This window comes from Legionella beliardensis (assembly GCF_900452395.1).
Taxonomy (GTDB): Bacteria; Pseudomonadota; Gammaproteobacteria; order Legionellales; family Legionellaceae; genus Legionella_C; species Legionella_C beliardensis.
Genome location: NZ_UGNV01000001.1, coordinates 2,531,342 through 2,589,012 on the forward strand (window position 1 = coordinate 2,531,342; position 57,671 = coordinate 2,589,012).

Consider the following 57,671-nt stretch of genomic DNA (forward strand, 5'->3'; position numbering starts at 1 on the left):
TTTCGTTTATTAAACGCATTTCTATATTATCAAACTCAATTCGTTTAGCTATCAAATCATGTTTATCACGTTGATTTAATTTAATATTAACCTTAGGCTGCACGTAATGTAGCCTTTCTTTTTCATCATGTCGAACGACTTCAATTGTTGTATAACTGTTTTTGTCATCTGGGTAATAAATTGTCTGCAAATCAACAAATGCATAGCCTTCATTTTGTTTTATTTTTTCAGTTAAATTCTTTTTTCGTATCGCTAATTTTAAAAAATCTTGCTCATCTTTTTTTAAATCTTTAGTTAGAAGAGTTTTAGTTAAACTAGTCATTAATTGATTAACTTCATGTGAGTATTTTCTTAATACACGATCAGCATTATTAGGATTATCGCCGTACAAATCAACAATGTTAGCCGCGCTTACAGTGCCAGATACAACTAACGCGGAAACGCATAAAAATTTTTTTAACATGCCTCTCTCCTACTAGAATGATTTACACTATTTAAGTCCACATGATAGAGTAAATTCTTGTTAATTAAGTCATTCATCTCTTTACGATATTTATCAATGGAGTGAATGATATTTTTTTCGTTCCATTGAAAGTTAACTGTGCGATTACTTAGGAAGTTAATAAAAATATCGAGCATTTTAAATTTAGGCTCATACTCTTCTATCCATAAAAATTGGCCCTGCTCATTCACTTCAAGGAAAATATAATCACCCTCAGGCGTTACAATAAAATCAAATGAACCAAAAACGATGCCTAATTTGCGCATAAATCGTTTTAAACGCTGTTCAATAATAGGTGGCAAACGATATGGCTCAATGGTCATTTTATTCTTTATAATTGCTCGCCAATCTACTCTGCCCTCGCTATGACATTGAGAATTTAATTTTGCAGCAACAATATAGTTGCCAAAGCACGTGATTCGTAATTCATATTCTTTGCGGATTTCTGTTTGAAAAATACCTGGCGTAAGCTGTAAAACCTGATTAGAAGGAAGTTCTAAAAAATCAATTTTAGTTGTATACGCTATTTTCACATGATTTTCTTCAAACCAAAAATTGGAACATAACGGCTTATAAACCACGCCAGTGTCTTTATGATTTGCTATAAAAGAACGTATTTCTTTAGGATCATTTGAAAATAATGTCTTGGGAATGGTAAATCCACATTGAATGGCTAATTTTAATTGCAGTAATTTCCAATTGGCTCTTACTGACGCTTCTTTAGAGTTTACCCACCAAGCGTTTGGCGCAACACTGTGCGTAAGGCCTTCAAAAAATATGTTGTTTTCTCTATTAATAAAGGAAAAATCGTTTGGATGAATACCCTGTTTTGGTAAAAAGGGCTTGCGTGCTCGACGCCACCAAACGACATCATAATCATGCTCTGTATGAGACTCGTATTTATCTGCGCTTTTCCATTGATAGAAATCATTATCAATAAAAACAGAGTTTTTTTGCTTAGTTGGCTGATCTGCTGTAAATAATAGCCGTACATGATGGCCCATTTCCTCTAAGGCAATTTTTACTAAAGCAGCATGCATGTCATCAGGTTCAGTTGGAATTAAGTACTTCATTGTCAACGTCCAGTCCTATCCTTATAAAATTACTTCTACACCTTTTAGGGTTAATAGTTGGCACAATTCTCATCTTAAATTTGCTAATTTTTTTACCTTTATTAAGCTAAAACTTAAGTGTAGAAGTATAAAAAGATAATAGTCATTAAGGTTTAAACTAATTTTTCAACTTATTAACTTGTTACCAATCCATAGAAATATCTACAAAACTATCCCATGCGCCAGTACTACCTGTTGGCCTAAACGTTGTACTCGTTGTCACTTTCAAGCCATTTCCCCCACCGCCAGATACGTCTTTTAGCTGTTCATGATTTATTTCCTTAGCTAATTGATAGGCAAGGGCTCGCTCTTTTTTATTGTCCATATTTTCTCCTAATTAAATGAGGTTGGTTGCTATGTATTCCATTAAATTGAAGAAGAACATTTTTATAACGCTCAGGTTTTATAAATATTCTTCTTTAATTTCATCGCCACGTCATGTTAATATAATTTATTCATTTTTTAATTTAATTCATGTTAATTTATTCACTTTTATTCATTAAACCTTATTTATACTGTTTAGTCAAGAAGTTACGAATAATTTATTCATAATTTGGAGTTTTATGAGCAATTCACCCATTAGTGATAATTTAAGCAAGCTCTTAAAGATACACCATGAGTTATCCTTAAGTGAGCTAGCAAGGCAAACGAATATCCCTCAACCGACGTTACACCATTTATTAAATGGAACGACGAAAAGGCCGCGCAGAAAAGTTTTAGAAAGCTTAGCTAATTACTTTAATATTTCAATCGCACAACTCATAGGGCAGGCATCTTTATATGACTCTATTCCTGAAGAAGTGAAACAGAGTTTTAGCATTACCACCATTCCTGTGATTAGCTGGGATATGATAGAGAATTGGCCAAACAATCGACAAGAGGTAGGACAATTTGGGGAAATTATATTTACTAAAGAATTAGGGAAAAATTCATTTGCGTTAATTGTACAAAATGGTAACGTTTCTTTATTTCCTGACAACTCGATTTTAATTTTTGATAGTCAAAAAGAATTAAAAGACAGAGAATTCGTGATTGTATATTCCCCGAAAAATGGCAAGGTTCTCGTAAATCGTCTATTTATAGAAAAGTCTGACTACTTCATTAAGCAAGAACAACCTAACGGAGACATGAAACTCATAAAATTAAACTTAGACAGTGATAGAGTATTAGGCTCATTAATCGAAGCGCGTTTGGTGCAATTTCAATGAAATTAATTTTAGGGAAATAAACAGGCTTTTCTTAATGGAAATTGCTTAAGCAACAGATACGTTGATGAATGCCGATTAAGATTACTTTGCAGTAAGCTAATATATTCGACTGACTGTACCGGCAATTGCGGTAGACAAATTTGCTCGAATAATTTGGCTGGTGGCTGGTATTTATGGAAGCGGCCTAATGTAACATGGCCGCGAAAGGCGCGTTTTTCAATCTGATAATCTATCGCATTGATTGCGTGCCCTAGACAATAAGCTAAAGGTGCAAGCTTATCGGCTGGCTCAGCTTTTAGAGCAATCAGTCGCGGGTGCTCAGGTTTGGGAAATAGTTCTAGCTCGGTAAGTTCAAGATTAAAAGTGTCAGTATCTATTAATTTTAATTCCACTTGCTCAATTAACCTAGGTATGTCAGTGCACTTAATTGATTGCAGAAATTGTAACGTTACATGTAATTTTTCAAGCTTAGTCCAGTGTATCATTTGTTCAGGAATGACTTGATCTAATTGTTTTATTACACCCGCAATCCATGCTTGAGTGGCAGGTGATAAAGTAATGGCAAAAAAAGCCCTTATTGTTGCGCTCATAAATGGCTAGTTAATTTCAATCAATTTCTTATTTTCTATTGATACCATACGTTAAGAAATTTCTAAATAAGAATAGTCAAGCGTTTTAGCTTATTTTAATTGGACTTTGTTAATCTGCAGCACGAGCTCCCTTCATTTAACCAAGATTAAGTAAACGAACTCATCCTTTACAACATTGCAAAACACTTTTACTATGTAGAAATATTTAATGAAGGCCTATCGAGGGTTTATCTCAAATTACCTTAGAAGCGCTGAAGTTTTCAGGGAGAAGTTATGAGATCAAAATTAATAGACGGTCTGGAAGTATTTAAAAATAAGGGATATAAGAAATTTGAAGAGCTTTTTAAACTGTTAGCCCAAGGGCAAAGCCCTGAAGTTCTTTTTATCACCTGCTGTGATTCTCGTATTGATCCGGCTAAATTGACTAAAACAAAACCCGGTGACTTATTTATTCACCGCAATATAGGCAATATTATCCCGCCCTATCCCATACCTTGTGGTGAAGCCGCAACCATTGAATATGCGGTAGAAGAATTGCAAGTAAAAGAAATAATTATTTGTGGCCATTCTCAATGTGGGGCAATGAAAGGCTTATTAGCGTCTAACCTTGAGCAAAAACGACCTTCTGTAGCAAGTTGGCTCGAGCATGCGCAACAAGCCTTACAAGTAGCAGGTAGGGATGCTCTTGAAACTGATGCGGCTACAACATTAAGATCAGTGATTGAATGTAATATTCTAACCCAAATTGAAAATTTAAAAACCTACTCTATCATTTCTGAGAAACTGCAACGGCAAGAAATTACTATACAGGGTTGGTACTATGAGTTTGAAACCGGCAAGGTCTTTATTTATGAAGAAACCATGAAAAAGTTTCTTCCGAGTGAAAAATTTTTAAATCAGGCAACCCAATTAAAGCAACAATCACCGAGAGAGCAAACGCTTGATCACACGTCATCGGGTGATTTAGGATTTTTCAAATCAACACCAGCAGAAAGAGCAGAGGAGCCAGCAGAAAAAATAACAGATTCAAAAGATAAAGATTATACCTTATCTAATCAAACGTTAAATATGTGAGGTTATTCTTTCCACCGTTTAACAATTCCGATATCAATGTCAAATAAATCAAGCACACGCCCTACACTATGATTAATTATGTCATCTAGCGTTTTTGGCTGATTATAAAAAGCTGGAATGGGCGGTGCGATAATCGCTCCCATTTGGGTGACTTTGTGCATATTTTCAAGATGACCTAGATGCAAGGGCGATTCTCTAACCATTAGCACTAATTTACGGCGCTCTTTCAAGACAACATCAGCAGCCCGTGTTAATAAATTGGAGGTCATTCCGCAGGCAATACTTGCTAAGGTTTGCATAGAACAAGGGGCAATAATCATCCCTATGGTTTTAAACGAACCACTGGCAATCGCCGCAGCAATATCTTCAACATGATAATATTTATGTGCTAATTGAAGTAACGCTTGCGCTGAAAGGGACACTTCATAACCCCGTGCTTGTTGCGCAGCTTTAGAGATAATTAAATGTGTTTCATAATTGGTCTTTGCTAAAAATTCTAAAAGACGTATTCCATAAATAATGCCGGAAGCGCCTGAGATACCAATGATGATACGTTTAGTCATTTTTAAAATGCCTCAGCCTTTAAAATAAGGTGAACTTGTCTCGATAATTTCTATCGAAAATTCCAAATTTAATGCTCTATTATCTTGCTGAAAAAGCTTTTTCATTAAACTCAATAATTCTCGCCCTACGTATTCTTTTGTTGCATCAGAACGGCCAGCTAATATTTTTAAAGTTAAGTGCACAAAAGCATTATTTACTTGACCTGAGCCTAAATAAAACATGTTATGACAAATAAACCGACTTTTGCAGCTAGACAACTGAGTGGGTAGCAATCTTTCTAATAAGGAATGTGCCTGCGCAAAGAATGGCATTACTGCAGCCTTAATGTCAATATTGTCACTGCACTCTAATATTAGATGTGGCATGGATAAATACCTTAATTTTATTAATTTAAAGATTGCGAAGTAGAACTATTTTTAGCTAACCAACTTTTAATCTCAATAATGGTACGTTTAACAATCACAATAAATTGCTGATACGCTTTATCCCTTTCTTCCTCAGTTAAATGATTCAAATGCTGCTCTAATAATTGACAGGCATGCTGCATTTGAGTAGCACCACAGCATAACGCGCTACTTTTCATTTTATGAATAAGTTTATTTACTTGCGATAAATTTTGCGTATTCCAAGCTTCTTCTAACTCACTTACATGAATAGGTGTTTCGTCAATTAACATTTGCAATAAATCAGGCAAGGCTTCAATTGACCCTATTGTGTTAACACCCTGCTCGATGTCAATTAAGCAGTATTGGTCTACTTTACCAAGTAAACTCATTTGCTCCTCAGGGGCTTTGTTTGCTTGAGTTAGCTTAGGTTCTACAAACGTTGCTAACAATTCATTTAAAGCAACCAATCGAAAAGGCTTTGTTATTACTTTATTCATGCCTGCTTTTAATAACATGGCTTCGGTATTAGCTGGAGAATAAGCAGTTAAACCCACGATAGGTGTTGGCACTCTATTTTCTTCTTTTTCAATGCCTCTAAAGATTTTTGTTAATTCATTGCCATAAATATCTGGCAAACCAACATCTAATAATAGTAGATCAAACGTCTTTTCTCTAAAAAGTTCGATTGCCCTGGCGCCATTACGGGCTGAGTAAAAAAGACAATTCGCTTGCTTGAGAATCGTTTCAGCGGCTTTCAAAGCAATAGCATTATCTTCAACAATAAGAATTGATGGTTTTAAATTATTAAAGGTTATATTCATTAAATGATTTTCAAGTTTTTTTTCTGAAATGGCTTTAGTTTCAGCTATTTTATCTAACTCTGTTGTTAGCACAGGAATTGTAATGGAAACAGTCGTTCCTTGTCCTACCTGACTTTCTACTGCAATACGTCCTTTCAACAGCTTAGTGTATTTTTTAACAATATGTAATCCAATCCCATAGCCAGAGTAAAGGCCTTGCGCTGAGGGATTAGCTCGGTAAAAGCGCGTGAATATTTTCTGCTTATCTTCTGGCTTAATGCCAATTCCCGTATCGCGTATTTTAAAAGTCAGTTTACTTATATTTTCTATTTGCTTTTTTAAGCAAACTATAATTTCTATTGAACCTTCATTGGTAAACTTAACCGCATTACCTATTAAGTTTAATAAAATTCGATGAAGCTTAATTTGATCGGTTTGAATAAATTTAGGTACACCCTTATCTATAGTTATCTTTAAATTTAAACCTTTAACCTTTATAGCGGGTAATTCTAATTTATAGATATGCTGGATTAATTCATAAATATTAAATGTGGAAATTTTAATATGATTTTCACTTTCACTTTCAGTAGCCACGATATCTAAAACACTATTTAATAATACTAATAGCTGCTCTGAACTGAAATTAACCATATGAGCATATTCTTTTTGTTCTTGTGTATGGGCTTCTTGCTCTAAAAGATTAGACATCCCAATAATGCCACTTAAAGGGGTACGAATATCATGGCTCATATTGCGAATAAACTCATCTTTAGCGCGTATGGCAGCTTCAGAGGTTTTTTTCGCTTCTTTAAGCAGCTCTTCTTGTTTTTTACGCTGCGTAATATCATTGTATATGCCTAAAATACCAACAATCTGGTTTTTATTATCATAAAAAGGGACTTTACTGACTAATACTGTGCGCTTAGCGCCATTAGGTTGGATAAACGTTTCTTCGTAATCTAATTTCGCTTTACCCGATTCAATTACGAATCTATCGTCACTGCGATATTTCACTGCAGCCTCTTCAGGCAAAACATCAAAATCTGTTTTTCCAATGATGTCTTTAGGCTCAGAAAAACCTAGCTTTTCAGCAAAAATTTTATTACAACCACGAAATATTAAATTACAATCTTTCCAGAAGATAGCATGTGGTAAGTGATTAATAAGATTTAATAGTATGTATTTATCCATAAATCCGATTTTTCTTCCTTAAGGATTCCTTGGCTTTTCTTCATTTGACGAAATCGATTTATCCAATTTATGACATAATCTGTTAGGATTAATTACTTTATTCGGATTAAAAACACCTAACTGGCTAGGGTTTATAAACTCATGTTTGAATTTTATTTCTTCATGTATTGCTTTAGCAATTTGGCCAATTTCGCCCTTAAATTCATCGCTTAAAGTACCTATAGGGCGAGAGGGACTTTGTTCGGCCGACATTAACGCTTGATGTTGATTAATCATACCACTGATACGCTCACGATACTTACCATACAACAATGTGTCTATTTTTTCTTCGTATTTCTGATTAAAATTTTCAGAAAATTGATTTTTAACTAACTGAACTAAATCCTCATACATCATAATACATCTAAAATCCCTATCCATACGTTGACTAACTTGTTCAGCATTATTAACTGCATAAGTCATTTTCATGCCTGAATTAGAGATATAACCAAAGGCATTAGGTTTAGAAATTACGCCATCTAATTGACGTGCATGAACCGCACTGCCTTTTTGATAAATTGAAGTTTGTGTGTAAGCTTCTTGCATGTCAAGTTGCTTAACAAAACCGACATGAAATTCCAGCAACTCTGCCTGTTTAAAAAGCTCCTTATAGTCGCCTGCAAAACAGGCAGCACAATCGTCAATAATATTTTTAGCAAACGTCTTGCCCTCTTCTGTGTCGGGCTTAAGCTTAGCGAGCTTCTCTTGCAAGGCTTCTGGCATCTCTTTGCCAACTGGATAATAGCCAACATTGGTAAACCGCTCACTAGTTAAAATTGCTGTTCCATCTCCTAAATTAGTAATAGAGAAAAAAGGACCAGAGGAAAAAATACAGGTGTTAAGGTTAGTTAGTTCCTGAGGGAGTTTCACTAATAAGCTAACTTTGACACGATTCACAGAATTTGAGCTAGCAGCTGTCTCAATAGGGCCAGCACTGACATTAACCCCAGCAGTCTGCGGTTCTAATTTTTTATCTAGAAGTTCTATATTTTGCCAGGCACAATTCACAATTCCCCTAGCTTCTTGCCTTATTTCATAGCCATCTGCCTGCGATGCTACCACATAATAACCAAATTGTTCAGTCATTAATCCTAAATCAGTAACGCGAGAATTTGGTATAAACTCAATATTGGCATGACTATCAACTTCAGCTTGTAGATGCTTCTGCAATGCAATGATATCGACTTGCGACTCCCCTGTTTCATAAGCCACAGCAACTGACGTTACTTTTTCACCATCTGGAGTACTTATAGGGATAGTATTTGAGATAAAATTATATTCTTCTGGCTTAAGCTTTTGTATAAAATGTTCGACTTTACCAAACACCTCATTGGTTGGATCGGCATCTATCCTTTCCTGATAAAGGGCACGTAAACGATGCGTAATCTGTTCAGCTTCTTCTGGAGAAACTAATGATTCTCCAATGACGTAGTGACGGCCACGGCGACAAGGACTAGATAAATTATCTTTACCCGCCAGAAACTCAGGGTATTTCTTGGCAAATTCAATGGCTCTTGTTAAACAGTGCTCTGCTGTTTTAATATCACCCAGATAATGCATGCCCGTATGTAATTTGTTACATTCATTTTGTGTTGAGCTTGTAGGTGGTAAAACTTGAGAGCCTGCTTCTATTAAAGCTACTTTATATCCTTTATTAGCCAGCTCTAATGCGGTGAGTGTACCTGCTATCCCAGCACCGATGACAATAATGTCATGCATAATTAAAGTCCAAACATTGTTATTTGTGTCTAAAATTATAGCACTTTTACAAATTTTAAGACAATAATTTTTTTTAATTTACAGGATAAAGAATTTATTTTTTATTCTAAGTGCTTAAATTATATTCTTTTTTCTAAAAGACAAAAAATAACTTAAGCGATTTTTTGACAAATGAGTTATATGAGCTACCGTTTATTCTCATTGCGCAATATGGTAGTTTTCATTCCCGTTTATTATCATGGCGCAACATGGTGGTTGTCATTCCCGCGCAGGCGGGAATCCATCCCTTATCTTGGCAACTTGCTTAATTTTAGGATGGATCCCCGCCTGCGCGGGGATGACAATAAAGAATTGACTACCATCGTTTCTTAGCTAAGTGGATCCCCGCCTGCGGGGGATAACCGTAACATCATCATGCTTTTGTACTTGGTTTTGGATGGATCCCTGCCTGCAGGTATGACAATACCCCGTTCCTAATCCTGCTCTACTTCTTAAGCATAAATCATCTAATTTTTGCACACTACATAAAGCTTAAGTCATTTTATCTATGCACAGGCATTGATATAGACTTATAAGCGCTTTTTCTAAACTTAACCTACATTATAAGTTTAGCTCTAGCTGAAGCTCCCATTTCAAGGCTGGTTATTAATGTATTTAAATCAGCAATTCTAAGCGCAATTTGCTGCCTTGATTCTTCATCTTTTCTTGGTAAATCTTCTTGTTCTTCCCTTAACTCTTCATTAGCAAAGAAAGTTATCAATCTGCTAGGCGATTTATTTTTTTCTTCCAACTTATGCTGTAAACTTTCTTCTGCTGCATGCAGGTTATCTAAAATCATCTCTTTTAAACTGTCTGAATCTAAAAGAAAATTAGTATAGTTAAACTTGATTAAATGATCTAAAAGACCACTATCTCTTGCTTCAGCACATTTATGACAAGCTTCTTTAAATTGTGCAACTATCTCCTCTTTTTCTGTAGGTGTTTTTTCCTTTAAAGCATCTACACTAATAAAGTCAATAAGTGCCTTATGCATGCGCTTAGCATCTAATAGAAAGCAATTTAAAAACTCTTTATTTTTATTAAAAGCACTCTGTTTCTTGCCCTCTTTAGCTTGCTCATATTGCTGGTAAGTTTTTCGAATAGCATTCAATACTCGGTCATCTTGTAATAGTTTATCTTTATTTAATGCACCAATTGACCAAAGTAGCAAGAAGGAGTAAGCATCTACGCCATTATTTAAATAGTTATATTTAATGGGCGAGTGATGCTGCCTTGGGGTGTTTAAGTAAGTAATTAATTTTTCTAATGTTTCAGGATAGTTATTTACCTGATTTTCATCAAAAACATAAATATGACGCATACAAGTAGAAAGTATAATTGGGTTTATATCCCGGATAAAATTATCTAAAGGACACCGTCCCCCTTTGTCTTTGTTAAAGTGATCAAGGTGTAAAACTAAACAAACAAGACGCATACAAAAAATCCTTCAATTTATTATTTAATCCAAATTTCATTATGAAAATGACCTAGAATGCTTTTGTTAAAGTAATAAACATCCTTTTAAGCCATTTAAATAATCAACTAATCCTCATAAAGCACTTAGAGGACAACAATAAATCAAGGTGAATTAGATTGGCAAGATGATGAAGCAAAAAAAAAACACTGAAAAATTACATTTGCCTAGGCTATCTTCCAAATTATTGGCACAGATTGATACGTGTTCGCCTTAAAGTAATGAATCTTATAACCAATTGCCTGCTCTATTTGTAAATCATTAGCCCCTTTTGGGATTTGAAAGCAGGTAGCTGGCGAACACTCAATGTTAATATTTCTATGCTTAAAACGATAATGGCCATGAACATGCCCACAAATAATTAATTGAACGGGTGAGTCTGCTATTTTTTCCCATAATGCATCACGATTTTCTAAACCATATTGATCCATTAATGGTGTATTTATAGTCATAGGATGGTGATGCATAATCAGGGCTATTTTTTTATTTGTTTTCTTTAATTTATTTATTTCTTCTGCAATAAATTTTAATTCTTTTTCATTAATATAACCGCTACCTGAACCCGGTATTTTGGTATTTATAAAGATAAAATGCCAATAGTTACAAGCAAGTAGTGGTGTATTTTGAAAAAAAGTGGCATCTTTAAAACAATCTTGCATGATTTGCACATTATCGTGATTACCGGCAATCCAATAGATTGGTAGGTTAAACCCGTTAAATGCGCCTACAATGCGATTATAAGAAGCAGCTGTTTCATCTTGTGATAAATCACCGGTTAATATAATCGCATCTGCGTCCTTAAGCTCATGTGATTTTATATGCTCTATGACTTGGCTGAAGTGAACATTGCTATCTATTGCAAATATTCTTGACTCATCTTCAGCAAACAAATGCATATCACTAATTTGTATAATTTTTAAGTTATTTTTCAGTAAATTTTTATTAATCATACTGCTATCACTTACACTGATTTATTATAAAAATAGAATTTACTCTTTACGCGATTAAAATAAAGTGGTCAACTTTTTTATCTTTGCTCTTTAATTTGGATATTAATGATTAGATTGCCTTGCCAGAAGCCTAAGTTAAGAATCATAATCAACAAACAAGCCCCTGCCAATCAGTTGAAACATATTATTAAGCAATCTGATAAAGAGTATAGTAAATGAGTGTATTTTGGAGGGATGTTCATTCCTTACTTAAATTAGCAATTCCTTTAGCCGCTACCGGTCTAATCCAATCAGGGGTTTTCTTTTTTGAAACATTATTTCTTGCCCGTTTAGGCTCAGATACATTAGCAGCTGGTGCGTTAGTAAGTTGGTTATTTGGTACGTTTGTTGTCATTGTTGTTGGCCTTTTAAGCTCCATTAACGTCCTTGTTGCACACAAATTTGGTGCTAAAGATTATGAGGGCATTACCTACGTTGTACGAGATGGTTTTTGGCTTGCACTTATTTTAGTTATCCCAAGTTTTCTCTTATTTTGGAATATGGGCCATATCTTCTTATGGTTGGGCCAAGAACCTACTATTGCCAAGTTATCAAGTTCTTATTTGCACGCACTGACATTTGGTATTTTACCTAATTTTATCATCATCGGCTTACTTGAAATGATTACTGGTTTAGGTCAAGCAAAGCTTATACTTAAATTTTCTATCATTTCTGTTTCACTAACAATATTTTTTAGTTTTGCCTTAATTTTTGGCAAATTTGGCTTACCTGCTTTAAGCATTGCTGGGGCCGGTTGGGGTCTAACCATTAGCAATTGGTTAACCGTGTTAATTATAATTGCTTATTTAGCGACCAGCCGTAAGAATCGATTTTATTTTAAGCATTTATTAACCTTATCTAAGCCTTTTTATTTAGTGGAGCTTATTAAAATTGGCGCACCAATGGGCTTTATGTACTGTGTTGAGGTGGGTTTTTTCTTTGTACTGACATTAATAATGGGTTTATTTAGTAGTCATGTGCTTGCTGCCAATCAGGTTGCTTTACAATATTTAGGCGCTTTGATGTCTATTATCTTTTGTATTGCACAAGCGATCACTGTGCGCATGGGGCACTTATTAGGCGCTAAGAATGTTAAAGCGGCCGAACAAGCTGCTTATATTGGAATCTTTATCTCTATGATTGTTATGCTAAGCATTGCTTTGGTTTATTGGCTATTTCCCAACCTACTTATTGCGGCTGATTTTGATCTTTATGCAGCAGAAAACCAAGTTATTATTCATTATGCTGCCCAATTTCTTGCTCTAGCTGCTATCTTTCAACTACTCGATGCCATTAGGATAGCGCTTTTTGGTGCCTTGCGCACATTAAGAGATACACGCTTTACTCTTTTAGTTTCTATCTTAAGTTTTTGGGTCATTGCTCTACCACTAGGCTATATTTTAGCAACTCATTTTAAATTAGGCGGGCCTGGCCTTTGGTGGGGAATGATTGTGGGTGCTGGCAGCAGCTGCCTACTATTATATTATCGGTTTAGAGTTAAAATTAATAATTATCAACCGGTAGACGTTCTTGATAAGTTATAGACAGATTTTTTTAAATAAAAATCTTAGAGCAAGTTAAATTACGTTTTTTCATTCGTTCACTGCTTAGCTCTCTTAAAGCTAAAGCGACTGATTAATACATAAAAGATAGGAGTAAAAACCAAACCAAAAAAAGTAACACCTATCATGCCACTAAACACAGCAACGCCAATGGCTCGGCGCATTTCAGCACCAGCGCCGGTGGCAATCACTAAAGGAAAAACACCTAAAATAAAAGCTAAAGAAGTCATTAAAATAGGTCTAAGCCTAAGTTTCGCAGCTCTAATGGCTGCTTTAAAGCGATTTAAACCCCTATCTTCTAACTGTCTCGCAAATTCAACAATTAAAATGGCATTTTTTGAAGCCAAGCCAACTAACACTAAAAAACTAATTTGGGTCATAATATTATTTTCCATACCCCATAGTTTAATGCCAAGCATGGCTGAAAAAAGGCACATAGGCACAATTAAAATAACAGCCAAAGGCAACATCCAACTTTCAAATTGAGCAGCCAATACTAAGAATACAAATACAACCCCTAATCCAAACGCTATACTTGCTGTATTGCCTACCATTTTTTGTTGGTAAGCAATTTCAGTCCATTCAAAACCAATACCATCAGGAAGAATACGTTTAGCAAGATTTTCCATTGTAGCTAACGCCTCATCCGTACTGTAGCCTGGTCCAACATCACCTTGAACTTCAATGGCAGGATAAAGATTAAATCGAGGTACTCTAGCAGGCCCGGTATTATTGGTTACTGTTGCAATAGAACCAATAGATACCATACCACCACGATTGTTTCTAACTTTAATGCGCAAAATATCATCAACAGTATGGCGATAATCTGCGGCAGCTTGAGCAATGACTCTAAATGTACGACCTAAATAATTAAACTCATTAACAAAAAACGAACCAAGATAAACCTCAAGTGCCTCGACAATATTGCTATAAGGGACATTTAGACGTAATACTTTTTCTCTATCAATATCTAAAAAAAGCCGAGGCGTTGTATTATTAAATAGAGTAAACACGGAGGTCACTTGTGCGGTTTGATTTGCCTCTTTAATAAGCTCATTAGCTGCCTTGGTTAAAGCTGCAAGTCCCCGCCCATCTCTGTCTTGCACCATCATTTTAAATCCTCCAGCATTTCCAATTCCTCGTACAGGCGGCGGGGGGATAACAACAATAAAGGCTTCTTTAATCGAGCTTAGCTCTTTGCGTAGATTATTAAGAATTGCATCGTAAGTTATACCTCGTTGATGTCGCTCTTCAAAAGATAAAAGCGGCGTGAAAATCGCGCCTGCATTAGAAGCAGAAGTAAAGTTAGCGCCAGAAAATCCAGTAAAACTAACGGTATTAGCAATGCCTGGTATTTTTAAAATTTTAGCCACTGCCTTTTTCATTACAGCATCTGTGCGAGCTAGTGATGCAGCAGGCGGTAGTTGTACCGCGACAATAAAATAACCTTGATCTTGGCGCGGAATAAAGCCCCGAGGCACATAAGTGAATAAAAGAAAAGTTAAGCCAATTAATACTGCATAAATGATCAACATGATAAATGTACGACGAGTTAAGCGCGCAACTAATTGGCCATAGTACTTAGAGGTACGATCCATAAATGAGTTAAACCCTAACAAAAATCGATGAACTGGCCGCCGCCACCAAACTAGTTGCGACGCTTCATGATTTTGGTGTTTAGAAAATAATAATGCACCCAGTGTAGGACTTAAGGTGATTGAAACAAAAACCGAAATCGCCGTTGCGATAGCAATTGTTGCACCAAATTGTTGGTAGAATCGTCCTGAGATACCTTTTAAAAAGATGGTAGGCATAAAAACTGCGATTAACACAAGGCCAATAGCAACAAGGGCTGCTCCAACTTCAGTCATCGTTTTTTTAGCAGCATCATGAGCATTCATGCCTGCGCTTATATTACGCTCCATGTTTTCAATGACAACAATGGCATCATCAACAACAATACCAATTGCTAACACTAATCCAAATAAGGTTAAATAATTTAAAGAAAACCCTAGAAGATTCATGACTGCAAAAGTTCCAACTAACGAGATAGGAATAGCAACAACAGGAATAACCGCGGCACGCCAACTCTGCAGGAAAAGCAAAATCACTAAGATGACTAAGGCAACTGCTTCATAAATGGTATGAAAAACAGCATTAATAGATTGCTCAACAAATAATGTTGGATTATAAGCAATGTCATAAGCAAGGCCTGGTGGAAAATCTTTAACTACCTCTTGCATGGTCGCTATGATTTCTTGGGCTGTCGCTAAGGCATTACTACCTGGTCTTTGAAAAACGGGTAAGGCAACTGCTGCGTATTTCCCTAAATAACCTATAGTTCGATAATCTTGAGCGCCTAATTCTACCCGACTAATATCTTTTAAGCGGACAATTCTTCCTTGCTCAGTTGACTTAACAATAATATTTTCAAAATCTTCCTTTTTAACTAGGCGGCCTCTTGTTTGAATATTGTACTCAAAACCATATTGGGTATCTTGGGGCGGCATGTTTAATGTACCACTGGCAACTTGAAGATTTTGGGCACGAATTGCAGCTAAAACATCATTAGCAGATATATTAAAAGAATTCATCAAGTCTGGATTTAACCAGATACGCATTGCATACTCCGTTGCACCAACTAATCGTACTTCACCAACCCCTGCAATGCGCTTTAACCTATCGCGAATATTTAAAACAGCATAATTACCAATAAACGTTTGATCATACTTACCATCAGGTGAATATAAATTAACAACGAGCATTAAATCTGGAGAATTTTTATTTGTTGTAATACCAATGCGACGCACTTCCTCTGGAAGTCTTGCTTCGGCAACAGAGACTCGATTTTGTACCAGCACCTGAGCGTCATCTAAATTAGTCCCTAATTCAAACGTAATGGTTATTCGTAGTTGCCCATCATCCGTTGACTGCGAATCCATATACAACATGCCCTCAACGCCATTTATTTCTTGCTCAAGTGGCGTGGCTACTGTTTCGGCTACCGTTGTAGCATTAGCGCCTGGGTAAGACGCTTGGACTTGAATCGTTGGAGGAACAACCTGTGGGTATTGCTCAATAGGTAAATTAAAATAAGATAAGAAACCGATCAAAACAATAATAATTGAAATGACAGTCGAAAATATTGGCCTATCAATAAAAAAATGAGCTATACGCATAAGGTCCTTTTAATTAACGATTATCTCCAGTTAACTTGATAGTAATGGGCTTCACTTTCTGATTAGGCGATTGAATACTTTGAATGCCATTAATGACCACCAGTTCATTTCCTTTTAAACCGCGACGAATAATGTAATAGCCATTTTCTTGTAAAGGCCCTAATTCAACATAGACACGCTCTACCTGATTTGCTTGATTGACCACATAAACAAATTGCCGTGTTTGCTCGGTATTAATGACCTGATCGGGTAAAAGTAGTGCTTCATACTCGCTACTTGCCGCTAATCTCGCTCGGCCAAATAAACCAGGGTATATTAGTTTATTAGGGTTTGAAACCACCGCTCTAGATTGAATAGTACCCGTACCTGAGTCAATGATGTTATCTTGAAAATCGACTCTGCCACGATGAAGATAATCTTTTTCATCAGGCAGCTTAACTAAAATAGTATCAGAGCCCTTATGTTGCTGCCTTAAACGCGTATACTTCAGTAAATCAAGTTGGCTAATATCAAAATAAAAATGAATGGGGTCAATGGAGACTATTTTTGTTAAAATAGTCTCATTCATTCTAATTAAGTTACCTACACTCACAAAATAACGGCTTATTTTTCCACTAATGGGTGAGCGTATCTCCGTATATTCAAGGTTAACTTGTGCATCTTTTAATTGCGCCTCGGTTACTTTTAAATCTTGTAATCGTTGATCGACTACTTCTGCTGCCACAAAGTTCTTTTTATGAAGTTCAACCACGCGCTGATGGCGGTTCTTTGCTAAATTAAATTGCGCTTGTGCGCGTGCTAACGCATACTCAAATGGCCTTGGATCAATAATAAAAAGTACATCGCCTTTTTTAACAAATTGACCATCTTTAAATTTTATAGCCATTAAGTAGCCACTTACTCGCGAGCGTATTTCAACCTCTTCAATGGCTTGAAAACGTCCTGTGTACTCATCCCAGTCAACTAATTTTTTCTTTAAAGGGTAGGCAACTTCTACTACGGCTAAGTCTTGTTTCTTTTTAGGCTCAGTTGACCCTGAATTACAAGACAGCAGAAGTATAATAGTACTAAAGATAAAAATAGTAACAGGTGTTAAACCTTTGTGCATTCTTATCATCCCTGCTTTTTAATAAAGGCATCAAATCAATATTTTTATCAATTAATTAATTTAGTTTATATCAGTTATAATAAGATTGCTTAAAATTATTTATTTAATTCTTAAAAATAATCATCTAAAGTTAGGGCTTCCCTTGGTAGAAAAATAAGAGTAAGTTTATATGTATAGCCTTTCTCCTATGCACAAGAAGTAAATGTGCTAAATTTGCCTTATTTTTGTGTAGTGCAATTTAATAAATGTAGGGAAATTAAAACAACCCTATTATTTAGTAGGCGCTTTAACGCTGATACGGTACCTTAAAGTCATATCTATAACTTTTGCAAGCGCTCCAGAACAGAAAGAAAGGATGAAATCATGCTGAAACGCGATATTTCCACAACCAATGTTTTAATTGCATCTGCAGGTGGTATGATTGGTTCAGGCTGGTTATTTAGTCCCTACATTAGTGCACAGATGGCGGGTAGTAATTCGTTAATTAGTTGGATTATTGCTACTATTTGTATGTTTTTTATTGCTCTACCTTTATGTGAGCTAGGCGCGATGTTTCCGATTTCAGGCGGAATGTCTAATTATCCAACGTACACGCATGGCCAAGAAGTAGGATTTCTTTTTGCCTGGACATCATGGCTTTCTTATGTGGTTATGACCCCTATTGAGATACAAGCTATTTTGCAGTATTCGAGCCATTTCTTTCCTCTATTAACGGTCAATGATTCGGCAACACTTAAGCTTTCTAATCTAGGTTATATCGCTGCCATTACGATTATGTTGTTTGTCGTTTTTGTAAATTCCTATGGTATTAAAATGCTTGCTGAATGTAATAAATATGCAAGTATTATTAAATTTATTTTACCTAGTATTGCCATTTTTTCTTTTTTATATTATGCACCTAATTTAAACAATATATCCATTCATGTATCCAATAAAGAAGATTGGGTCGCTATTTTTACGGCACTGTCTGCAGGGGGTGTCGCGTTTGCTTTTACAGGGTTTCAAAATGGTTTAGTGTTAGCAGGTGAAGTTAAGAATCCACAGCGCAATATTCCTATTGCTATTTTAGGCGCAGTCCTCATCGGTTTCTTATTATATTTTATGTTACAACTAAGTTTTCTAGCCGCTGTACCCGCGAAATATTTAACTCATGGTTGGCAAAATTTAAACTACCCAGGTGATAATGGTCCTTTAGTAGGATTAACGCTGATTCTTGGTCTTACCATTGTAGCAAGCCTGTTACTATTTGATGCGGCTTTCTCACCATTTGGAACAACCCTTGTCTACACGGCAGCAACGTCTCGTATTTTATATGGCATGGCGCTTAATAATCATTTACCTAAACTTTTTTTAAAAGTTAACCGCCATAAAATACCTTATATTACGCTTTATGCTAACTTTCTTGTTGGGATATTGTCTTTTCTTCCCTTTCCTGGTTGGCAAAAACTAGTCGCTTTTCTTTCTTCAGCAAGTATTCTTTCTTACAGCATAGGTCCTATCTGTTTATTAGCGATGCGCGAGCTGCAGCCAGCAACGCCACGCCCTTTTCGCCTGAAAGGTGCCCTAATCTGTTGCCATGTCGCCTTCTATTTTTGTAACTTGATGTTGTATTGGTGTGGATTCTCCATTTTATGGAAGCTTGATTTAGCATTAATTATTGGTCTCGTGCTTTGTCTTGCTTATCGCCGCAAAAGCCTCTTTCAATGTGATTGGCGTTTATTTTGGTTTTTATTTTACATGATCTCATTATTGATGATTTCTTATTTAGGCTCTTTTGGTGGCCTTGAAATACTACACTTTCCGTTTGATTTAATCGTTATTTTGCCTTTAAGCATATTAGTACTGTCACTATCACAACGTTTATTAAATAAAACAAATCATGAGCCTGTGCAGTGGGATTTAGAAGAAGCAGCCTTGTGAGCTGTTTTAAATATAGTGCTCCTTATAGGCTGCTCAAGATTATTTGTCGATAGTCAAATTAAAGCTATTTTGTTATAACAACAACTTGATTTATACCAAATAAATAACTAAGTGTAACCATAGCCGTATGTAACCTAAAATTACTTAAGTTTAACTTTTGTGTTGCCCAAGTTAATCTCCCATAATCTGAGGAGACTGAGCCTAAATCTTGATAGTCATAGCTGAAAGAAAGTGTAGTCCGAGCATTTAAAGCAATGTCAATTCCTGCGCCAGCATGATAGGCCAAATGATTTGTAGTGTTTGCTCCAAATGCTGGGTTTATTCGGGGCAGCACATTAGGAAATGCTGCTTCACGATACCTATCACTATGATTCCAAGCACCACCAAAACCTGCAGTTATATAAGGAGAAAAGCTGTAATATTGCATTAAATTGAGCTTTGCAAATATAGAACCTACATCACTACTAATTTCCCAGTTATAGCTATAATTTTTAAACTCCCCAAGTGAATATTGGGTCAGCGTATTGCCGAGATTTTCTCTAAAAAAATGTTGATAACGTAAACCTAATGACCAACTAGGAAACCATAGACGATTTCTAAACCAACTATACCCACCCGCCACAGTTATAAGCGCCATCCCCTCTTCTCTTGTAGTCAGTTTATCAGCATTCATTGGCCAAAGATCATCAGACCCATTACCTACGGCGATATCATGAGTAAGCCTTGGCTCTGCATAACCTCCTCCAGCAGTGACAAACCAGCCTGAGTAATCTGTCCCTAAACGAGTATATTGTAAAGGTGAAACGATTTGTGGGGGTGGAGAGGGTGTGGGGGCAGGTTCTTTGGTCACATCAACTTTAGGCCCTTTTAATTCATAGAGAAATTCTGCATAGCCATTAAAACTTGCACCAAAAATCGATAGACCTATTGCAAAACTTAAACGATACCTCCTGGCGTACTTCATTGTATATCCTTAAGAATAAAACCCAAACCTTGGTTAGCTATTAATTTTAAATAATTTTTAAAAGAAGTCTATTTATTTAACATGAGTTTTCTTCTAGCTTGCCTTTCTACGCAAAGTGCTAGGTAAGCGCGACAGAGTAAATTGGTATAATTGCATTTATCTGGATAATTTACAGATGAGATCTAAGAAATCTTCTGTCCTTAAGTGTAACTTATTGTCTAAATAGCCTGCTTCGCTTTCCAGAAATGTATTAATTACATTAACACATTGATTACATTTTAAGTGCTTAAAATTAAATATAAGCTCACCTGCTTTAACAACATCTTTATAGTCTTTACAATTTAGGTAAGACTCATACCTTTCCCTATCACCATATGTTAATAATGCAATACGTTTCATATGTTGAAAGGGGCACCACTGCTGTTCAACAATTTGGAATTGATTATATTTTTTGGTAATGCTATCTAGAAATGACTTTATAGGGGGTGACGCTTTATCATAAATTTCTGGAAATAACGCCCTTGATGAGCTAGGTTTTTTATCGGCAAAATAATTATCTCGTTCTAACATGATCTTAATATGACTCGTACAGGCGAATAAAAATTTTAGTTTTCTTAATGTTTTAATATCTAAGTATTTTTCATTATAGTCCTCATCATGCTCATTTATAGTTGCTATCGCAAAGGTACAGTAACCATTAACAATCGAGCACCAGTCACACCAAGATTTAATTAAGGGGCTAAAATTAGCACGCGTTAATGAGATATAGTCTTCTAATTTTTTTTGTGAATGCGCTGATAGTGTTTTCCCAGTTTTTACTATCGATAAAAAAAGATAAATATTTAAGTACATAGGGCTAACAAAAAAACCATTAACTAGCATTTTTAGCGATCGTTTTTTATCAAAAAAAAAAGACTTATTGAAATGATTTTTAAAATTTAAATTAATTTTAAAAAATTCTAGCATATATTTATGAACAATCACTTGCTCGGAAAAAGAAAGCATTATTACCCCCTGTTTTCTAAGTATTTATTCAAAACATAAAGTACTTACACTTATAAATAAGTTTATTTCATAACTAGCATTTTTGCCGCAATGGTTATTATTTTACTCATAGAAAAATACTTATTACCTTTTTAATTAACATAATTTTAGTTGAAATAAAATCATTATGAATGGGGGTAAAAATACCTTGTTGTTTCAATTTAGACTTTTATAATAAGGCCAGTATTTATAAAAGAGATAACGATTATGCCTAAAGTGATACCTATATTATTTACTAATGCGAATCCCTTAACTGTAGCGCAATTAAAAATACTAACAAAAGCCGGCTCAATCTTATCTAGCGAATTTGGTTTTGAAGTGCCTAGATTAATTATTTCACCTATTAATGACGCCTATATTCAACAGAGAATATATCCTAGAATTGAATTAAATGGCAAAACATATCACCGCTTGCGTTTTTCTGCGAAAGAAAGATTAGCCCTCGCTCAAGCCACAATACAAGATAATGCTGACGAAGCAGCTATAGATGTTGAAATAGATATCGCAGCTTTTGAGCTTAATCATACTGTACTCCCTAATAGTTTACCAAAACGAGGCTATATTGAGCATTGGGAAATGTTAGAGTATTTGCAGTGCGCTGAGATTGAACGATGTCAGCGTGCAACCATCGAGCCGACCTTATATATTTTAGTTGCCGGGACTGATTTAGCAAATCAACGGGGTAATTGGAATGATCTTTCACCAGCCATACCTTGCATGCTCGCTACTCGCAGCACAGTGGATAATGAAACGGGTGAATTAAAGCAGCAAACTAATCTGCAATCACCTAGTGATTATTTAAAGCGCTTAGGCTATGAAGGTACTGCTTTTAATCATTTTCAATCGCGTGTTTTTAAATACGTTGAATCTCCATATGCTAACTTATCTTCTACCACATTCGCTGAATGCAAACCAGAGGCTTTAAATTTAATGGGAGATAAGGCATTTACTAAATTAGTCTCAATTTTATCTAATTGGTCGAAATCTGAAGTACTCAAAGAAAATGTACCCCAACAAGTAGAAACAGCTAAAACATCCTTAGCACTTATAAAGAAATATGCCCTAGAAGGCATATTAGGTGAAAATAAAAACGCCATTATTCAACAAATATTTCCGGGCGATCTAAAAGCGCCTGCTCTTTTTACAAAAATAAAATCATTTTGCGCCGCTTACTTCAAAGAAAATATCGATGGTTTACAAAAAATAAATAATATTTTTAATCAAGATGTAACTGATCAAACGCAGACTCAAGATGAAGTTGTTTCACAATTGATAGCCTTAGCAAAATGGAAAAAGTCTGATTCTAATTTCACCAGTTTTTTTCACCATACTATACGTCATAGATTACCCGAAGTAGAGAAATTTTATCAAATCCTTGCCTCTCTTAATGAGGCCGACTCAAAATCATGGGATAAGGTTATCCAGGAATTAACTGATTTAACAGAAGCAAGCCCTAAAGCACCTGACCTTCCCGCGCTCATTTGTTAATTTTTGGATTAAGTGTAGTTGAAACTAAATAGAGCTAATTTAAATCAAACTAACTTGTCATCTCCACTTAACTTGTCACCTTCGCCTAAGTAACCATAGCCTGGGAGTAGGCCCATAGCCGTCAGGCTAAGCAAATAGCTCTCTTAGAACCGTAGAAAATAATATGCTTAGAGTACTTACGGCCTCACAGCAGAGGTAAGTTTGGGCGCTTTTTGGAACGTGGTTGTGCATGGACGCACAACATCGAGCCGCATGGACGGTTTCGGCGCTTCCAAAAAGTGCCCAAACTTACCTCTGCCTGCATCGATCTTGACTCTTGGCCGCTTAGCCTGACGGCCATGGGGTGCAGGCCCAAAGGGCCGGAACCCGGGTTTCACTTCGTTACCCAGGCTACATACCTAATTTTCTACGCAACAATGCTGCAAAGTCCTAAGCAGCGCTAGCAATTAATTTATTTACCATACCTAGTATTTAATTCCAAAAAAAAATATGATGGTTAAATTCATTCTGCACATCATAATCATAAGCAAATGTGCATCGCTAAGAAAATAAGCTAGTCCAGTGTTTGAAGTCTGCTAGGAATAAAATAATTGCCTAGGGCCTGTTGTTTAGCAAATCTAAGGAGGGATGAGGTAAATGAAGCTTTTACAATATTATAAAGCACTAAGCCTGCTATGTTTTCTTAGTTTAAGTACTGTATTTGCTGCCAAAGATCCTATTGGTGTTAGCCTATCACCAGCCGGTGGCTTTCCTCTCCAAACCCAATTAGGCGGTAATTACACTATTTCTTATACTTTAGTAAATAATTTACCTACGAAAAAACGAGTAAACGTTTTTGTCTATAAGCAGAAAGGCAATCTATTTGTTGTTAATAATCAATGTAACACTATTTTAAATCCCGCTGGCCGTGCGGGTAGTGCATGCAATGTCAGTATTAATTTTATACCGACTGACTTTGGCAGAGCGACTATTCAACTCGCAATGCAATATGATAATAACATTGTGCCTATACCACCAGTAAAGACACGCGTAACATCTAACCCACCACCACCTCCACCGCCCCCACCAGTTACGGGCGTCATTACTTGGCCTGGCAGAAATCAAGGTACGGCGCTAGTCGATGCGAATGGTAATGGTGTTGGCTCTTTTGTTGCTAATGCTTTTGATACTACAGGCCAACCTGTTATTTATACCTTTGGCTTAAATGGGCCAGGCACTATTCTGGGCAATCAAAATGGCTTTTTTCTTTTATCAAATGCTATAGGCCAAAATGAAACAGCGCAAGTCACCGCAACAGCCATTGATGCCTTGCCAGTGGTGGGCGGACCTATTCCTATTGTAAGGAGTAATATTCCTGCGAAAAGAATTGCTATCTATAATAATAGCCCTATTCCCATTTATCCAATTATTGAAACGCCTATACAACCTGTAGATCACTGGTTACAAGCCCAGTTTCAAGTTACAAATATTAATACCGACACCTTTGAGCACACTAACCTTTATCGTGTTTATATTAATCCTTTGACAGGCGGCATCCCACCAGGTAGATACGCTATTGTTTCCGTGCCATTTTATTCAGCTTTAACGACTAACCCTACACCGAGTACGCCTGATCAATATATTGATTGGTGGAACGCAGTTCGCGTTTATCTTTATGACTATTTCCCAAGTCTTGCAATCGCTTATAATGCTGACCGGCAAAATCCCGTGACACCGCTCACGCCTGCATTATTTTGCGAAATAGGCTCAGCTTGCTTAGGCCCTTTACCTACTTACGCAAGTACCACCGGCCTGCCATTAAATTCTCCAAGTCAGCTTACTGAATATACATTTGCTAATGTCGTAACGGGCTTAAGCGTACCTTATCCTATAGATAGAAATTATGTAGATTATGACATATCCTACGTTGATCATACTTATCTACCAGTCGCTATGGAGTCTTATGGTAATAGTATGATTGGTTATACAGGTACGGTGATGGATCTCGTTAATTTTCGATCAATTGTCCATAACTTTATCAACACCGAGCAATGGCCAATCTATGTCGCTACACCACAATACCCTGCTCCTAAAGTTCCTGGCACTTATAATGTATTAATAGGTAACCAACCCTTAACGGAGCCTAATACTACGCAAACAGTCGCTGAGCTTACTACTTATTGGCTATCTTGCCTAAATAATATTGCTCATCCTCGCCATCTACAGTGCCTTAATGTCAATGATTTGTTTACTAAAAACTATGCCAACTATCAAACATTATGCTTGGATAATACCCCTTTAAGTACCTTAAATTTACTCCAGCATGTGTATGGCTGGGTTGCTTTTACTTGTACAGGGGTTACTAATAATTTAGCCTCAACGCCTGGGGCAAATTACACACAAGCTGAGAATTCTTACCAAATACTCCAATATACGCCACCATTTAATCCTTATGTGCAACTTATTCATAGCGCTACTTATCTCAATATGAACGCTTATGCATTTTCTATTGATGATGCAGTAGGAAATATGAATGTCCGGGGAGCAGGTGTTGTGATTGCGATAGGTGGTGCTCAGGGCTTACCTAATCCTAATCCATTCAATAAAAATGCAACGGCAAACGTAAATTTAGGTGCACCCGTATCGGGAGGCGCTTCGTGGCTATCGTATGGTATTTGCTCGGCAACTCCTAATCAAAATTTTGATCAAGGTGTCTTTTCATTTCAAATTCAAACAGTCACTTATCCCTGTGTTATTACCCTGCAAGATAGTAATAATCTTATCTATCGTTTTACAGTATTAGCACCACCACCCTTTCAAGGCGGGAACACATCAACCTACATTAACTGCAACCTAAGCCCACCAAGTACGCAAGCTTGGTGTCAAGGGATTAATATTGATTTTAATACTCGACATGATATTGATACACCATCACCCGTCATCTAAGCATTTCCTGGATGTGGTCTCTAATATGAATGTGACCTAAAAGATGCAAGGTATCTTTTAGGTCATACAATAGTAGGTATGATTTTAGAGCTGACTTTGTCGATTACATAACGTGCTATTTGAATTTAAACCCGTCTTCTTCTGGTGTATCATTTGCAGGCACTTGATTTAGCGTAATTTGTTGGATTTTCTTTTCAATGGCAGAAAGCTCATTATCAACAGGTTTGCTAATCGCATCAAGTATTGCAGCTTGCTCTTTAACCTCTTCACTTATTGCTGCAAAATCTTCTGAGGAAATATCACCTTCTGGCAACGTCTCTCCCATAGCTGCTTCGTCGCCTACACTAGAGGCTGAAGCGTCAATTTGTTTTAACTTATCATTTCTTATTTGATTAATTTCTTCTACTGATTCTGGTGTTCTAGGAACAGTATATTCATGTGGGTCACTGGCTCCTATTTTCGTTCTAAGGATTATAGGAGAATTGTTAAAAGATGCACGATGCACATCTTCTGCTTGGCGTATTACATGGCCATTGCTCGATTCTAAAATTCTATTGACTAGTATGCCTTTTTTTTCCCATTCCTCAAGCATCTTATTATTAATTAAAAAATCGGCAAGTATCTCATTCGCAGCAGTACATAAATTTACATCCGCAATAAACGTTAAACTAGCGACGGCTTGAATACCGCCTAGTTCCTCTATAATTTTTTCTAGCTTAGATAATATGGCATTTTCTATATTTTTTAAGACTTCATTATTCTCAATATTTAAATTAGCTTCTGTAGGTGATGGAATTAACACACCCCTTTTTTTTGCTCTAATTTTTTCTACATTATAACCTGATTTACCCATCATACTGTTATGATAGCAGCTCACTAATACTTCCTGATTATTGCCTAATCCGTAATAAAAATAAGCATCTCTTGGCATGATTTACGTTTACTTTTAACAAAATTTATTTATTTTATTGTAATAGGAAATAATTAAGGGAATATTAAATTATATAAGGGAGTTTTAAATAAGTAACTTTTTCTTATTAAATCTAAGCATCTAAGCTTCAAACTGTGCTCTTAATGATTCATATTTTCGTTTAAATTCTTTAATTTTTTCTTCAGGATTTGTTTCTAATAATTTTTTCTCTAAAAAATTAATATTATCTTTTAAAACTTGCAATTCAGTATCTAATTTTTCATCAGGTTTTTCTTGTCTTTTTAATAATAAAGCTTGCTGCTTCTTTTTTAAGCCATTTAAATAACTATAAAATGATTCTAGCTTTTGTTCCCGCGTTACTAGCTCTTTTTTAAACTGATTTAATGAACGTCTAACAGTATCTTCGGGTTTAATATATTTATCAAAGAATATCATAGCTACCTGTCTGACGAGTCTTTCGTATCAGTTAATTTTAGTACAATTAGCTTAACATAGTATTAATTTATGTTGGTAAAAGAAATTTTGTTATAACTAATTGAGTTTCGTATAGAGCCAATGGTTTTAAAACCTGCATTAATCCGCAATTTGGCTCATTAATTCAGGCCTGTATTCAAAATGCATGGTATCGTAGTGATACCATTTACCTCCCCATATAAAACCATATTTTTCAAAAATTGGGATAATCTCCCAAGGAATGCTGTTACGGTATTTAACTGGAGTAGTCTCAGTAATGGGTTTTTTAGCTTTTTGTAGATCCCATTGCCAATAATTTGATTTATCGGCATTAATATCAATAGTCATGCCAAAGCTATGATTACTGAGGCGATGCGTATTAGCAATAAGCCGCCATTTAAAAGTACCACCAGGATTTTTTAAGAAAACGATATACTCTGGATGCTTGGCAACAAGCGTCTCTAACTCGTTGGAAACACTTATTAATTTTTGACTAACCTGGTTAACTGTCGTAACACGCAAAGGATAAGCGTGCCCAAATAATTTTGGCATCCAATAAATCGTTGTTAAATGCGATTTCACCTCTTCCTCAGAGTTTCCATACATTTTACGAAAAAATGGCTCATATCGTATACGACCAGGATCACTGGTCGGATGGTAGTTTTTAGGATTAGGTGGTATACCAGAATCATAAACAACATCTTTAATCTGATCGTATAAGGAGGGCTTGTCTAATTTTTCTTGCCAAGTTTTATTAGGATGGTTATCGCCGGCACTCATTTTCGTGCCATCTGCCCAGACTATATAATCAGCGAAAACTGCTTTTATATGTTCGGGATAGGCTTGTTGTAGGCGAGTTAAATCAGCCAACGTTGTTGCATAGATATTAAAGTTTAGTAAAAAGAGGCTCCAGAATTTAATTTGCATTAGCCTAGTTAATTTAAGCGAGTATAAGCTCATGAGGATATAAATTAAATAATTAGATATAAATTATAGATTTATTTTCTTTATACACAAGATATAGTTTATCTTCTAAAAAATAGAAAGAAATAACTATGGTTTATTAATATATAACCGTTAGAAGCAAACGCCATGCTAACTCGACCTACCTCTTAAAACAGCTTTAAATTTAGACTTAGGCTCAGCCTTAAGCTTACGATTTTTTAAGTAATATATAATAAGAAAAATTGCACCCGCTGCTAATACATGTTTTAAAGTATGCCCGCTAACTAATTGCCAAGACCAATCATAAACTTGTTTATCTAAGGCTTCTGCAAGCTTTGCAAAGCTAAATAAAATAAATACGCCAATTAAGTAACGCTCACCTGTATAATTTGATGAGAAAAAAATAAAGGTCAATAAAATCATTAAAATTGGATAGGCTTGTGACCAGCCGTATAAACGTAAATCACCGCGACCTAATTGCTCACTTAGTTCCCAATAACCGGCACAAAATGAAGCAATTAAAATAGCAGGAATTAATAAATAAAAACCAACCCAGTGATTAATTCTCTCCATTATAAAGGCTGAAAAAAAGGACATAAAAATAATGCCCATAGGCAATCTATCCCAAAATAATGAAGCATTATTTGGTAACCAGTGATAATAAGCAGAGCCAACGCCTGTAAGAATTGCACCAAGAAACAACCCTATATAAGGCCATTTTAACTGTGCACTAGGTAAGTTAACTTTTCTCTGGCTGGTGAGAAGAGTTATTAAACCAACAACACCCGCAATTATGAATAGCGCGTTGGAGATAACGTTGAAAAAATTTGGAATAGCCAGCATGAGGCGTTTATCAGCAAAATCATGATAACTTAATGCTTGCGGAATAGGCGGAATTAAGGCAAGCGCAAGAGTCGTAGTGATTGAGATAACTAAAAGTACGGTAACTACTAAATAAAATGCTTTTTCATGCTGCACGCGCCTATCCTTATCATTTTATTGATTAACTATTGCTTTCGCTACTTATTAAATTAGTCATAAGTACTAAATTAGTCAATACCGATGCATTGACAATTGTTGCCTAGACAACTATTATTATTTGTATGAGTAAACTATCCGATCCAAGTCACTTAGAGAATCACTTAGGCTATTGGCTGCGTTGCCTTTCTAATTTTGTATCTGGAAGCTTTGCAGAGAAATTAGCCACACTGCACATTTCAGTCGCGCAGTGGGTGGTATTACGCACGCTTTTTGACTATGACTCTACTACTTTAAATGAAGCAGCGCATGCAATTGGTGTAGACAAAAGCTCACTATCGCGCATGATTGAACGCCTTGTTCAACGAGAGCTTGTGAAGCGCGCCGAAGGTAAAGATAGGCGGTCTGTTAGCTTGTCATTAACAGCTGCTGGTAGAAAGCTTGTTCCTAAATTGGCAAAACTTGCAGACGAGAATGATGAAGCGTTTTTTCGTAGCCTATCTCTTAGAGAGCGTGAAAAGCTTCTATTCCTAATCAAACAGCTGCTTAAAGCCAATAACTGGGATTTAACGACGCATGGCAAAGATAGAATGTTATAAATGGAGACATGATGAATATCAACGTTATTAATGAATGTACAGAGCTTTCCTTTGAAGGCAACATAAAATTTCCTGATGTAATTAAACAATTGGCTGCCAACAAAGTCGAGCGTTATCTGGTTGATCTTGTAGGTAAACAGAAATTGAATTACGGAGCAGACAACAATGTATACACCGAATCATTGCCTTTAAATGGCCAAGCAGTTTCCCCTACCTTTGATGTGGCTGCGATTAAAAGCGCTATCCTAGATAGTCAGCAAAATAAAATTAATTACCCTGATTTTCTAGACCGTATCATTGCCTCTGGCTGTAGTCATTATGAAGTATTTATTACGGGTCGCAAAGTTATTTACTTTGGCCGTGATGGTAGCCAACACATTGAATTATTTCCTTAGGAAGAACCATGACTAAACGGTGCGCCTGGCTACCTGAGAATAAACCACTTTATACTATTTATCATGATACAGAATGGGGTGTGCCAGTACATGATGATCATAAGCATTTTGAAATGTTAATCTTAGAAGGCGCACAAGCAGGCTTAAGTTGGTACACTATTCTTAAACGCCGCGACGATTACCGTAAGGCATTCAAAGAGTTTAATCCAGCGGCCGTTGCTAGTATGACTGATACTGAACTTGAGCAGGTCTTAACAACAACAAATGTGATTCGGCATCGTCTTAAAATTTTTTCAGCTCGCAAAAATGCGGCTGTTTTTCAAACTATTCAAAAAGAGTTTGGCTCCTTTGATGCGTATGTTTGGCAATATGTCAATGGCATACCAAAACTTAATTTGCCACAAATGCTTAAAGATATACCAGCATCAACAAAAGAATCCGCGGCCCTCTCTGATGATTTAAAAAAGCGGGGCATGAGCTTTGTTGGCTCAACCGTTATATATGCTTATATGCAGGCAATTGGTATAGTAAATGATCATATGCAAGATTGCTTCCTATGCCCACAACTAGGATCTTAAATGACAACAATCGACTTTACATAAACCGAATTGATTATAAATTTACCATAAGAGTTTTTTTATTGATTTTATATGGATAGATAGTATCATTCTGTTTAATTATTATTATAAGTAGGTAATAGTATGCCATTTTTTCCCGGCTGGACTCATGCTCAAATAAGAGATTTTTGTCAAAGTAAATCTTTTGAATATTTAAAAAATTTAAATAAGAAATTTGGTAATTTATTTGAACAAATGGACGATATTTTAACAAAAAATAATAATGAAATTGAGCAGATTACGCAGCAGATAACAAACCTTAGAGAACAAATAAAAGAAAATGATCTTGCACTAGCACAAGCAGAGGATAATCGTAACAATGTATTGTCTAATGCCCCAGGCAATGGACCAGAGCGTTATTTAGCTTTGCAAGCAGTGTCTTATGTGCCTGAAGATAAAACAATAGATTATAAAAAAGATATAGAAAAACTTGAGAAAGAGAAACGTAGCCTAATTGCAAGCAATGGCCTGATACAAGGGGAAATACGTGATAATATAGGTAAATTAAGAATTGTTAATGCTGTTATGGAGGCTAAAAGGCCCTATACTCCGACAGAGGAATTAAATCTGTCAAAACATGGTAATTTAAATCAGATTTAGTAATGCCCGTAGTATGAGTTAATCTATTTTTTAATGTTAGTTAACTAAGCTATCAACTAATCGATTCCAAATACAAAATAAATAAATAGCACGCGCTTATAATAAAGAACACTATCAATAATGTAGTGAATAACGCCTTATAGTTAACAATTGTATTAGGCTTAAGATAAAAACTATAAGCGCTTAGTAAACCACAAGCGGCACCAAGTAAAAAACCGCCAATCACATCAGTTAACCAATGAACTTCTAGAAGTATACGAGCTGCTGCCTCCAATAAAATCGATAAACAAGCTATGACAAGCCCAAGCCATGGGCGACGCATTTGAGGAATAATAAGCGCTGCTAGAAAAACAATATAAGTGGAACTTAAAGTTACATGACGACTAGGAAAGGCATAAGTTAATGAATCAGCAACCGCGCCTGCAGGCCTAAGATAAACAATCGTATTCTTAAGAATAGAAGCACATACAGCTGCAATAACAATAGCTACTAATAAATGTAGCGCTAACCGTTTTTGCTGCTTTATAAATAAAATTAGGCTTGTTATGACAATTGTTGGAATAACAATATATTTATTACCAAATAAAGAAATAAAATTACCAAGATAGTCAGTAAATGGGCTCTGTATTTTATGCACTAACACATAGAGCGCATCATTGATGCTTAAAAAGGGAAGTTTGTAAAAAACGATTGCAGTAAGAAAAAGAAATAAAAAAAGACAACAAATACCACCTATTAAAAAATATTTTTTTTCTGCTTTATTTATCTTGCTCATAACTGCCTTGTTTTTAATGAAATACAACCTTACTTATTTCTTACATACTATATTATTCTTTAAACCGTTTTAACTGCCTTCTGAGGATTTAAGTGAGGCCTAATCTTAAGTGGGTAAAATGTGAGTAATAAAAAGAATAATAATCCTACCATTATCCACGCCATTAAATAAAAACAATCATCTAAAGCTAAAGCAGTCGCTTGCCTAGTTACCGCGTGGCTTAATTGCGCTAACGCTTTATTTCCATGCAAATTAAATTGTGCTGCTTTTTTAAAAAACATAGACGTTGCATGCGAAAAACTTGTTAAATTGCCCCCCAAACGTTCATAATAAAATACTTGTCGATGGTGCCAAAGCGTGACAAAAAGTGCGGCCCCTAAACCACTACAGATTAATCGTATCACGTGAAAGCAATTGACAGATTCGGCTGCTTCTTCTTTGGTAAAAATTTGTATAGAAAGCCGAAAGATTGGCGGTAAAAAAAAGGCTAACCCTATGCCTGCAAGAACACGAGAAAAAGCAATACGTGTGAAATTAGTGTCTACACTAAACGTTGTTGTATAAAAACATGATGCTGCTAAAAAAATTAAAGCGACAGCTAAAGGCAGACGAGGATCTAGACGTTGGTAATCAAGAAAAATGGGTATCCAAGCGCCAAAGGCCATGGTTACGATGATAAGAGCAATCCAATTAAACGTGTAATTGACGTATAATTTTAACCACAAGCCAAGCAAAATAACCATGCCATAATACATAGCAAACAATAGCCCCATATTTACTATGGCAAACGTAAAATAGAAGGTTTTAAAAAGACGTAAATCAATCAGGGGATGGGTAGTATTTAGACTTCTAATAACAAACAAAACCGTACTTACCCCGCCTACGATTAATAACATATTAATGAGGTGGGATCGAAACCAATCTAATTGCTGCCCAACAATTAAAGCACTACCAATAAAAATAATACTGATACTGTAGAAAAATAAACCTAGTTTATCCAAATAACTTTTATGAAAAGGTTGGTCTAATTCTCTAAAATAATGACTCACTAAAATAATTAAGAATAAACAAATAGGAATATTAGTAAAAAATAAAAAACGCCAATGATGAGTATAAGCAACCCACCCGCCCCAACTGGCTCCTAATACCGGGGTAAAGGTAAAACAAATAAATAAATAGGGTAATAACTTGGCTTGTTTCTCAGGGGTAAATACAGTGGGAATAAAGTACACGGAAATTAATACATAAAGAGGGCCTGAGGCTAACCCTTCCAAAAACCGATATAAAACAAAGTCGAAATAACTTGTCGCTGTTGCACATTGCCATGAAAAAACAATCATTAAAAGCAAACAGACAAGAAATAATTTAACCGGACTAAGCCTTATTATAAACGGCTTACCAAATGGCGTACTCAACGCATTACCTAGACAAAAGAAACTAACACCATATGATGCCAGAAACGTACTTCCGCCTAAATCACTTACGATATAAATACCGGCCATGATAGGCAAAGTTAAATTAAAAATAACAAGACTTAAAGAAAAGATGAGTATAAATAGCTGCACTTAAGCCTCACGTTGAATACTTTTTAAATTAAGCGGTTGATAGGCATATTGTTTTAAAGTCGGATCTAAATTAGCTAAGATGATTTGCTGAATTAAGGCGCGATTACCGGCTTCCTCTTGTTTAAAAATATCAGTTGTGTAACTTGGTCCTAGGTTTGATTTTGGCAGAAGAGGCCCGCTTTGGTCGGAAAAATCAACCGTTACTTCTAAAGATAAGCCAAGCCTGAGCGGGTACTTTCTTAACTCGTTTTCATTTAGAGCAATTCGCACCGGTAATCTTTGAACGATTTTTATCCAATTTCCTGATAAATTCTCAGGTGGCAATAGGGAAAACACATTACCAGCACCGCCTGGTAAACCAATAACTCTGCCATGAAACACCACACCTCGGCCGTAAAGATCGGAAGTAATGGTAACAGGCTGCCCTATCCTTACATGTTTTAATTGTGTTTCCTTGAAATTGGCATTAACCCATAATTGATTAAGAGGAATAATAGCCATCAATGCATCCGTAGGATTAACGAACATCCCTACTTGAATAGTCCTTTGGGCAATAATTCCATCTACAGGGGCATAAATTTTAGAACGATACAGTTGAACCCACGTATCACGAACATCTTGAGCGGCTTTCTGTACAACCGGATGATTAACAATCGAACTATTTTGAATAAAAGCTAATGTTCTTTGGTAATTATTTTCACTACTTGTTAAAGCCGCAGCACTCGCTTTTAAATCATCGGCTGCATTTTGATAATCCTCTACGGAAACTCCCCGTGCTTTTACTACCCCGGCCCGATGTTCGAAATTTTGTTTTGCTTTTAGAAATTGTGCTTTGCGAATACCAATTTCTGCTTGCTCACGAAATGCTTCGTGAAAAACCTGGCACACTTCCCGAACCGTCTGCGCCAGATGAGCCTTAGCTTTTTCAAGGGCAATTAAATTATCCGTTTCATTCAAATTAACGAGAAGCTGCCCTTTTCTAACGAAGAAAGTATCATCGCTGTGTACACCAGTCACAAACCCACTTCTAAGCGGCTTAATATAAACTTGGTTTCCTTGAACATAAGCATCATTGGTATACTCATAAGGATGCAAAAATAATAACCAAACTAAAAGCACCAGTACGATTAATATCAGTATGAAAAACACGATATACTTTTGACTTTTTTGCTCAAATTTTAAATCTGTTTTCATGATTGTCTTACCAAGGGAATATCCGGCTGGCAATATCCTCCGCCTAGGGCTTTTATCAGTTTAACTGATGCAAGGTATTGATCATAAAGAAGACTAAGACTTACCAGTTTGTTTTGAATCACTTCCTCTTGTTGTCTATAAACTTCCATGCCGTTATCTAAACCATTTCTTTCACGATTTTTAATTATTTTATATCTATCTTCTGCGAAAGAAAGTATTTTGTTTTGCTCTTGCCTTTTGCGATTAACCGCTTTTGCAAATTGCAAAATATCGAGTATTTCTTGGGTACTCCTTAGTAATAAATTATTATATGCAAAAATAGCTGCATCAAATTCTGCTTTATTCGCTCTAATATTTGCTCGAATACGACCCGCAGTAAAAATAGGTAGATGAATCGCAGGTCTAAGCGCTGCAGTAACGCTTGAAGCTCTTAAAAGCTTTTTCCAACCGGTACTTTCTAAGCCAATTAAACCAACCAGATTAACATCAGGATAGTATTCAGCCATTGCAGCACCTGTTTTATAAGCTAATGCTTTAGCGCGCCATATTTGTGCCATGAGATCAGGTCGTCTAGCGATTAAATCGAGCGAAATCGTCTTAGGAACGATTAATTTTCTTGGTAACCCCGGAAGTCTTTGTTCATCGGCTAACGCTGTCTCTGGGTTTCTACCAGCCAACACATTAACGAGGTGGCGATTTACAGCAATTTCATGGTCTATATCAGCCAACCATTGCTTAGCTGTAAATAAATTCTCCTGCGCTGTGTAAATAGGTAAGTCATCTGCTAGCGCATTGTTAATGAGCGCCCTTTGTAGTGAAAGTATATTTTGGCGAACTGTGACTAGCTGTTGATACAATTTTTGTTTAGCTATGTTAACTTTATAAGCAAAATAAGCTTGGGCGAGAGCCGTTGTGGTTAAAAGCTGTATCTGTGCCACTTCCCCGCGCAAAACTTTGGCCTCACCAACGGCTGCTGCCAATAAATTACGATTTTGGCCCCAGAAATCAAATTCATAACGGAAAGAAAGCGAAAAATCTAAAAGGTCAGTATGCCTAGGTAGACGAGGATTAAGCGCCCGAAATAAACCGTTTTTACTTAAGTATTGTAAATTTTCTCTGGCATCAAAAAAAACGAGTGGAAATAATTTTGCACCAACCACCACTGCTTCTTGCCGAGCTGCCTGCATTCGGCTTTTTATTTCATGAATTGACGGGTTACATGTGAGCGCGTCTACCATCAATTTGTTGAGCTCAGGCGAATTATAAGCAACCCACCAATATTTACTTGGCCAGTCACCCGATTTTATAAACCCTGCCCTTTTTTGTGCTGTAATTTCCTTTTCTATCTTAGGTGTGGCTTTAAGATGTTGCACTTGTTGTTGCGGCGATAAAGACACTTGGCAGGATAATAAAAAGAAAAATATAAAATAAATACCTATCCTGCAGGTACTTCCCATAAGCCCATTCCTTGGTTATTAGCTAATAAATCAATGCTTAAGATCTGATAACAGATTTTAGTTTAAATGACATGAATTATTTAATAGTATCCCTGAAAAAACCTGAAGTAAAACGTTTTTTATTTTGTGTCAAACGAACTAAATAGCTAATAAAATAACATGATAATAGAAAATTGTGCGCTCATGAATGCCATATAAACTTGCCAAAGATACTAAGATGGATTTAAAGAATAATTCCTTTAAGAAAACCCTAAGTATTTTGGAAAGAAAAACCCAATAGCAAGGAAACTGGTTGTCCAGATTAGGGCGCCAGTATAAGCAAAAAGTGCAAACTCCCAGAAACGTAAGTAAACAATTCCAGCCGCAATGCCAACTAAATGGCGTACACCAGGAATAAAATAACCAATGAGTAATAACCATTTACCAAAACGTTCAAATTTTTGATGCATGCTTTCTAATTTGTCTTCCGTTATACCAACCCAACGACCTAATTGCAGCGTCAGTAACCTTCCACCAAAATAGCCAATTAAATAGCTAACTGTAATGCCGACTACGCTGCCAAAAAAGGCATAAATAGGCGTTAACCATACTGATAATTTACCATGCGCTATTAAATAGCCAGAAAGCATCAATAATGTTTCATCAGGGATAGGTAAACCAATAATACCTAGCGCCAGTAAAACAAATAGGGAAAAGCCGCCATAAGAAGATAACCAATAGTTTAAATTTGCAGCACTCTCAATAACCAATTTATCAACCTAAAAATCTTTTGATCGAAACTATCACATCTTATGTTCGGTTGTAAAAACTTTAATTTGCTTAAAATGGCTGCTTCATAACTAGGTGTTAGATGTTGTCATTCCCGTATAAGCGAGAATCTATACTAGAATTGGCCTGATGCTAAATGCTCGGCATGGATCTCCGCCTACGCGGAGATGACAGAAAAAAGAGGCTTGGCAGGGAAGCTGCAATCCAATACTGTCATTCCCGTGCAGACGGGAATCCATGCCGAGAATTGGCACGATGCGAATGTTGAGAATGGATCTCCGCCGGCGCGGAGATGACAGAAAAAAGAGGCTTGGGAGGGAAGCTGCAATCCAATACTGTCATTCCCGTGCAGACGGGAATCCATGCCGAGAATTGGCACGATGCGAATGTTGAGAATGGATCTCCGCCGGCGCGGAGATGACAAGTTAGGTGGAAATGACAAGTTAGATGGAGAAAGCAAGCTGTTTAATTAATGCGCATCTAGATTATTTAAACTCTTCCAAAAAATCAATTAATTGAGATGATTCTAACGGTGGGCTAATATAATAACCTTGAATTTGATTACTGTGTTGTTTGCGTAAAAATTCAAGCTGTTCTTTGGTTTCGACGCCTTCAGCTAACACTTGCAACCCCATCGATTTAGTCATATTAATGATAGCTTCCACGATATTTTTATCATCTACATTCGTATTAATGCCCTGAGTAAAGCTTTTATCGATTTTAATTTTGTCAAAAGGAAATAATTTAATGTAATTTAAGCTAGAATAGCCAATGCCAAAATCATCCATAACCAATCTTATTCCCATATCTTTTAAAATTTTCATTGTATTGGAAACGTGGCTAGAATTTTCTAAAATCACATGTTCGGTAATTTCTAATTCTAAGGAATATGGTGCAAGGCCACTGTCTTTAATCGCTTTTTCAACTACTTGGATAAAATCTCTTTGGAGTATTTGCTTTCCCGACACATTGACTGCAATGGTTAAATCGGGCGACAGGGTTTCCTGCCATTTTTTAGCTTGAAAACAAGCGGTACGCAAAACCCAATTGCCGATAGGAATAATCAATCCTGTTTTCTCAGCAATAGAAATAAAATTATTGGGTGCTAGCAGGCCTAAAGTAGGATGATTCCATCTTAGCAGTGCTTCAAGGCCAATAATCTTATTGGAATTTATATTTAATAAGGGTTGATAAAAAAGAACAAACTCATTCTTATCTAAGGCTGTTATTAGCCCAGACTCTAACTCTACTTGCTTTAATAAATTATCATTAAGCTCAGTAGTATAAAATTGAAAATCATTTTTACCTATTTCTTTAGCATGATAAAGAGCCGCGTCAGCATTTTTTAAAAGCTCTTCAGGAATTTCTCCATCCAAAGGATAAATACTAATACCCATACTTCCAGTTATTTTAATCTGGTAGTCTTTAATCATTAGAGGCCTATTAAACATTTCTTTTAAGCTCTCGGCCATCAACGTGAACTGCTTAAGATTAACCTGCGCAGGTAAAATAATAACAAATTCATCACCACCAAACCGCGTAATTGTATCGGATTCACGAAAACAATTTTTCATATTTATAGCGACTAAATTAAGTAATTCATCGCCTGCTTTATGCCCCAACGTATCATTAATTTGTTTAAAATTATCTAAATCCAGCATTAATACGCCGACAAATAAGCCATTGCGTTTTGCATAGTTAATCGCTTGCTGTAAACGGTCCATTAAAATAATACGATTAGGTAGGCCTGTGAGTACGTCATGTGTGGCTAAATGTAAGAGTTCTTCTTCTAAGCGTTTATGTTCTGTAATTTCACGAAAACTTAAAACAACTCCTTGCGTACTATCATTTAACCCATGAGAAAAACAATGTGAATATAATTCAAATATCTGTCCGGTACGTAATTTTAGCTCTTTTACATGTTCCGTCTTAGGTTTTTTACATAGATTTAAAATTACTGTTAATAGTTCGCTAGGATTTTCAACTTGTGCTGCTAGTTTTTTTAAAACTTCGAATGACTTGCCAGTCATTAATTCAAGAGAAATATTCCATAAATTTAAAAATTTCTGATTATAAATTAAAATAGTTTCGTTTTGATCTAGAACAAGAATACCTTCTTGGGTAGATTCAATTGTTGCTCTAGTTAGGCTTAACGATTTATCTAAATTAATGTTGGCTTTTTGCAACTCTTTTGTACGTTCAGCCACAGCTTGTTCTAGATTTTTAATTTGTAGTTGAACTTGGCGTGTTAATTCCCATTTTTTTAAAAGTGCCGACGCTAGCTGCCTCACCTCAATGACATCGAACGGTTTTTTTAAAATAAGTAAATTATCTTGGCCATTTAATATATTGGTAATTTCTTCTAAAGAGTAATCGGAATAAGCTGAACAAATAACCATTTGTATATTAGGGTCTACTTCCCATAATTTCTTAATTGTTACCACCCCATCCCATCCCGGCGGGATACGTATATCTACAAACGCTAATGCATAAGGCTCATTCATAGTGATAGATTTTTTAACCAATTCTAATGCTTCTTCGCCTTGAAATGCAGAATCTAATACGAAATCTTGACCGTCGCCTTTTTTTGATAAGACGCTATCTGTATTAAATAGCATACTCGCTGTTTCATGAAATGCTTCAGCCACGTCATTTTTTAAGCTTAATATCTTATGAAAATCATCATGTATTGACTGATTATCATCTACTAGCAAAATTTTATTCATTCTATCCTTTGACATATTCTTTTTGCGCCCTTTCTAAGGCAAAATCTTTGCCTATTTTATAAGGTAAGCTTATTTTAAAAGCAGCTCCCTTGCCTTCCCCCTCAGAGCTAACTTTTAAAGATCCCTTCATTTCAGCAGCAGCTATGGCACTTGCATGTAAACCAAAACCATGGCCTGTTTTCTTAGTAGTAAAACCATGGGTAAAAATTTTATCTAAGTTTTGCAAACCAATACCGATGCCATTATCGATTACCTCAATACAAAATTTATTTTCGCTTAATAATTCTAGGCGTAAAGTAATCGTTTTATCCTTCTGGTTAGATGCTAAAAGTGCTTGCTTAGCATTATCAATTAAATTAATTAAAATCTGCGTAAGCTTTGATTTATCAATATAGACGGGCTTAAGTTTCACATACTCTTTTTTAACAGTAATATTATGCCGATTAAAATTTACACTCACTATAATTAGTGCCTCATCAATAACGTCTTCAATAGAGACAAGTTCTTCGAAATTAGTAAGACCACTTAATTTCTGCTGGGCAGCAATAATATTTTTAATGTGTTGAATATTTTGTACTAATTGATTTAACTCACTATTGGCTAATTGAAATTCACTTTGCCAATAGTCTGCCATCTTTTTCAGGAAAACAGGTATTTTTAAGCCTCGCACATCCGTCGTAATAAATTGCCCTAAATCTTGTTGATGTTCACTAATTAGATTATTTAGATCATGTAAATTTTGTAAATTAATATTTCTTAGGTGTTCTATAATTAGTGATGCAGAAACATTAACGCTATTTAATGTATTCCCTACATTATGTAAAACATTGGAAGCCACCTCTGCCATACCAGCTTTACGCGCCATTTCTACTGAGTTAGCACGAAATTTTGCTTGTAAGCTTGAAAGTATCAGTGCAATTCCTAAAATAAAAATAGTCACAATTGCGATGCTAATCGCCAAAGCATTGGGATCCACACTCGCTGCATGATGGTGACTATGGTCACCTTGAGGGGTAAAAACAGCAGCTTCCATACCAATATAATGCATGCCACAGATAGCAGCACCCATAATGAGAGCACTAATAATCATTAAACGTTGCCTTGCCTTGACCGTTGCTCTAGAACTTTTTAGCGCAAAATAGAGGGCTGCTTCTGAGGCGAAAATGGCAACTATAATTGACATAAAGAAAAGCCCTGGTAAATAGCGAATTTCCATGCCTAACATAGCCGACATGCCTACATAATGCATAGAGGCAATAGAAAATCCAAGTATTAATCCACCAAGAATAATGGGTATTGTTTTAACTTTTCTAGTTTGTAATACGGAAAAAGCAACCCCTGATGCAGTGATTGCAATTAACATAGATAGACCTGTCAAGAATGGGTCATACGTCATGGGCATAGGCATAATAAAGGCTAACATCCCAATAAAATGCATGGACCAAATACCTGCCCCCATGGCAAAAGCGCCTCCTAAAATCCACCAAATCTTATTGTTAAAAGAAACACCAATATCCCGTACCCGATTGGCTATATCGAGCGCAACATAAGATGCGCCAAATGAAACAGCGTAGGAAAGAATAACTAAATATAGGCTATAAGTTCCTAGAATTTGATCAGCTGGCAAGGGCGAAAGCTGAAAGAAATTTGCTAGCATATCTTTCCTTTAAGATAAGAAAACTTTCATTTCTTCAGAACTCATGTTACTCATCTATTAAATTATAGTTAATAAAATGGAACTAAAAATTTATAGGGCTTCTTTTATTATCATAAACTTAAGGTAAATTTATCATTCATTTTAACTCTAATTGAGACTATTGCATTGGTTTAATGATGAAATTCACTCATATCGTGACTGCAAAATATATCCAGCTCTTTTGAATTTTCTTGGTAGAGTGTTCTTAACTTGTCTTGATTCATTAAACGTAAATGCCTATTGGCTTCCATCATCCATTGATAAAATCTTACGCCTAATGGGCAAATACGCTTAAGAGACTTGATTTCCTTATGATAAAAATAAGCATCACCTGCGTGTAGAAGCCAGCCTTTTTCAGTATTAATTGCGATACCTGCATGCCCTAAGGTATGCCCAGCTAAAGGCACGTATAATAAATCATCTAATCCTAATAGTAAGTTAATCCCTTTAAGGTTAAACCACTCTTCCCCATCTTCTAAGTAAAATTGCCATTTCTTAACGTCATCCCATTGTTGATTTTGATAGCGCTTCTTAGCAATAAATCGTTTTTTATTTTGTGTTGCGTCCTTTTCAGATTGCATCACATGTACTGTGGCTTGCGGGAAATCCTCAATACCACCCGCATGATCAAAATCAAGATGGGTTAAAATAATGTGTTGAACATCCGCTGGTGAAAAACCTAACTTTTTAATTTGAGCAATTGCAGTATAATTAGCGTCGAATTGAATACGATTCAAATGAAGAAAAAATGGACTAATTCTGGCACGCGGATTAGCAATATCTTTTTCGCCAAAACCCGTATCGATTAAAATTAAACCTTTTTCTGTCTCAAGCAGTAAACAGTGACAAGGCAAATGCGCATATAAGCCAGAACTATTTCCATCAAATAACTTACCACCAACCGGGCACATGCAGCCACAATTAATATGATGTATGCGAGCACTTTCCATGTTTTATATCCTTATATTTCAGCAAAGAATAACTAGACCAAATAGAGTCCTTTTAAGAAATATCTGTTAAATTCTTATAACAAAAGTAGTCTCTTTTAGCATAGCCTATCCTGCTGCAAGCCCACAAATTTAACTCAAAAAAGAAAACAAATAATGCCTCAAATAACATACTTTTCTAGAGCGTTACTTTTTAAGCTCTAATTAGTTTACCTCACCCTAATTTAACCGTTATAAATTAATAAATTATATATATTCAATAACTTAACTTTATTTTATAATCGCTTTTTTTTGTAACTAAGGATATAGAATGACTGGTAAAACAGAAATATGCGGGATTAGTTTAGGTGTTGGCGCAATTGGAGGGGCGGTCGTTGGTGGGCTCGGTGGGTTAGGGGTCGGAATTTGGACGTGTGTACAGTATATTCAGCCTGCTTTAGAAGAGACTGACGCACTTAGCGTTAGCGCTGCAAGCGGGATTACAGCACTTATTGCCATATGTGGTCTTTTAGAAGCCAGCGCTAGTCTAGGTTCATGCGCTGGTGCAGCCGCTGGCGCTATTGTGACACCTGTTGCTGCCGGTATTGGCTATTGTGCGAGCGGTGTCGCATCAGCGACTAAAGGCCTATGCAGCAGTGGCTTTTTTAGTAAGAATAAAAATAATAATCAAGAAGCAGCCCCCGCACCAGAGGCAGAAGAGCAAGCACCAACAGGCCCACAACTTGTATAACTGCTGGTTTTAACTGTAGGTTGGGCCACCGGGCCCAACAAATAATTATCAATTCCCACTCTATTCAACATAAATTCAAAACCAACACGTGTAGGTTGAACTAACTACGACTTTCCTTAGCAATACTCAACTTCTACCCATCTACCAGATAGATTTCACCTTATAAAGCACGCCATAAACTGTACCCTGTTAATACTATCTTAATATTTTTATTTTAAAATGGTTTAAAATTTAACTAACCAGATTTTAATTTATGCCACACGTAGTCATTATTGGAGCCGGACCTACCGGATTAGATTTAGCGAATAAACTCAAGCAAAAAGGAATAAGAGATATCATTATTTATGATCCCAGGGCCGGCGATTACGTCAGGCCGGGCTATCTTAATCCAGATATATTCGAACAAGCAGAAGCTGGTTTAAAAACCTCTCTTCACTTCAATAAAAAGACTAGTCATATTAGAGATATTGAGAAAAAATTATACAGCCATGCTATTTCACAACACATCCCAATCGAGAAAAAGCAATTCGTACGTTTTCCCGACGAAGAAAAAGGCATCTATATTGCCCATCAAAATGAGCAGCATGAATTAGTTGAAGAATTTGTACCCTGTGAATATGTTTTCGACTGCACAGGCTCTAAGCGGGTATTAGCACATGATATTAATGGGAAACATGAAAGAGATAACCTGGCTAAGCCATTTGTAACCTCTGCTGTTTCACAAGATGTAATCATAAAAAACCATCTCATCGCTTATCTAAAAATAGACGATAACCTCGCTTCAAAAGCTAAAAGCCCCATCCCTTCTCAAACAACCATTTTCTCAGGAAAAACGCATTTAGAAATTGCCGAAGCGCTTGAAAAATTACGGGCATTTGGTTGGACAGAATTGACAGTGCCGGCCTGTCATCATACTAATTTTAAAGAAAATAAAAACTGTTTTTATATCGAGTGCCCTAATAATTTGCCGCCAGAGCAAAAACAGGCTTGGTTGGACACCGTCTTAAGCCTCCTAACTGATACAACAATAATTCAATATGAACATATGGAATCCAAAAAAGGTCGCTCTAAGCCTAACTTTAATATCTTTACCGTCAATCCACAGCAATTAAATTGTTTTACTTATCATAAACCAGGCTCACCGCATGTCGTCATTTTAGGCGATGCGCAAATTGAGCCAAATTTTGTTTTAGGGCATGGTATTGCAGGTTCATTCGAGCGCATTCAAACATTAGTTAAAGGCATGGTTATTATTAATGGGAAAATTAATTATTACGATGCTGAGGAATATAATACAAGTGTCAATGGGGCTATCAAAACGCACCAAAAAGAGATTATTAATTATTATCAAATGCGAAAAAAAGATTTTCGCAAAGGTGTTTATGACGCCAAAATCCATTATGAGGCTGCCATTACACAAACGACAAACAATGTAGAAAAAGCCATTTTCATAGAAAGACTTGAGGAAATTAATGCACGGATTGCTTATTATAATGCGTTAGAAACATTAGAGAAAAAAATTGTAAACGGCAAAGCCCAGCTTAGCCAAAACAATTGCGCAGGCGTACTTAAAGAGCTTACTGACGCTAAAAATGCGATCGCACAATCGCTAGGTAAATTAACAGACTTTGAGCAAAAAGAAGCAACTCAAATATTGCAACAGTTAATCCTTGTCTTTAAAACTGCTGGCAATCAAATTTTTCAACAAGCCAATTATAATTTAGCCATTAAAGCTTATCAGGAAGCATTAAGTTTATATACTATTAATGGTATCAACAAGGATGAAGAGCGATTGACCCTCTATTCAAATCTTATGCTTTGTTATCGTAAAACAGGCCCATTGGATAAAGTGCTTGAAACATTTAAGGAAGCCTCTTTTTTCCTAGATAATGCCAATGATGCACTTAAGAAAAAAATATTATTTCATGTTATTAAAGCAATCGATGAGAACTTAAACGCGCCTAATTTAGATAATAATAAACGCTCAGAGCACTTATCTAGCTTTGCTAGCCTCATGAAAACCCACGGGGAATTTATTGAAACGCACCTTGCAGACGGTTTAAAAGTGGAGCTTGGTAAATTAACTGACAAACTAGCCGAAGCATATAGTAGTAGGCTTAATGACGATAGTTTTACCGGCTCACAAAGGAACATAGAGAGCAGCCTGAATTTATAATAATTTGGGCGGTAAAAAACTGTATCGTTAAACTTTAATTGCGTTTATTTTAATGACAGCGCATTTTATTGAGTATTTCCTTTACATCGCTACCGGTTACATGCCTTTGTGTTTCCAAGCACTGAACAAGATGTTGCTTTAAAAATGGTACTTCAGCTTGGGTTGCATCAGAGGCTAAGATTAAATTAGAAATGTGTAATCTCATGTGCCCTTTATTGATACCTTCAGTTACCAACGCTTTTATTGCCCCTAAATTTTGGACTAAGCCAACTGCCAATAAAATCCTGGCTAATTGTGAGGATTCATGAATGTTTAACATTTTTAAGCAAATTTTGGCAACTGGGTGTAATTGCGTAATCCCGCCTACCGTGCCAACCATGATTGGGGCTTCAATGACCCCATGCAGATCAGGTCCCTTCATAAACCACTTCGTGATAGAACTATATTGCCCAGAATAGCCTGCATAAGCATGAATTCCTGCCTCAACCGCTCGCCAATCGTTTCCTGTGGCAATCAATACTGCATCAATACCATTTAATACACCCTTATTATTAGTTGCTGCCCGATAGGGATCAATTTGTGCAAATAAGGAACCTTCAGCAATTGCTTCTCCTAGCTCGATATCGATATTACGAATAACTACTTTCGCCTGAGTAAGCTTGGTATCTGCTAAATTAGTCAATATACACATACCAACTTTTTCTGCAGTTAAGTCCTCAATGGGTAATTTTAAAAATTCACAAACTTGATTAATGATATTTGCACCCATCGCATCGCGCGTATCGACCATCACATGCACTACCGCCATATCATTGCCATCGCCGCGGGGAAGACAGCGAATTGTAATATCACGTACCCCCCCTCCTCGACTAACAATACCTTTGGCAACATCATCATTAACTGCTGCAATTAATTTGTTTTTATGGGTTTGAATTTTTTCCTTTACAATGGCGAAGTTTTTAACTCGTGGTAATTGAATTTGCCCTATGCCAAATTGCCCTAAATTTTTTGTTGTTAATTCGCCAGTGTCACGTATCCATTTTGCTGTTTTAGAGGCACTAGCAATGATAGACGTTTCTTCAGTTACCATAGGAATGACGTAATTTTTTCCATCAATAACAAAATTAGTGGCCACCCCTAAAGGAATCTGAAAACAACCTATCATATTTTCTATAAAATTATCAGCAATACTAGCACTTAATGCACTATCTTGATTGAGAATTTGCACATCATCCGATGTTAAAAATCCCATTTTTATTAAACACTGCTCGCGCTCTTTGCGGGTTAATTTGGAAAATCCTTCAGATAATTTAATAATATTAGTAAACACAGGCTCTTTAGCTTTCATACTCGATACTCCTTTACTGCTACCGCCTACGTATAAAACATGACCAACTAAGCAAAATAAATCTTACCTACTTATAGACTTTGGTTGCCAATTCTAGGGCTTTTTTTAACCAGGGAGTATATTTTTGAGGATTTGTGGTTAAATCTTCTTCTAATTCGGTGACATCAACCCACTCATAATCTTCTACTTCATTGACGTTAATAGGGATATCATCGCCATCATAATTTCCAATAAAAACATGATCAATTTCATTTTCAGTCATGCCTTTATCCAATTGAGCAATATAATGAAATTTACCTACTTTTTTTAAATCCGTAGTAATACCCATTTCGTCTTTTAAGCGCAAATTTGCAGCCATTGCAATCTCTTCGCCGGGATGCGGATGGCTGCAACAAGTATTCGTCCACAGGCCACCACAATGGTATTTATTTTTACTTCGTTTTTGTAACAGTAACTCGCTTTTTCCATGGCGAGAACGAAAGATAAAAATAGAAAAAGCCCGATGTAACATGCCGTACTGATGCGCCAGTATTTTTTCAATGCTACTGATTTCTTTATCGTTTGGGTTCACTAAGATAATATGTTCTACATTTTTAGACATCATAGATAATTCCTGTTTTCTACAGCTTAACTGTATTTATTAATTAATGATTTCTTTTTATAATATATTCTGCAAGTGCTTTTAAATTCATGACATTAATTCCGGTTTTGTCCAAATAAGAAAGAGCTTGACGATAAAGGACTCGCTCCCTTATTTGGGCACGCTTAACCCCAACTAATACGGGATAAACTGGTTTATTCTGTTTTAAGTCTATTCCTTGTGTTTTTCCTAGGGTATGCGTATCAGATAAGACGCCAATAATGTCATCATGGATTTGAAAAGCGAGTCCAATGCATTTACTAAATTTAGCTAAATTAGCAAGAATTTTTTTATTACTACAATTAGCAGCCAAGGCTCCAAATAAAATACTGGTTTCTAGCAAACAACCAGTCTTAAGCTGGTACATCATTTCTAATTTTTTCAAAGACACTTGACCTTGATTTACCATTTCCATATCAAGCTCTTGGCCTCCTGCCATGCCTAGCGAGCCAATCGCGTGCGAGAGAAGTTTCACCATTTCTAATTCTGCCCTTGCTGAAATATAGTTTAAATCAAGCTTCGCTAACATTTCGAAGCCATAACTTTGTAACGCATCACCAGCAATGATTGCTGTCGCTTCACCAAATACTTTATGGCAGGTTGGTTTTCCACGCCGCAAATCATCATTATCAAGCGCTGGTAAATCATCATGAATAAGCGAGTAGGCATGAATCATTTCAATAGATGCTGCAGCTGAATCTAGAATAGAATAATTTGCCTCCAGTGCCTCTCCAACGGCATAGACAAATGCCGAACGTATTCTTTTACCGCCATTTAAAACAGCATAACGCATGGCTTTATGAAGTTGCCGCGGTTCTTTATTACTGGAAGGTAAGTTTTTTTTTAAGGCAAGACTTACTCGGTGTTGACATGCATGGAGATAAGCTTCAGCGTTCATTCAACAACCTCTTAATTCACCACCTTTAAAATTATTATAGGCCAATTCCTTTTTACTGATTTTTTAAAACTTATCTAGGTTTTATTTATTAAATTGACTCACTAATTATTTTCTTGATTTTAAAATAAATCTTTTTCTTAAGACTTAAATTGATCAAAAATTGAACATTTATTCAACTAAACTATATAATCAAGGCAGTAAATAAGGGAGTAGGTGTATGGCTGTTAATCATCATAAAGGGATCGCCTCGATTGGTTTACATATCCCATCGTTAGCATTAAATGTGGAAGAACTTGCAAAATTGCGAAACGTTGATCCAGATAAATACACCATTGGCTTAGGGTGCCAAGCCATGGCTTTATGTCCAGAAGATTATGGCATTGTGGAATTAGCAACGGAAGCCGCAAGGCGCGCTTTATCGCGTTGGGAAGGCGATTTGGAAAAAATCGCAATTATTGCGGTTGGAACGGAAAGTGCTATTGATATGAGTCGTCCCCTAAGCGCATGGGTTGCTGATAATTTAGGATTAAAGGGAGCTGTGCGGTCTTATGAAGTGAAGCATGCCTGTTATGGTGGAACCTTAGCCATTCGCCAAGCTCTTGAATGGAAGCTGGCAGACATTTTACCGTACAAAGCAGCACTTGTGATTGCTGCAGACATTGCGCTTTATGAAGAAGGTAATCCGGGTGAACCAACCCAAGGCGCAGGCGCAGTTGCCTTAATTATTGATGAGCCAAACATTGCTGAGATTGACGCTAATTCTTATGTATGGAGCGAACCTGCATTTGATTTTTGGCGCCCTGAGGGAGAAGCTTATCCTCATGTACAAGGCCAATACAGTCTGGAATGTTATCAACGTGCAGCCACCGAATGCTTTAGAGCGATGATAAACAGCACTGATAAAAATGCCGAAGAAACCTTAAAAGAATTTAAGGCATTATGCTTTCATGTACCCTTTCCTAAAATGGTAAAAAAAGCATTTTCTTCTGCCTGTCATGCAATTGGTTGGGATGATGAAAAAATTGAGTGGTTTTTCTCAAACAAAATTGCCCATACTATGGCGTGGAATACTACCTCTGGTAATGCTTACACAGCAAGCCTGTGGATTTCCGTCGCCAATGCGTTATGCGGCTTAGAACAAGGGGAAAAAATCACCGCCTTTTCATATGGTTCTGGATTTGGTTCAGAATTACTTATCTTAACAGCAGGCCCTCTCGCTAAAGCCTGTGCATGGCAAGAAGATTTTGCAGCTGATTTAGAAAAACGTGAGTACATTGATGTAGAACGCTACCAGCAACTGCGACAAAATCTACATAAGTAACGGTTAATATGGTAAAAATACTAAAATTTGGCGGCTCCTCTATTACAACTGCTGAACGAATGAAACAGGCAGCTAATATCATATTAAACTTAAGAGGAGAAGATCAAATTATCCTTGTTGTTTCGGCATTAAGAAATACAACGGATAAATTATTAAGTTGTGTTTCTCTGGCGGCAAGTGGTGAAGATAAATATAAAGAGATTTATTATTATATTGCCAGAAGGCATATAGAGACATTAGAAAAGTTACTCGATAAGCCCAAAGACCCTGCTGCCTACCAGGCGTTAGAACAGTTATTAGATGATCTCGATAAAATACTACAAAGTATAAAATACTTACGAGAGCAAGGGCCACATGCCCTAGACTTGGTAGCAAGTTTTGGCGAACAATTATCAGCTATTATTTTTTCAGCGTATTTAAACCAACTTAAGCCTGCTTGTTACGTGGATGCACGCCAATTTATTAAAACAGATGACCGGTATACCCAAGCGCAAATCTTGTATGAAGAAAGCAGCCTAGCAATACGTAACTATTTCGAGAACTTATTTTTAAGAAAGGGGGAGACCGTTATTCCTGTAGTTACTGGATTTATTGGCATGACCGAAACGAAGCACACCACAACGCTAGGCAGAGACGGTTCTAATTATACTGCCGCAACCATAGGTGCGGCACTTCATGCAAGAATTATTGAAATTTGGAGCGATGTGAATGGTGTTTATAGTGCTGATCCAAAACTAATTCCTACGTGTGTAGCACATGCTAATTTATCCTATGCTGAAGCAGAAGAGCTGTCTAATTTTCGGGTTAAAGTGGTACGTTCTGCTATAACGCCTCAGGTAATTGCCCAAACAATTCCTGTACTGGTCAAAAACACCTTGCAGCCAGAAGCCCAGGGCACGCAAATTTCCTTACACACGAAACACTATCATATTAAAAATGTCTCGATTATCCATGAGCTGGTATTAGTTACGTTATCTACTGCAATAGCCGTCCAACTTAATATGGCCCGCTTAACGGCACGTTTATTTCATGCTCTGACATTAGCAAACATTAATTTTACGCTTATTACACAAACCTCTTCCAATCATGATGTTTGTCTTTGTGTTAATGAGGTAGACATTAAAAAGACCCAGCGAGTCTTAGAAGTCGAATTTTTATATGAATTGCAAAACAATTTATTAACCATTAAAAAAATTTTTAATCAATCGGTGATTGCTTTAATAGGCGATGGAATTAAACAATCCTTAAGCGCTTTCGGTAAGGTTTTGATTGAATTAGCGAAAAAAGGAATTAGGTTAAATGGCATTGCACACGGTACTGCAGGTTGTAATATTTCCTTTATTGTTAATGCTAATCAAAGTCACATTGCTTTGAAAACAATTCACCACTCTTTATTTGAAGAACCAAGATAAAAGAGTTGCAGAAGTGCTATAATAAAACAACTGATGGGGTTATTTCTTAATTGGCGAGGATGGCATGAGAGAAATTATCTATCAAGCGAATCTTGATGATACATTGACGTTGTTAAATCATTGCTTAAGTAATCAGGCTTCAAGTGACGTCCTATCCTGGCTCAAAAATAAACAAACACAAATTTTTAAAGAGAAATCTGATTCCCTTTATTTCATGACCTTTAGTGCTATTTCAAGTTATTTTAATAAAGACATTTTATCCTTAACTAAAAATGAATTAAACCAAGCCAATGCTATCCGTAAACATTGGCACCTTGGTAACTGGTCTGTGGCCCAGGCTGCCCGAGCCTACCTAGTACTTAGCTTCGCGCGCTATCGACTCGAACACTTTGAAGAGACAATCAATAAATTATTTGGGGCAGCCGATTTGCACGAATTAATTGCCCTTTATCAGACTCTTCCTTTATGCCCATACCCTCACAGACTACTTTTGCATGCGACTAATGGTATTCGCAGTAATATGGTATCAGTCTTTGAAGCAATAGCCTTAAATAATCCTTATCCAGAAGATTTTTTTGATGAGATTGCCTGGAACCAACTCGTATTAAAAGCATTATTTGTTGATAGTCCTATACGACAAGTAGTTGGTCTTAAACGTCGCGCTAACCCTACTCTTGCAAAGGCGCTTATTAATACAGTGCAGGAACGCTCTTCAGCAAATCGTGCCATAAAACCAGAGGTTTGGTGCCTCATTGGTATATCAATAGATAAAGAAAACTGGCCCTTATTAAAGGCACTCACAACAAGCGACTCTGCTGTTATACAGCAGGGAGCCTTATTAGCATGTAATCATTGCCCATTACCTGAAGCACAAGCTTTATTGAATAAATCAGATGAAAGACACGAGACTATGCAAAATGACTTAAACAAGCTGACTAACTTTGAGCAGGAGTTAATTTAGAGCTTAGCGCTGCATCATTTTAGTCAGGGGGAGAAAAATATGCCTGATGATAAAATGATGCTCATTGATCCTCATATTCATATGACGTCCAGAACAACGGATGACTTAGTTAAGTTACAGCAGGCAGGAGTAGTCGCTGTGATTGAACCTGCTTTCTGGATAGGTCAACCAAGAACTAGCGTCGGGACATTTCAGGATTATTTTAATAGCTTAATCGGTTGGGAGCGCTTCCGTGCCGGTCAATTTGGCATTCGCCATTATTGTTCCATTGGCTTAAATGCTAAAGAAGCCAACAATGAGGGGTTAGCCACAGAAGTGATGGAGCTTATTCCTTTCTATGCCTGTAAAGAAGGCGTGGTTGCCATTGGTGAAATAGGATTCGATGATCAAACGGCACTTGAAGAACGATTTTTTCGGGAACAATTACTCTTAGCCAAAGAGATGGACATGGTGGTCTGTATACATACACCACATCGAGATAAGAAGAAAGGTACGTCAAGAAGTATGGATATTTGTTTGGAATTAGCGATTGACCCTTTCAAAGTTATTATTGATCACAACAATGAAGAAACCGCTAAAGAAGTATTAGATCGTGGCTTTTGGGCAGCCTTTACTATTTATCCAAAAACAAAAATGGGTAATGAACGCATGGTTAGTGTTCTTAAACACTATGGCCCTGAGCGTATTATTGTAGATAGTTCTGCCGACTGGGGCTGTAGTGATGTTTTAGCTGTTTATAAAACCGCTCAACTTATGTTGCAACGTGGTATTCCTACAGAACATGTCCAGCAAGTTTGTTATCAAAATGCATTAACAGCTTATGGTCAAAGCGGAAAGATGAAAGAAGATGATTGGTTAAATCCAGAAGAAATAGATCAAAAGTCTTTATTCAATGGAAACTCCGTATTACGTGGGCAATCATCGATTGCCGATTATTTAGAGGAAGGAATCATTATTACTTAATCTGAGATAAGTTGTATGAAAAAGATAACGGGGCTTTTACGCCTGCTGCGACCAGCAAATATTGTGACATCCTGCGCTGATATTTTAGCAGGCTTTGGTATAGTGGGTATGCCTATCTTGATGCTTTACCCCGAGCACACTTATTTACTCATTTTATTACTATTATTGTTATTGTCTACCGCGTGCCTCTACGGAGGAGGTGTAGTTTTAAATGATGCCTTAGACGCTGAACTTGACCAAATAGAGAGACCAGAGCGACCCATTCCCCAACACATTATTTCTCAAAAACAAGCCATCTTATTTGCAATTGTATTAATGCTTATTGGCATGATTGCCGCTTTTTTAGTTAATGTAACGAGTGGTTTATTAGCGAGCGCTATTGCGTTATTAAGCGTATTTTATGACGCTTATACGAAACATTCCTTATGGCTTGGGCCTATTAATATGGGGCTTTGTCGTGGCGGTAATTTGTTATTAGGAATAAGCATTATACAAAGCGCCTTGCTCATCTATTGGCCATTAATGGCCATCCCTTTTTTCTTCATTTCAGGCGTTACTTTAATCAGTAAAGGGGAAGTACATGGAAGCAGTAAGGCGCCTTTATTTATAGCCTTATTTCTTTATGCTCTTGCCATTATTGGCACTATGATGCTTAATTTTACTCCAAACTTCTACTTTCTACCTGCTCTGCCCTTCTTTTTATTATTTATATGCTTGTCTCTTTACTCTCTAATCAAAGTCATTTTTAATCCTGCCCCACTTCTAATTAGAAAAGCTGTCAAAACTGGAATTCTTTGTTTAATTATCTTAGATGCTGGTATTGCTTCTGGTTATGCCGGATCTTGGTATGGCATCTTGCTCCTATTAATCATGTTAACTATTTCTACCATATTGGCAAAGAAATTTCCCATGACGTAGAGGGGTGGTGTTTATGAAAGTACTCAAACAAAATTTTTCAGTCGATTATCATTATGATATCTACTTCACTAAAGGCTTATTTGAGCCGGATAATTCTATTTTTGCTAACGTAGTCGAAAAGCAAGCTGGCGGGCCTGCCAAACTTCTTATCGTCATTGATGAAAGAATTGCTGCCACGCTACCAACCTTATGTGAGCAAATTGAATCCTATGTGCAATTACATAGTCAGACGATGCAATTGTGCGAAAAACCTTTGTGCCTGCCTGGAGGAGAATCTATCAAAAATGATCATCACTTTGTTGATACCATTTATGAACATATCAACATTGATGGTATCTGCCGCCATTCTTATGTAGTCGCTATTGGCGGTGGTGCTTTTCTTGATGCCGTTGGATTTGCAGCAGCGACAGCCCATAGAGGCATTCGTTTAATCCGTATTCCTACCACTGTTTTATCTCAAGACGATTCAGGTGTTGGTGTCAAAAATGGCATTAATTATTTCGGCAAAAAAAACTACATAGGAACGTTTGCGCCACCTTATGCAGTCTTAAATGACTATAATTTCTTAGCAAGCTTGGAATTGCGCGATTGGTTAAGTGGAATCGCTGAAGCGGTTAAAGTTTCCTTAATCAAGGATGCTCGATTATTTCATTACATCCAATCAAATGCAGCACTATTAGCTACAGAAAAAAAAGAAGACGTCTTGTATGAAATTATTTGGCGCTCAGCTGAACTGCATATGAAACACATAGGCACTCAGGGTGATCCTTTTGAATTAGGTTCATCAAGGCCATTGGATTTTGGTCACTGGGCTGCCCATAAACTTGAGCAATTCACTAATTACAGACTTCGCCATGGTGAAGCAGTGGCAATTGGCCTGGCTCTAGATACCACTTATTCCTGTTTAATCGGCCTGTTATCATCGGAAGAATGGCATCAGGTGTTAACTACTTTAGATAATTTAAACCTAACCTTGTATGTTCCAGAGCTATCTCAACATATGGAAAATCCTGAACACCCAGACAGTATTTTTAAAGGATTGATAGAATTTCGAGAGCATTTAGGCGGCGAATTAACACTGATGATGCTGCAAGAAATTGGCAAAGGCATTGAAGTCCATAGTGTTGATTTTGATATTTATCGTAAAGCAATTGCAACCCTACAAGATCTCTTTGAACAAAAACAAAATTTAATGCAAATCCCTAGTAACAATAGAACCCAGCAGGAGCACCTATGGAGATAGACGGCCAGGACGCTCTTAATTTAACTTATTGCTCCAATATTCATCCTGGCGAAGCTTGGAATGAGGTCTTTAATAATTTAAAAAATTATACGCTTACTATTAAAAAGCATCTCGCACCCACCAAACCTTTTGGTTTAGGCGTAAGATTGTCTTGCCGTGCCGCAAGTGAACTCTTAACTGGTAATGAATTGACTAAGTTTAAAGATTGGTTAATAGATAATCAGCTTTATATCATGACATTCAATGGTTTTCCCTATGGTAATTTCCATCATCAACAGGTTAAAGAACAAGTTTATGCGCCTGATTGGTCGACTATTGCAAGACGTGATTATAGTTTAAAGCTAGTCAAAATTTTGGCCCAATTAACGCCAGAAAATAAAGAAAGTGGCTTCTCAACTTCCCCCATTTCTTATAAACCCTGGCTAGATACCAAAGGTAGGAGAAAAGTGTTTAAAACAGCCTGTATTTTCTTAAGCCAAATTGTAGCTGAGATGGTAAGAATTAATGAAGATCAAGGCAAATTTATTCATGTTGATATTGAACCAGAGCCTGACTGTTTAATTGAAACCATATGGGAAGCAATGCAATTTTTTGAGCAATGGCTAATCCCTTATGGCGTGCCACATTTAGCGACCCTTCTTAAAATTTCCGCAGAGCAAGCCGAAAACTATTTACGCCAACATGTACAGCTATGTTACGACATTTGTCATTCTTCTGTGGAATTTGAACAGCCCGCAGAGGTTTTTAGACAACTTGCTGGTGCCGAGATTAGAATAGGTAAGATACAAGTGAGTGCGGCACTAAAGTGTAAGTTTGCGTCTAATACACACTTAAAACAGCAATTGATTGCCTGCTTAGCGCAATTTATTGATCCAATTTATCTACATCAAGTCATTGCCCAGAACCAAGGCCAGATACAGCATTTTAACGATCTTAATGATGTATTAAAGCAATTAGATAACCTTAAATTCCAAGAATTGCGAACACATTTCCATGTTCCTATCTTTTTAGAACACTATGACATGCTAGATTCAACCCAAAGCGATATTAAGGCGGCGCTAAATTTATTACAAAAAAATAAAGCAACTCACCAATTAGAAATAGAAACCTATACCTGGGATGTTTTACCGCCGAGCCTTAAGCAAGATGTCGTATCATCGATAGAGAGAGAATATAAGTGGGTGTTAAATCAATTTAATTCGCCTACAAATCATTGCAGGAAAAATAATCCTCCTATCCTTTAAAAGGAGAAAAGAATGATGAAAAAGACTGTGGTAATCAACGTAGTAGGTTTAACGCATGAATTAATAGGGAAAAACACGCCTTTTTTATCGCAATGGTTAGCAAAAGGCAAAGTAGCTTATATTAACCCATGTTTACCAGCTGTGACTTGCTCTGTGCAAAGTTGTTATCTAACTGGCAGGTGGCCGGCAGAGCATGGCATCGTTGGCAACGGCTGGTATTTTCGCGACGAATGTGAGATTAAGTTTTGGCGGCAATCCAATAAATTAGTGTCTGCGCCCAAGATCTGGGATATCGCGAAAAAATTAGACCCATCCTTTGTCTGCTCAACGATGTTTTGGTGGTACAACATGTATTCAACGGCTGATTTTACAGCCACTCCCAGACCAATTTATGCCGCTGATGGGCGCAAATTTTCTGATTGCTACACAAAACCCGCTGAGTTAAGGGAGCAATTGCAAACTAAACTAGGAACATTTCCCTTATTTGACTTCTGGGGGCCTAAAACGTCTATTCACTCATCCTTATGGATTGCAAAAGCCGCGATGTTTGTGGAAGAAAGAACGCCAGCTACCCTAACTCTTATTTACCTGCCGCATTTAGATTATGAGTTACAACGCGTAGGCCCTTACCATCCTAAGGTTGCCAAAGAATTACAAGAAATTGATAACGTGTGTGCCGATTTGATTTCATTTTACGAATCTAAACAAGCGCAAGTAATAGTCTTGTCTGAGTATGGCATTACCGAAGTTAATCATCCAATTCATCTGAATAAAATATTGCGCGAGCATGGATATCTTCAACTTCGAGAAGAACAAGGAGGCGAACTTTTAGATGCAGGTGCCAGTAGCGCTTTTGCAGTGGCAGATCACCAACTGGCGCATATTTATATAAATGACAAAAATAAAATCTCAGCAGTGCGCACCTTACTTGAATCTATACCAGGTATTGAACACGTTTATGGTAAGGCAGAAAAAGCCACCCACCATCTTAATCATGCACGTGCTGGTGAATTAGTTGCCGTAGCAGATAGTCAATCTTGGTTTACTTACTACTACTGGTTAGATGATGCAAAAGCACCTGACTTTGCTCGTACAGTCGATATTCACCGCAAACCTGGTTACGATCCGGTGGAATTAGTAGTTGATCCCAATATTAAAGCCATTAAACTTAAAGTTGGGTTAAAATTACTTAAGAAAAAACTAGGGTTTCGCTATTTACTGGATGTCATTCCTTTAGATGCAACCTTAATCAAAGGGTCTCACGGCCGTTACCCAGATAAAAACAGCCAAGCAC

The 57,671-nt window shown here is 36.5% G+C and carries 50 protein-coding genes (2 of these 50 running past the window's edge); 21 read left to right on the forward strand and 29 right to left on the reverse strand.

The genetic code is table 11. The features are described 5' to 3' along the window. From DYE47_RS11140 to DYE47_RS11150, 3 genes are all read right to left on the reverse strand, one after another. A protein-coding gene (locus tag DYE47_RS11140; protein ID WP_115303354.1) for a HEAT repeat domain-containing protein crosses the window boundary here: on the reverse strand, nt 1-463 show its beginning. 575 nt of this gene lie to the left of the window's left edge; 463 of the gene's 1,038 nt are visible here — the first part of the coding sequence; it begins with the start codon at nt 461-463; the stop codon falls past the left edge of the window. Next, entirely contained in the window at nt 457-1,575 is a 1,119-nt protein-coding gene (locus DYE47_RS11145) for an MvdC/MvdD family ATP grasp protein (protein ID WP_115303355.1), read from the reverse strand. The genes DYE47_RS11140 and DYE47_RS11145 overlap by 7 nt, the downstream gene beginning before the upstream one ends. 181 nt (nt 1,576-1,756) lie before the next feature. After that, nucleotides 1,757-1,939, reverse strand: a complete 183-nt coding sequence (locus DYE47_RS11150) for a hypothetical protein (protein ID WP_115303356.1) — start codon at nt 1,937-1,939, stop codon at nt 1,757-1,759. A 238-nt stretch (nt 1,940-2,177) separates the two neighbouring features. On the opposite strand from DYE47_RS11150, the gene DYE47_RS11155 reads away from it, so the two are divergent. Then, a complete protein-coding gene (locus DYE47_RS11155; RefSeq protein ID WP_115303357.1) occupies nt 2,178-2,822 on the forward strand; it encodes a helix-turn-helix domain-containing protein in 645 nt (214 codons plus the stop codon). An 8-nt stretch (nt 2,823-2,830) separates the two neighbouring features. Here the strand turns inward: DYE47_RS11155 and thpR are convergent, their stop codons facing one another. Next, nucleotides 2,831-3,412 (reverse strand): RNA 2',3'-cyclic phosphodiesterase, encoded by a 582-nt coding sequence (thpR, locus tag DYE47_RS11160; RefSeq protein ID WP_115303358.1) that lies wholly within the window; start codon nt 3,410-3,412, stop codon nt 2,831-2,833. A gap of 273 nt (nt 3,413-3,685) precedes the next feature. Here thpR and DYE47_RS11165 point away from each other — a divergent pair, with 273 nt between their 5' ends. After that, nucleotides 3,686-4,486, forward strand: a complete 801-nt coding sequence (locus DYE47_RS11165; protein WP_115303359.1) for a carbonic anhydrase — start codon at nt 3,686-3,688, stop codon at nt 4,484-4,486. Nucleotides 4,487-4,488: 2 nt separating this feature from the next. On the opposite strand, the gene DYE47_RS11170 is transcribed toward DYE47_RS11165, so the two are convergent. From DYE47_RS11170 to DYE47_RS11185, 4 genes are read right to left on the reverse strand one after another with little or no spacing between them, the layout of a single operon-like run. Continuing rightward, nucleotides 4,489-5,049: a UbiX family flavin prenyltransferase gene (locus DYE47_RS11170; RefSeq protein WP_115303360.1), complete on the reverse strand. Its 561-nt coding sequence runs from the start codon at nt 5,047-5,049 to the stop codon at nt 4,489-4,491. 12 nt (nt 5,050-5,061) lie between these two features. Further along, nucleotides 5,062-5,415 carry a 5-carboxymethyl-2-hydroxymuconate Delta-isomerase gene (locus DYE47_RS11175; protein ID WP_115303361.1) on the reverse strand — a complete coding sequence of 118 codons (354 nt, stop codon included), beginning with the start codon at nt 5,413-5,415 and terminating at the stop codon, nt 5,062-5,064. Nucleotides 5,416-5,435: 20 nt separating this feature from the next. After that, nucleotides 5,436-7,427 carry an ATP-binding protein gene (locus tag DYE47_RS11180; protein WP_115303362.1) on the reverse strand — a complete coding sequence of 664 codons (1,992 nt, stop codon included), beginning with the start codon at nt 7,425-7,427 and terminating at the stop codon, nt 5,436-5,438. Nucleotides 7,428-7,445: 18 nt separating this feature from the next. After that, on the reverse strand, nt 7,446-9,185 hold the full coding sequence (locus tag DYE47_RS11185; protein WP_115303363.1) for an FAD-dependent oxidoreductase: 1,740 nt from the start codon (nt 9,183-9,185) through the stop codon (nt 7,446-7,448). 164 nt (nt 9,186-9,349) lie between these two features. Between DYE47_RS11185 and DYE47_RS16070 the strand changes: the two genes are divergently transcribed. Continuing rightward, nucleotides 9,350-9,493, forward strand: a complete 144-nt coding sequence (locus tag DYE47_RS16070) for a hypothetical protein (RefSeq protein ID WP_160149891.1) — start codon at nt 9,350-9,352, stop codon at nt 9,491-9,493. A 287-nt stretch (nt 9,494-9,780) separates the two neighbouring features. Here DYE47_RS16070 and DYE47_RS11190 read toward each other — a convergent pair whose 3' ends face one another. Together DYE47_RS11190 and DYE47_RS11195 are read right to left on the reverse strand one after the other, a co-directional pair. Beyond that, nucleotides 9,781-10,659, reverse strand: a complete 879-nt coding sequence (locus DYE47_RS11190) for a hypothetical protein (RefSeq protein WP_115303364.1) — start codon at nt 10,657-10,659, stop codon at nt 9,781-9,783. A 206-nt stretch (nt 10,660-10,865) separates the two neighbouring features. Next, entirely contained in the window at nt 10,866-11,648 is a 783-nt protein-coding gene (locus tag DYE47_RS11195; RefSeq protein ID WP_115303365.1) for a metallophosphoesterase, read from the reverse strand. Between the two features lie 215 nt (nt 11,649-11,863). Here DYE47_RS11195 and DYE47_RS11200 point away from each other — a divergent pair, with 215 nt between their 5' ends. Then, a complete protein-coding gene (locus tag DYE47_RS11200) occupies nt 11,864-13,231 on the forward strand; it encodes an MATE family efflux transporter (RefSeq protein ID WP_115303366.1) in 1,368 nt (455 codons plus the stop codon). A gap of 56 nt (nt 13,232-13,287) precedes the next feature. Here the strand turns inward: DYE47_RS11200 and DYE47_RS11205 are convergent, their stop codons facing one another. Both DYE47_RS11205 and DYE47_RS11210 read right to left on the reverse strand, forming a co-directional pair. Continuing rightward, nucleotides 13,288-16,428, reverse strand: a complete 3,141-nt coding sequence (locus tag DYE47_RS11205) for an efflux RND transporter permease subunit (RefSeq protein ID WP_115303367.1) — start codon at nt 16,426-16,428, stop codon at nt 13,288-13,290. 13 nt (nt 16,429-16,441) lie between these two features. Then, a complete protein-coding gene (locus tag DYE47_RS11210) occupies nt 16,442-17,536 on the reverse strand; it encodes an efflux RND transporter periplasmic adaptor subunit (RefSeq protein ID WP_115303368.1) in 1,095 nt (364 codons plus the stop codon). A 363-nt stretch (nt 17,537-17,899) separates the two neighbouring features. Here DYE47_RS11210 and DYE47_RS11215 point away from each other — a divergent pair, with 363 nt between their 5' ends. Further along, a complete protein-coding gene (locus tag DYE47_RS11215) occupies nt 17,900-19,456 on the forward strand; it encodes an APC family permease (RefSeq protein ID WP_115303369.1) in 1,557 nt (518 codons plus the stop codon). A gap of 64 nt (nt 19,457-19,520) precedes the next feature. On the opposite strand, the gene DYE47_RS11220 is transcribed toward DYE47_RS11215, so the two are convergent. Together DYE47_RS11220 and DYE47_RS11225 are read right to left on the reverse strand one after the other, a co-directional pair. Further along, nucleotides 19,521-20,420, reverse strand: coding sequence for an outer membrane protein (locus DYE47_RS11220; protein ID WP_115303370.1), 900 nt, complete (start codon nt 20,418-20,420; stop codon nt 19,521-19,523). Between the two features lie 156 nt (nt 20,421-20,576). Further along, nucleotides 20,577-21,425, reverse strand: a complete 849-nt coding sequence (locus DYE47_RS11225; protein ID WP_115303371.1) for a hypothetical protein — start codon at nt 21,423-21,425, stop codon at nt 20,577-20,579. Nucleotides 21,426-21,671: 246 nt separating this feature from the next. Here DYE47_RS11225 and DYE47_RS11230 point away from each other — a divergent pair, with 246 nt between their 5' ends. Continuing rightward, nucleotides 21,672-22,952 carry a hypothetical protein gene (locus DYE47_RS11230; protein WP_115303372.1) on the forward strand — a complete coding sequence of 427 codons (1,281 nt, stop codon included), beginning with the start codon at nt 21,672-21,674 and terminating at the stop codon, nt 22,950-22,952. Nucleotides 22,953-23,588: 636 nt separating this feature from the next. After that, the gene (locus tag DYE47_RS11235) at nt 23,589-25,877 is read left to right on the forward strand and encodes a hypothetical protein (RefSeq protein WP_115303373.1); all 2,289 of its coding nucleotides are present in this window, start codon (nt 23,589-23,591) and stop codon (nt 25,875-25,877) included. 115 nt (nt 25,878-25,992) lie between these two features. On the opposite strand, the gene DYE47_RS11240 is transcribed toward DYE47_RS11235, so the two are convergent. From DYE47_RS11240 to DYE47_RS11255, 4 genes are all read right to left on the reverse strand, one after another. Next, nucleotides 25,993-26,808 carry a hypothetical protein gene (locus DYE47_RS11240; protein ID WP_115303374.1) on the reverse strand — a complete coding sequence of 272 codons (816 nt, stop codon included), beginning with the start codon at nt 26,806-26,808 and terminating at the stop codon, nt 25,993-25,995. Between the two features lie 120 nt (nt 26,809-26,928). After that, a complete protein-coding gene (locus DYE47_RS11245; protein ID WP_115303375.1) occupies nt 26,929-27,243 on the reverse strand; it encodes a hypothetical protein in 315 nt (104 codons plus the stop codon). Nucleotides 27,244-27,381: 138 nt separating this feature from the next. Continuing rightward, nucleotides 27,382-28,188: a M15 family metallopeptidase gene (locus DYE47_RS11250; protein ID WP_115303376.1), complete on the reverse strand. Its 807-nt coding sequence runs from the start codon at nt 28,186-28,188 to the stop codon at nt 27,382-27,384. Between the two features lie 168 nt (nt 28,189-28,356). Continuing rightward, nucleotides 28,357-29,184 carry an alkaline phytoceramidase gene (locus DYE47_RS11255; RefSeq protein ID WP_115303377.1) on the reverse strand — a complete coding sequence of 276 codons (828 nt, stop codon included), beginning with the start codon at nt 29,182-29,184 and terminating at the stop codon, nt 28,357-28,359. Between the two features lie 125 nt (nt 29,185-29,309). Here DYE47_RS11255 and DYE47_RS11260 point away from each other — a divergent pair, with 125 nt between their 5' ends. The 4 genes from DYE47_RS11260 to DYE47_RS11275 all read left to right on the forward strand — a co-directional run bounded on the left by DYE47_RS11260 (nt 29,310) and on the right by DYE47_RS11275 (nt 31,395). Next, on the forward strand, nt 29,310-29,783 hold the full coding sequence (locus tag DYE47_RS11260) for a MarR family winged helix-turn-helix transcriptional regulator (RefSeq protein ID WP_115303378.1): 474 nt from the start codon (nt 29,310-29,312) through the stop codon (nt 29,781-29,783). 8 nt (nt 29,784-29,791) lie between these two features. After that, nucleotides 29,792-30,178: a DUF1398 family protein gene (locus DYE47_RS11265; protein ID WP_115303379.1), complete on the forward strand. Its 387-nt coding sequence runs from the start codon at nt 29,792-29,794 to the stop codon at nt 30,176-30,178. 8 nt (nt 30,179-30,186) lie between these two features. Continuing rightward, the gene (locus DYE47_RS11270; protein ID WP_115303380.1) at nt 30,187-30,756 is read left to right on the forward strand and encodes a DNA-3-methyladenine glycosylase I; all 570 of its coding nucleotides are present in this window, start codon (nt 30,187-30,189) and stop codon (nt 30,754-30,756) included. A gap of 123 nt (nt 30,757-30,879) precedes the next feature. Beyond that, nucleotides 30,880-31,395 carry a hypothetical protein gene (locus tag DYE47_RS11275; RefSeq protein ID WP_115303381.1) on the forward strand — a complete coding sequence of 172 codons (516 nt, stop codon included), beginning with the start codon at nt 30,880-30,882 and terminating at the stop codon, nt 31,393-31,395. Between the two features lie 52 nt (nt 31,396-31,447). Here DYE47_RS11275 and DYE47_RS11280 read toward each other — a convergent pair whose 3' ends face one another. From DYE47_RS11280 to DYE47_RS11315, 8 genes are all read right to left on the reverse strand, one after another. Further along, nucleotides 31,448-32,170 carry a phosphatase PAP2 family protein gene (locus DYE47_RS11280; protein WP_115303382.1) on the reverse strand — a complete coding sequence of 241 codons (723 nt, stop codon included), beginning with the start codon at nt 32,168-32,170 and terminating at the stop codon, nt 31,448-31,450. Between the two features lie 59 nt (nt 32,171-32,229). Further along, nucleotides 32,230-33,735, reverse strand: a complete 1,506-nt coding sequence (locus DYE47_RS11285; protein WP_115303383.1) for an MFS transporter — start codon at nt 33,733-33,735, stop codon at nt 32,230-32,232. After that, entirely contained in the window at nt 33,736-34,929 is a 1,194-nt protein-coding gene (locus DYE47_RS11290; protein ID WP_115303384.1) for an HlyD/EmrA/EmrK family protein, read from the reverse strand. After that, nucleotides 34,926-36,386, reverse strand: a complete 1,461-nt coding sequence (locus DYE47_RS11295; RefSeq protein ID WP_115303385.1) for an efflux transporter outer membrane subunit — start codon at nt 36,384-36,386, stop codon at nt 34,926-34,928. Before DYE47_RS11295 ends, DYE47_RS11290 begins: the two co-directional genes overlap by 4 nt. Nucleotides 36,387-36,625: 239 nt before the next feature. Continuing rightward, complete coding sequence (locus DYE47_RS11300) at nt 36,626-37,135, reverse strand: DedA family protein (protein WP_242604195.1); 510 nt, start codon at nt 37,133-37,135, stop codon at nt 36,626-36,628. 504 nt (nt 37,136-37,639) lie between these two features. Then, nucleotides 37,640-39,880 carry an EAL domain-containing protein gene (locus DYE47_RS11305; protein ID WP_160149893.1) on the reverse strand — a complete coding sequence of 747 codons (2,241 nt, stop codon included), beginning with the start codon at nt 39,878-39,880 and terminating at the stop codon, nt 37,640-37,642. A 1-nt stretch (nt 39,881) separates the two neighbouring features. Then, a complete protein-coding gene (locus DYE47_RS11310; RefSeq protein ID WP_115303387.1) occupies nt 39,882-41,537 on the reverse strand; it encodes an MHYT domain-containing protein in 1,656 nt (551 codons plus the stop codon). A gap of 170 nt (nt 41,538-41,707) precedes the next feature. After that, the gene (locus DYE47_RS11315) at nt 41,708-42,526 is read right to left on the reverse strand and encodes an MBL fold metallo-hydrolase (RefSeq protein WP_176579714.1); all 819 of its coding nucleotides are present in this window, start codon (nt 42,524-42,526) and stop codon (nt 41,708-41,710) included. Between the two features lie 307 nt (nt 42,527-42,833). On the opposite strand from DYE47_RS11315, the gene DYE47_RS11320 reads away from it, so the two are divergent. Beyond that, nucleotides 42,834-43,253, forward strand: coding sequence for a hypothetical protein (locus DYE47_RS11320; protein WP_115303388.1), 420 nt, complete (start codon nt 42,834-42,836; stop codon nt 43,251-43,253). A gap of 253 nt (nt 43,254-43,506) precedes the next feature. Beyond that, nucleotides 43,507-45,429, forward strand: coding sequence for a hypothetical protein (locus DYE47_RS11325; protein ID WP_115303389.1), 1,923 nt, complete (start codon nt 43,507-43,509; stop codon nt 45,427-45,429). Between the two features lie 49 nt (nt 45,430-45,478). Here the strand turns inward: DYE47_RS11325 and DYE47_RS11330 are convergent, their stop codons facing one another. The 3 genes from DYE47_RS11330 to DYE47_RS11340 form a co-directional block, all read right to left on the reverse strand. Then, nucleotides 45,479-46,777: a hydroxymethylglutaryl-CoA reductase, degradative gene (locus tag DYE47_RS11330; RefSeq protein ID WP_115303390.1), complete on the reverse strand. Its 1,299-nt coding sequence runs from the start codon at nt 46,775-46,777 to the stop codon at nt 45,479-45,481. A 67-nt stretch (nt 46,778-46,844) separates the two neighbouring features. Then, entirely contained in the window at nt 46,845-47,381 is a 537-nt protein-coding gene (gene idi / locus DYE47_RS11335; protein ID WP_115303391.1) for an isopentenyl-diphosphate Delta-isomerase, read from the reverse strand. Nucleotides 47,382-47,421: 40 nt separating this feature from the next. Next, on the reverse strand, nt 47,422-48,315 hold the full coding sequence (locus DYE47_RS11340; protein ID WP_115303392.1) for a polyprenyl synthetase family protein: 894 nt from the start codon (nt 48,313-48,315) through the stop codon (nt 47,422-47,424). Between the two features lie 217 nt (nt 48,316-48,532). Between DYE47_RS11340 and DYE47_RS11345 the strand changes: the two genes are divergently transcribed. From DYE47_RS11345 to DYE47_RS11380, 8 genes are all read left to right on the forward strand, one after another. Further along, nucleotides 48,533-49,636, forward strand: coding sequence for a hydroxymethylglutaryl-CoA synthase family protein (locus tag DYE47_RS11345; RefSeq protein WP_115303393.1), 1,104 nt, complete (start codon nt 48,533-48,535; stop codon nt 49,634-49,636). A gap of 8 nt (nt 49,637-49,644) precedes the next feature. Then, nucleotides 49,645-51,048, forward strand: a complete 1,404-nt coding sequence (locus DYE47_RS11350; protein WP_115303394.1) for an aspartate kinase — start codon at nt 49,645-49,647, stop codon at nt 51,046-51,048. A gap of 64 nt (nt 51,049-51,112) precedes the next feature. Then, nucleotides 51,113-52,009, forward strand: coding sequence for an EboA domain-containing protein (locus DYE47_RS11355; RefSeq protein WP_115303395.1), 897 nt, complete (start codon nt 51,113-51,115; stop codon nt 52,007-52,009). Between the two features lie 39 nt (nt 52,010-52,048). Next, complete coding sequence (locus DYE47_RS11360) at nt 52,049-52,972, forward strand: TatD family hydrolase (protein WP_115303396.1); 924 nt, start codon at nt 52,049-52,051, stop codon at nt 52,970-52,972. A 15-nt stretch (nt 52,973-52,987) separates the two neighbouring features. Then, nucleotides 52,988-53,890, forward strand: a complete 903-nt coding sequence (gene eboC / locus DYE47_RS11365; RefSeq protein ID WP_115303397.1) for a UbiA-like protein EboC — start codon at nt 52,988-52,990, stop codon at nt 53,888-53,890. A gap of 13 nt (nt 53,891-53,903) precedes the next feature. Further along, nucleotides 53,904-55,133 carry a 3-dehydroquinate synthase gene (locus tag DYE47_RS11370; RefSeq protein ID WP_115303398.1) on the forward strand — a complete coding sequence of 410 codons (1,230 nt, stop codon included), beginning with the start codon at nt 53,904-53,906 and terminating at the stop codon, nt 55,131-55,133. Next, nucleotides 55,124-56,377 carry a metabolite traffic protein EboE gene (eboE, locus tag DYE47_RS11375; protein ID WP_115303399.1) on the forward strand — a complete coding sequence of 418 codons (1,254 nt, stop codon included), beginning with the start codon at nt 55,124-55,126 and terminating at the stop codon, nt 56,375-56,377. The genes DYE47_RS11370 and eboE overlap by 10 nt, the downstream gene beginning before the upstream one ends. Nucleotides 56,378-56,389: 12 nt before the next feature. After that, on the forward strand, nt 56,390-57,671 hold the 5' portion of the coding sequence (locus tag DYE47_RS11380; protein ID WP_207385182.1) for an alkaline phosphatase family protein. It continues 122 nt past the right edge of the window; only the first 1,282 of its 1,404 coding nucleotides appear in the window; it begins with the start codon at nt 56,390-56,392; its stop codon lies beyond the right edge, outside the window.

Excerpts from the sequence above, each read along its gene's own strand:
- DYE47_RS11325 (WP_115303389.1), top strand. The coding sequence starts at position 43,507 with ATGCCACACGTAGTCATTATTGGAGCCGGACCTACCGGATTAGATTTA.
- DYE47_RS11170 (WP_115303360.1), bottom strand. The coding sequence starts at position 5,049 with ATGACTAAACGTATCATCATTGGTATCTCAGGCGCTTCCGGCATTATT.
- DYE47_RS11290 (WP_115303384.1), bottom strand. The coding sequence starts at position 34,929 with ATGAAAACAGATTTAAAATTTGAGCAAAAAAGTCAAAAGTATATCGTG.
- thpR (WP_115303358.1), bottom strand. The coding sequence starts at position 3,412 with ATGAGCGCAACAATAAGGGCTTTTTTTGCCATTACTTTATCACCTGCC.
- DYE47_RS11220 (WP_115303370.1), bottom strand. The coding sequence starts at position 20,420 with ATGAAGTACGCCAGGAGGTATCGTTTAAGTTTTGCAATAGGTCTATCG.
- DYE47_RS11240 (WP_115303374.1), bottom strand. The coding sequence starts at position 26,808 with ATGCCAAGAGATGCTTATTTTTATTACGGATTAGGCAATAATCAGGAA.
- DYE47_RS11250 (WP_115303376.1), bottom strand. The coding sequence starts at position 28,188 with ATGCAAATTAAATTCTGGAGCCTCTTTTTACTAAACTTTAATATCTAT.
- DYE47_RS11320 (WP_115303388.1), top strand. The coding sequence starts at position 42,834 with ATGACTGGTAAAACAGAAATATGCGGGATTAGTTTAGGTGTTGGCGCA.
- DYE47_RS11280 (WP_115303382.1), bottom strand. The coding sequence starts at position 32,170 with ATGAGCAAGATAAATAAAGCAGAAAAAAAATATTTTTTAATAGGTGGT.
- DYE47_RS11155 (WP_115303357.1), top strand. The coding sequence starts at position 2,178 with ATGAGCAATTCACCCATTAGTGATAATTTAAGCAAGCTCTTAAAGATA.
- DYE47_RS11370 (WP_115303398.1), top strand. The coding sequence starts at position 53,904 with ATGAAAGTACTCAAACAAAATTTTTCAGTCGATTATCATTATGATATC.
- DYE47_RS11350 (WP_115303394.1), top strand. The coding sequence starts at position 49,645 with ATGGTAAAAATACTAAAATTTGGCGGCTCCTCTATTACAACTGCTGAA.
- DYE47_RS11275 (WP_115303381.1), top strand. The coding sequence starts at position 30,880 with ATGCCATTTTTTCCCGGCTGGACTCATGCTCAAATAAGAGATTTTTGT.
- DYE47_RS11145 (WP_115303355.1), bottom strand. The coding sequence starts at position 1,575 with ATGAAGTACTTAATTCCAACTGAACCTGATGACATGCATGCTGCTTTA.
- DYE47_RS11215 (WP_115303369.1), top strand. The coding sequence starts at position 17,900 with ATGCTGAAACGCGATATTTCCACAACCAATGTTTTAATTGCATCTGCA.
- DYE47_RS11310 (WP_115303387.1), bottom strand. The coding sequence starts at position 41,537 with ATGCTAGCAAATTTCTTTCAGCTTTCGCCCTTGCCAGCTGATCAAATT.
- DYE47_RS11230 (WP_115303372.1), top strand. The coding sequence starts at position 21,672 with ATGCCTAAAGTGATACCTATATTATTTACTAATGCGAATCCCTTAACT.
- DYE47_RS11360 (WP_115303396.1), top strand. The coding sequence starts at position 52,049 with ATGCCTGATGATAAAATGATGCTCATTGATCCTCATATTCATATGACG.
- DYE47_RS11260 (WP_115303378.1), top strand. The coding sequence starts at position 29,310 with ATGAGTAAACTATCCGATCCAAGTCACTTAGAGAATCACTTAGGCTAT.
- DYE47_RS11270 (WP_115303380.1), top strand. The coding sequence starts at position 30,187 with ATGACTAAACGGTGCGCCTGGCTACCTGAGAATAAACCACTTTATACT.
- DYE47_RS11355 (WP_115303395.1), top strand. The coding sequence starts at position 51,113 with ATGAGAGAAATTATCTATCAAGCGAATCTTGATGATACATTGACGTTG.
- DYE47_RS11235 (WP_115303373.1), top strand. The coding sequence starts at position 23,589 with ATGAAGCTTTTACAATATTATAAAGCACTAAGCCTGCTATGTTTTCTT.
- DYE47_RS11200 (WP_115303366.1), top strand. The coding sequence starts at position 11,864 with ATGAGTGTATTTTGGAGGGATGTTCATTCCTTACTTAAATTAGCAATT.
- DYE47_RS11340 (WP_115303392.1), bottom strand. The coding sequence starts at position 48,315 with ATGAACGCTGAAGCTTATCTCCATGCATGTCAACACCGAGTAAGTCTT.
- DYE47_RS11180 (WP_115303362.1), bottom strand. The coding sequence starts at position 7,427 with ATGGATAAATACATACTATTAAATCTTATTAATCACTTACCACATGCT.
- DYE47_RS11295 (WP_115303385.1), bottom strand. The coding sequence starts at position 36,386 with ATGGGAAGTACCTGCAGGATAGGTATTTATTTTATATTTTTCTTTTTA.
- DYE47_RS11210 (WP_115303368.1), bottom strand. The coding sequence starts at position 17,536 with ATGCACAAAGGTTTAACACCTGTTACTATTTTTATCTTTAGTACTATT.
- DYE47_RS11245 (WP_115303375.1), bottom strand. The coding sequence starts at position 27,243 with ATGATATTCTTTGATAAATATATTAAACCCGAAGATACTGTTAGACGT.
- DYE47_RS11265 (WP_115303379.1), top strand. The coding sequence starts at position 29,792 with ATGATGAATATCAACGTTATTAATGAATGTACAGAGCTTTCCTTTGAA.
- DYE47_RS11205 (WP_115303367.1), bottom strand. The coding sequence starts at position 16,428 with ATGCGTATAGCTCATTTTTTTATTGATAGGCCAATATTTTCGACTGTC.
- DYE47_RS11195 (WP_115303365.1), bottom strand. The coding sequence starts at position 11,648 with ATGATTAATAAAAATTTACTGAAAAATAACTTAAAAATTATACAAATT.
- DYE47_RS11225 (WP_115303371.1), bottom strand. The coding sequence starts at position 21,425 with ATGCTTTCTTTTTCCGAGCAAGTGATTGTTCATAAATATATGCTAGAA.
- DYE47_RS11190 (WP_115303364.1), bottom strand. The coding sequence starts at position 10,659 with ATGCGTCTTGTTTGTTTAGTTTTACACCTTGATCACTTTAACAAAGAC.
- idi (WP_115303391.1), bottom strand. The coding sequence starts at position 47,381 with ATGATGTCTAAAAATGTAGAACATATTATCTTAGTGAACCCAAACGAT.
- eboC (WP_115303397.1), top strand. The coding sequence starts at position 52,988 with ATGAAAAAGATAACGGGGCTTTTACGCCTGCTGCGACCAGCAAATATT.
- eboE (WP_115303399.1), top strand. The coding sequence starts at position 55,124 with ATGGAGATAGACGGCCAGGACGCTCTTAATTTAACTTATTGCTCCAAT.
- DYE47_RS11165 (WP_115303359.1), top strand. The coding sequence starts at position 3,686 with ATGAGATCAAAATTAATAGACGGTCTGGAAGTATTTAAAAATAAGGGA.
- DYE47_RS11345 (WP_115303393.1), top strand. The coding sequence starts at position 48,533 with ATGGCTGTTAATCATCATAAAGGGATCGCCTCGATTGGTTTACATATC.
- DYE47_RS11185 (WP_115303363.1), bottom strand. The coding sequence starts at position 9,185 with ATGCATGACATTATTGTCATCGGTGCTGGGATAGCAGGTACACTCACC.
- DYE47_RS11305 (WP_160149893.1), bottom strand. The coding sequence starts at position 39,880 with ATGAATAAAATTTTGCTAGTAGATGATAATCAGTCAATACATGATGAT.
- DYE47_RS11315 (WP_176579714.1), bottom strand. The coding sequence starts at position 42,526 with ATGGAAAGTGCTCGCATACATCATATTAATTGTGGCTGCATGTGCCCG.
- DYE47_RS11150 (WP_115303356.1), bottom strand. The coding sequence starts at position 1,939 with ATGGACAATAAAAAAGAGCGAGCCCTTGCCTATCAATTAGCTAAGGAA.
- DYE47_RS11330 (WP_115303390.1), bottom strand. The coding sequence starts at position 46,777 with ATGAAAGCTAAAGAGCCTGTGTTTACTAATATTATTAAATTATCTGAA.
- DYE47_RS11175 (WP_115303361.1), bottom strand. The coding sequence starts at position 5,415 with ATGCCACATCTAATATTAGAGTGCAGTGACAATATTGACATTAAGGCT.